Source organism: Comamonas sp. C24C (assembly GCF_053345995.1).
Genome location: NZ_JBKFBC010000003.1, coordinates 208,062 through 261,927 on the forward strand (window position 1 = coordinate 208,062; position 53,866 = coordinate 261,927).

At 63.2% G+C, this 53,866-nt stretch carries 47 protein-coding genes; 22 read left to right on the plus strand and 25 right to left on the minus strand.

Features of this window, described 5'->3' with window-relative positions; all coding sequences use genetic code 11:
* From ACLBXN_RS07845 to ACLBXN_RS07860, 4 genes are all read right to left on the minus strand, one after another.
* Positions 1–641 (minus strand): hypothetical protein (locus tag ACLBXN_RS07845; protein WP_447611745.1); only part of this gene is annotated, 641 nt, incomplete at its 3' end.
* Positions 638–1,960 (minus strand): glycosyltransferase family 2 protein, encoded by a 1,323-nt coding sequence (locus ACLBXN_RS07850; RefSeq protein WP_447611746.1) that lies wholly within the window; start codon positions 1,958–1,960, stop codon positions 638–640. The genes ACLBXN_RS07850 and ACLBXN_RS07845, both read right to left, overlap by 4 nt.
* Before the next feature lie 344 nt (positions 1,961–2,304).
* Positions 2,305–2,844 carry a hypothetical protein gene (locus ACLBXN_RS07855; RefSeq protein ID WP_447611747.1) on the minus strand — a complete coding sequence of 180 codons (540 nt, stop codon included), beginning with the start codon at positions 2,842–2,844 and terminating at the stop codon, positions 2,305–2,307.
* A gap of 361 nt (positions 2,845–3,205) precedes the next feature.
* A complete protein-coding gene (locus ACLBXN_RS07860) occupies positions 3,206–4,501 on the minus strand; it encodes a DEAD/DEAH box helicase (RefSeq protein ID WP_447611748.1) in 1,296 nt (431 codons plus the stop codon).
* Positions 4,502–4,626: 125 nt separating this feature from the next.
* On the opposite strand from ACLBXN_RS07860, the gene ACLBXN_RS07865 reads away from it, so the two are divergent.
* Positions 4,627–5,622, plus strand: coding sequence for a quinone oxidoreductase family protein (locus tag ACLBXN_RS07865; RefSeq protein WP_447611749.1), 996 nt, complete (start codon positions 4,627–4,629; stop codon positions 5,620–5,622).
* 23 nt (positions 5,623–5,645) lie between these two features.
* On the opposite strand, the gene ACLBXN_RS07870 is transcribed toward ACLBXN_RS07865, so the two are convergent.
* From ACLBXN_RS07870 to ACLBXN_RS07905, 8 genes are all read right to left on the minus strand, one after another.
* The gene (locus ACLBXN_RS07870) at positions 5,646–6,050 is read right to left on the minus strand and encodes a nuclear transport factor 2 family protein (RefSeq protein WP_447611750.1); all 405 of its coding nucleotides are present in this window, start codon (positions 6,048–6,050) and stop codon (positions 5,646–5,648) included.
* A gap of 263 nt (positions 6,051–6,313) precedes the next feature.
* Complete coding sequence (locus ACLBXN_RS07875) at positions 6,314–7,624, minus strand: citrate synthase (protein ID WP_003053203.1); 1,311 nt, start codon at positions 7,622–7,624, stop codon at positions 6,314–6,316.
* Positions 7,625–7,654: 30 nt separating this feature from the next.
* Positions 7,655–7,948, minus strand: coding sequence for an FAD assembly factor SdhE (locus ACLBXN_RS07880; protein WP_003053208.1), 294 nt, complete (start codon positions 7,946–7,948; stop codon positions 7,655–7,657).
* Complete coding sequence (locus tag ACLBXN_RS07885) at positions 7,948–8,652, minus strand: succinate dehydrogenase iron-sulfur subunit (RefSeq protein ID WP_003053210.1); 705 nt, start codon at positions 8,650–8,652, stop codon at positions 7,948–7,950. Before ACLBXN_RS07885 ends, ACLBXN_RS07880 begins: the two co-directional genes overlap by 1 nt.
* Positions 8,653–8,679: 27 nt before the next feature.
* On the minus strand, positions 8,680–10,485 hold the full coding sequence (sdhA, locus tag ACLBXN_RS07890; RefSeq protein WP_447611751.1) for a succinate dehydrogenase flavoprotein subunit: 1,806 nt from the start codon (positions 10,483–10,485) through the stop codon (positions 8,680–8,682).
* A gap of 33 nt (positions 10,486–10,518) precedes the next feature.
* Positions 10,519–10,884 (minus strand): succinate dehydrogenase, hydrophobic membrane anchor protein, encoded by a 366-nt coding sequence (gene sdhD / locus ACLBXN_RS07895; protein ID WP_003053214.1) that lies wholly within the window; start codon positions 10,882–10,884, stop codon positions 10,519–10,521.
* 41 nt (positions 10,885–10,925) lie between these two features.
* Entirely contained in the window at positions 10,926–11,351 is a 426-nt protein-coding gene (sdhC, locus tag ACLBXN_RS07900; RefSeq protein ID WP_003053216.1) for a succinate dehydrogenase, cytochrome b556 subunit, read from the minus strand.
* Positions 11,352–11,497: 146 nt separating this feature from the next.
* Positions 11,498–12,289, minus strand: a complete 792-nt coding sequence (locus ACLBXN_RS07905; protein WP_211458518.1) for a GntR family transcriptional regulator — start codon at positions 12,287–12,289, stop codon at positions 11,498–11,500.
* 229 nt (positions 12,290–12,518) lie between these two features.
* Here ACLBXN_RS07905 and ACLBXN_RS07910 point away from each other — a divergent pair, with 229 nt between their 5' ends.
* From ACLBXN_RS07910 to acnB, 5 genes are all read left to right on the plus strand, one after another.
* On the plus strand, positions 12,519–13,508 hold the full coding sequence (locus ACLBXN_RS07910; RefSeq protein ID WP_003053219.1) for a malate dehydrogenase: 990 nt from the start codon (positions 12,519–12,521) through the stop codon (positions 13,506–13,508).
* Between the two features lie 14 nt (positions 13,509–13,522).
* Complete coding sequence (tam, locus tag ACLBXN_RS07915; protein WP_447611752.1) at positions 13,523–14,347, plus strand: trans-aconitate 2-methyltransferase; 825 nt, start codon at positions 13,523–13,525, stop codon at positions 14,345–14,347.
* Positions 14,344–15,348, plus strand: a complete 1,005-nt coding sequence (locus ACLBXN_RS07920; RefSeq protein WP_447611753.1) for an HpcH/HpaI aldolase/citrate lyase family protein — start codon at positions 14,344–14,346, stop codon at positions 15,346–15,348. The genes tam and ACLBXN_RS07920 overlap by 4 nt, the downstream gene beginning before the upstream one ends.
* Positions 15,349–15,379: 31 nt before the next feature.
* Positions 15,380–15,937, plus strand: a complete 558-nt coding sequence (locus ACLBXN_RS07925) for a hypothetical protein (RefSeq protein ID WP_211458524.1) — start codon at positions 15,380–15,382, stop codon at positions 15,935–15,937.
* A gap of 97 nt (positions 15,938–16,034) precedes the next feature.
* Complete coding sequence (acnB, locus tag ACLBXN_RS07930) at positions 16,035–18,620, plus strand: bifunctional aconitate hydratase 2/2-methylisocitrate dehydratase (protein WP_447611754.1); 2,586 nt, start codon at positions 16,035–16,037, stop codon at positions 18,618–18,620.
* An 82-nt stretch (positions 18,621–18,702) separates the two neighbouring features.
* Here acnB and ACLBXN_RS07935 read toward each other — a convergent pair whose 3' ends face one another.
* The gene (locus ACLBXN_RS07935; RefSeq protein ID WP_343678130.1) at positions 18,703–19,548 is read right to left on the minus strand and encodes a helix-turn-helix transcriptional regulator; all 846 of its coding nucleotides are present in this window, start codon (positions 19,546–19,548) and stop codon (positions 18,703–18,705) included.
* Positions 19,549–19,688: 140 nt separating this feature from the next.
* On the opposite strand from ACLBXN_RS07935, the gene ACLBXN_RS07940 reads away from it, so the two are divergent.
* The 3 genes from ACLBXN_RS07940 (at position 19,689) to ACLBXN_RS07950 (ending at position 22,358) form a co-directional block, all read left to right on the plus strand.
* Positions 19,689–20,111, plus strand: a complete 423-nt coding sequence (locus ACLBXN_RS07940) for a hypothetical protein (RefSeq protein ID WP_447611755.1) — start codon at positions 19,689–19,691, stop codon at positions 20,109–20,111.
* Positions 20,112–20,359: 248 nt separating this feature from the next.
* Positions 20,360–21,040: a 7-cyano-7-deazaguanine/7-aminomethyl-7-deazaguanine transporter gene (locus ACLBXN_RS07945; RefSeq protein WP_003053226.1), complete on the plus strand. Its 681-nt coding sequence runs from the start codon at positions 20,360–20,362 to the stop codon at positions 21,038–21,040.
* 298 nt (positions 21,041–21,338) lie between these two features.
* The gene (locus ACLBXN_RS07950) at positions 21,339–22,358 is read left to right on the plus strand and encodes a cytochrome-c peroxidase (protein ID WP_447611756.1); all 1,020 of its coding nucleotides are present in this window, start codon (positions 21,339–21,341) and stop codon (positions 22,356–22,358) included.
* A 130-nt stretch (positions 22,359–22,488) separates the two neighbouring features.
* Here the strand turns inward: ACLBXN_RS07950 and bfr are convergent, their stop codons facing one another.
* Complete coding sequence (gene bfr, locus ACLBXN_RS07955) at positions 22,489–22,953, minus strand: bacterioferritin (RefSeq protein ID WP_003053228.1); 465 nt, start codon at positions 22,951–22,953, stop codon at positions 22,489–22,491.
* 295 nt (positions 22,954–23,248) lie between these two features.
* Between bfr and ACLBXN_RS07960 the strand changes: the two genes are divergently transcribed.
* The 3 genes from ACLBXN_RS07960 to ACLBXN_RS07970 all read left to right on the plus strand — a co-directional run bounded on the left by ACLBXN_RS07960 (position 23,249) and on the right by ACLBXN_RS07970 (position 26,373).
* Positions 23,249–23,956: a class I SAM-dependent methyltransferase gene (locus tag ACLBXN_RS07960; protein WP_447611757.1), complete on the plus strand. Its 708-nt coding sequence runs from the start codon at positions 23,249–23,251 to the stop codon at positions 23,954–23,956.
* 136 nt (positions 23,957–24,092) lie between these two features.
* The gene (locus ACLBXN_RS07965) at positions 24,093–24,713 is read left to right on the plus strand and encodes a sugar O-acetyltransferase (protein ID WP_447611758.1); all 621 of its coding nucleotides are present in this window, start codon (positions 24,093–24,095) and stop codon (positions 24,711–24,713) included.
* 331 nt (positions 24,714–25,044) lie between these two features.
* Positions 25,045–26,373 carry a diguanylate cyclase gene (locus ACLBXN_RS07970; protein ID WP_447611759.1) on the plus strand — a complete coding sequence of 443 codons (1,329 nt, stop codon included), beginning with the start codon at positions 25,045–25,047 and terminating at the stop codon, positions 26,371–26,373.
* 146 nt (positions 26,374–26,519) lie between these two features.
* On the opposite strand, the gene ACLBXN_RS07975 is transcribed toward ACLBXN_RS07970, so the two are convergent.
* Positions 26,520–27,467 (minus strand): bifunctional helix-turn-helix transcriptional regulator/GNAT family N-acetyltransferase, encoded by a 948-nt coding sequence (locus tag ACLBXN_RS07975; RefSeq protein WP_447611760.1) that lies wholly within the window; start codon positions 27,465–27,467, stop codon positions 26,520–26,522.
* Between the two features lie 221 nt (positions 27,468–27,688).
* Positions 27,689–28,486, minus strand: coding sequence for an AraC family transcriptional regulator (locus ACLBXN_RS07980; RefSeq protein ID WP_447611761.1), 798 nt, complete (start codon positions 28,484–28,486; stop codon positions 27,689–27,691).
* A 123-nt stretch (positions 28,487–28,609) separates the two neighbouring features.
* Here ACLBXN_RS07980 and ACLBXN_RS07985 point away from each other — a divergent pair, with 123 nt between their 5' ends.
* Positions 28,610–29,260: an MSMEG_1061 family FMN-dependent PPOX-type flavoprotein gene (locus ACLBXN_RS07985; RefSeq protein ID WP_447611762.1), complete on the plus strand. Its 651-nt coding sequence runs from the start codon at positions 28,610–28,612 to the stop codon at positions 29,258–29,260.
* Between the two features lie 5 nt (positions 29,261–29,265).
* Here the strand turns inward: ACLBXN_RS07985 and ACLBXN_RS07990 are convergent, their stop codons facing one another.
* Positions 29,266–30,174, minus strand: coding sequence for a LysR family transcriptional regulator (locus ACLBXN_RS07990; RefSeq protein ID WP_447611763.1), 909 nt, complete (start codon positions 30,172–30,174; stop codon positions 29,266–29,268).
* Positions 30,175–30,426: 252 nt separating this feature from the next.
* Between ACLBXN_RS07990 and ACLBXN_RS07995 the strand changes: the two genes are divergently transcribed.
* The 6 genes from ACLBXN_RS07995 to ACLBXN_RS08020 all read left to right on the plus strand — a co-directional run bounded on the left by ACLBXN_RS07995 (position 30,427) and on the right by ACLBXN_RS08020 (position 39,930).
* Positions 30,427–32,133 carry an acyl-CoA dehydrogenase family protein gene (locus ACLBXN_RS07995; protein WP_447611764.1) on the plus strand — a complete coding sequence of 569 codons (1,707 nt, stop codon included), beginning with the start codon at positions 30,427–30,429 and terminating at the stop codon, positions 32,131–32,133.
* 100 nt (positions 32,134–32,233) lie between these two features.
* On the plus strand, positions 32,234–33,229 hold the full coding sequence (locus tag ACLBXN_RS08000) for a Bug family tripartite tricarboxylate transporter substrate binding protein (RefSeq protein ID WP_447611765.1): 996 nt from the start codon (positions 32,234–32,236) through the stop codon (positions 33,227–33,229).
* A gap of 168 nt (positions 33,230–33,397) precedes the next feature.
* Entirely contained in the window at positions 33,398–34,579 is a 1,182-nt protein-coding gene (locus ACLBXN_RS08005) for a M20 aminoacylase family protein (RefSeq protein ID WP_343678119.1), read from the plus strand.
* Between the two features lie 30 nt (positions 34,580–34,609).
* A complete protein-coding gene (locus tag ACLBXN_RS08010; protein ID WP_447611766.1) occupies positions 34,610–35,617 on the plus strand; it encodes a tripartite tricarboxylate transporter substrate binding protein in 1,008 nt (335 codons plus the stop codon).
* A gap of 82 nt (positions 35,618–35,699) precedes the next feature.
* Positions 35,700–36,839: a CaiB/BaiF CoA transferase family protein gene (locus ACLBXN_RS08015; RefSeq protein WP_447611767.1), complete on the plus strand. Its 1,140-nt coding sequence runs from the start codon at positions 35,700–35,702 to the stop codon at positions 36,837–36,839.
* Positions 36,840–37,008: 169 nt separating this feature from the next.
* Positions 37,009–39,930 (plus strand): aconitate hydratase, encoded by a 2,922-nt coding sequence (locus ACLBXN_RS08020; protein ID WP_447611768.1) that lies wholly within the window; start codon positions 37,009–37,011, stop codon positions 39,928–39,930.
* 72 nt (positions 39,931–40,002) lie between these two features.
* Here ACLBXN_RS08020 and ACLBXN_RS08025 read toward each other — a convergent pair whose 3' ends face one another.
* The 3 genes from ACLBXN_RS08025 to ACLBXN_RS08035 form a co-directional block, all read right to left on the minus strand.
* Positions 40,003–40,392 (minus strand): VOC family protein, encoded by a 390-nt coding sequence (locus ACLBXN_RS08025; RefSeq protein ID WP_407713792.1) that lies wholly within the window; start codon positions 40,390–40,392, stop codon positions 40,003–40,005.
* Positions 40,393–40,498: 106 nt separating this feature from the next.
* Positions 40,499–41,620: a PepSY-associated TM helix domain-containing protein gene (locus ACLBXN_RS08030; protein ID WP_447611769.1), complete on the minus strand. Its 1,122-nt coding sequence runs from the start codon at positions 41,618–41,620 to the stop codon at positions 40,499–40,501.
* Between the two features lie 63 nt (positions 41,621–41,683).
* On the minus strand, positions 41,684–43,900 hold the full coding sequence (locus ACLBXN_RS08035; RefSeq protein WP_407713790.1) for a TonB-dependent receptor family protein: 2,217 nt from the start codon (positions 43,898–43,900) through the stop codon (positions 41,684–41,686).
* A 538-nt stretch (positions 43,901–44,438) separates the two neighbouring features.
* On the opposite strand from ACLBXN_RS08035, the gene ilvD reads away from it, so the two are divergent.
* A complete protein-coding gene (ilvD, locus tag ACLBXN_RS08040) occupies positions 44,439–46,253 on the plus strand; it encodes a dihydroxy-acid dehydratase (RefSeq protein ID WP_447611770.1) in 1,815 nt (604 codons plus the stop codon).
* A gap of 97 nt (positions 46,254–46,350) precedes the next feature.
* Complete coding sequence (locus ACLBXN_RS08045; RefSeq protein WP_447611771.1) at positions 46,351–47,346, plus strand: Bug family tripartite tricarboxylate transporter substrate binding protein; 996 nt, start codon at positions 46,351–46,353, stop codon at positions 47,344–47,346.
* 228 nt (positions 47,347–47,574) lie between these two features.
* On the opposite strand, the gene ACLBXN_RS08050 is transcribed toward ACLBXN_RS08045, so the two are convergent.
* The 3 genes from ACLBXN_RS08050 to ACLBXN_RS08060 form a co-directional block, all read right to left on the minus strand.
* Positions 47,575–48,435 carry a plasmid replication/partition related protein gene (locus tag ACLBXN_RS08050; protein ID WP_087081748.1) on the minus strand — a complete coding sequence of 287 codons (861 nt, stop codon included), beginning with the start codon at positions 48,433–48,435 and terminating at the stop codon, positions 47,575–47,577.
* Positions 48,436–48,590: 155 nt separating this feature from the next.
* Entirely contained in the window at positions 48,591–49,979 is a 1,389-nt protein-coding gene (gene trhP, locus ACLBXN_RS08055; protein ID WP_447611772.1) for a prephenate-dependent tRNA uridine(34) hydroxylase TrhP, read from the minus strand.
* A 27-nt stretch (positions 49,980–50,006) separates the two neighbouring features.
* The gene (locus ACLBXN_RS08060; RefSeq protein WP_447611773.1) at positions 50,007–50,912 is read right to left on the minus strand and encodes a LysR substrate-binding domain-containing protein; all 906 of its coding nucleotides are present in this window, start codon (positions 50,910–50,912) and stop codon (positions 50,007–50,009) included.
* Positions 50,913–51,058: 146 nt separating this feature from the next.
* Here ACLBXN_RS08060 and ACLBXN_RS08065 point away from each other — a divergent pair, with 146 nt between their 5' ends.
* Complete coding sequence (locus ACLBXN_RS08065) at positions 51,059–51,817, plus strand: sulfite exporter TauE/SafE family protein (protein ID WP_447611774.1); 759 nt, start codon at positions 51,059–51,061, stop codon at positions 51,815–51,817.
* Positions 51,818–51,890: 73 nt separating this feature from the next.
* Here the strand turns inward: ACLBXN_RS08065 and prfH are convergent, their stop codons facing one another.
* Both prfH and ACLBXN_RS08075 read right to left on the minus strand, forming a co-directional pair.
* A complete protein-coding gene (gene prfH, locus ACLBXN_RS08070; RefSeq protein WP_447611775.1) occupies positions 51,891–52,478 on the minus strand; it encodes a peptide chain release factor H in 588 nt (195 codons plus the stop codon).
* The gene (locus ACLBXN_RS08075; RefSeq protein WP_447611776.1) at positions 52,469–53,623 is read right to left on the minus strand and encodes an RNA ligase RtcB family protein; all 1,155 of its coding nucleotides are present in this window, start codon (positions 53,621–53,623) and stop codon (positions 52,469–52,471) included. The genes prfH and ACLBXN_RS08075 overlap by 10 nt, the downstream gene beginning before the upstream one ends.
* Between the last annotated feature and the right edge of the window lie 243 nt (positions 53,624–53,866).

A 53,866-nucleotide genomic window follows, 5' to 3' on the forward strand; every position in this document is an offset into this window, starting at 1 on the left:
TTGCCGCCATAAGGCTGGCTGTTGCGATAGTGGCGGGTGAGTGCGTACAGATACCAGCCCTGGTCCTCGCTGAGCGTGAGGGTCCATCGGGTTCTGAGGATGTCTCTGCGGTTGTCGTCGGAAAACCAGGTACTGCCGAATGCTGCGCCCACGGACAGGCGCGGCAGGAACTGGTGATCCAGCACGCCGAGCAGACTGGTCGAAGTCAGGCCTTGCTGTATGCCGCGGCGCGAATTGACGATGTCGCGCTCCGCGCTCAGGCCCACGGCTGTGGACGGCACCAGCTGGTAGTTGGCATCCCATGCTCCGACCAGATTGTCGTGCCCGGCGCTGCTGTTCACGCCCAGGCGGGCCTGAGAAGACCAGCTTTTGTTCTTCTGGCTGTGGGTGGCAAAGAGGCTTTGGCCCGTGGCAGACCAGCTGTCCATCCGATAGCGCTGCCAGCCGGCTCGCAGTCCCCAGCCATTGGCTGCTTCGTACTGCGCCCAGGGCTTGAATTCGTTGAATCCGTCCGAGTCATTGCTGGCGTCCAGGCCGCCTAGTACATAGCCTGACGCGGTATCGGAAGGCTGGGCCTGGATATTGCAGGCAAGCAGCAGCATGCCCGTCAGCAGTCCGCAGGTGCGAGCGTGCTTGTTCATTTGGTTCCCCAGTTCTTGGTTCGACTGACTAATTCTTTGAGGTAGCCCCAGACGCACGCGGGCTGCAACACCACGCTGTAGAACAGCGCATAGGCCACAAAGCCGACGATGTTGCGTCGCACGCGCAGGTGCTGGCTGCGAAACATATGGGACTGAATGTGAAACATCAGATAGTTCACCAGCATGGCCAGCGGCAGCACCAGCAGCGTCATGGGGCCCGCAATCCAGTAAATGCCGAAGCAGGCCAGGATCAGGCCCGGCAGGAATGCGAAGGTGAAAACCAGATCCATATAGGGGAACAGAAGGTTCCACCAGATGAAGAGGGTCGTCATCCTCGGCTTGAACAGCAGCCGCCAGTGACTTTTGAAGGCCTCGATCAGGCCGCGCGACCAGCGCTGGCGCTGGCGGATGAATTGGGTCCAGGTTTCAGGGACATTGGTGAACAGGCAGGCGTTCTCGGCAAACCCGACGCGGTAGCCTGCTTCCAGAATGCCCCAGGTCAGCACGATGTCCTCGCCCACCGTATGCGGCCAGCCCCCCAGTTCCCTGAGCAGCCGGGTGTCATAAGCGGAAAACGCGCCTTGGGCGACCAGTGTTCCGTGGTACATGCTCTGCAGCCGTTTGATGGCGGCAATGCCGTGGAAGTAGTCCCACTCCTGGATCTTGGTCACAAAATTGCTGCGGGAGTTGCGTGTCAGCACGGCTCCGGCCACGGCACGGGTGTTCGGCGGGTCGCTGATATAGCGGCGGATCAGGTTGGCCAGCGCGTTCTTGTAGAGATAGGAGTCGCCATCCACCGTCAGCGTGATATCTGTTCTGACCAGCTCGAGTGCCTTGCTCAGGGCGCGTGCCTTGCCCACGTTCTGCGGCATGCGAAGAACCTGCAGCCATGGATAGGCAACGGTTTCCAGCTTCCTCAACGTGCCGTCGGTGGATCCGTCATCGACAACGATGACGGAGAGCTCGCCCGGGTAGTTCTGCCCGTCGATGCTGGCCAGCGTCGACAGAATACTGGCTTCCTCGTTATAGGCGGCCACCAGGATGGTGATGGCTGGAAGGCGCTTTTCGTAGGACTGCAAGGTGAATGCAGGACGCCGGTCCATCAGCAGGCTGACGACCAGAAAGGCATTCATGAATCCGGGAATGACAGCGATGCCCCAGACAATGAGATGGGAAAGCACCGGGCCGACGATCAGCGACAGGTCCTGAATCCAGCGTTGTGCCACGGTGGCCGCCATCAGCGCCCACAGGACGCTGGCTGCCAGGGCTATCGCGAACTTTGCCTGAAGGGGCAGGTACAGGCGCCTGCGGGCTCGCATGGATGCTGCCTCGGCAGCCGCTTCACACGATATCTCCGCTGCATGTTGCTCAAGCTGGGGTGGGGTGCGCCTGTCTGCGCTTGAAGGGGTTGCGATCCTGGCTGGTGCAAGTTGCGGGGCAACCAGATCGACATCTGTCCTGTTCACTTTCTCTAGCATCCGACTTTCAAACTTCTCTATTCCTCCTTATTTTTCATTTAATTTCTTCTATCTAGCGCCGATTGTCCTGGTTTTGATAAAACTTCACACTTGCTGTGGCTTCCAGCATATTGCCTTGGTGGTGTTTCGACAGGTCGCGGCAGGCAGGCCGGGGCTGCTGACGCATGACTTGTTTTGCGCGGAGATCACAGTTTCCAGCCAAGCTCCAGCGCAATGAATGCCGAGCACTGGCCGCAGATCTTGGGGGCAGCGCGCACGGTGACGCTATAGCGCTCCCCCTGCCAGCGCACCAGGGCCCCTGCGGCCGCCATGACGGGGCGAGAGTAGTTGGTGCGCAAGCCGGCATACACACCGGAGTGGAAATTTCCAAAGGCCAGTGGCGTGTATTCGCCTATGGCGTAGGTGCTCCAGCGGTTGATGCTGTTGCGATAGAAGCCCGCCTGCACGGAAAAATCGCTGGAGAACTCGCGTCTGATACCGAGGCCCAGGTTTTCCTCGTTCCATGTCTTGCCATGCTTCCGTTCGCTGAAGTGGTGGCTGACGGTGTGCAGATTGATATGCCAGGCGCCCGTTGGCTGGCTGGCCGGGGCAGGTTGATTGACCTCGGCGGGCTGAGTGGCTTCGGCAGGCGCATTGGCCTCGACAGTCGGGTTGGATTCGTCGGCCAGGGCTGCGGAACAGGTAATGACGATGGTCAGTCCTGCCAGTGCTTTTAACGATTTCATTGCCGTTCCCCCGCGTCGCTTCTCAGGCGCATGCAGACAGGTCATTGACATCCTTGGCTGGCGTTCACCGTGTTGCCAAGGGACCTGGCTTACCGATTTCTATTTAAAAAATTCATGTAAGCCATGTTTCTTAATGTCTTTGACTATCAATTTGGTTGGTGTAGGAATAGCTCTTATCTATTGGTGACCAAATTCCAATTTGGTTTATAAAAAATTGGATTTTTCTTTGTCGAAAAAACGGAAGGAGGGGCGCGGCTGCGTCCGGCCTGGTTGAAGGCGCTCTCTGTCAGACGCAAAAAAGGCCGCATGGGCGGCCTTTTGATGAGCTGAGGCGAGGCAATCCTGGCCTCGTTGGCGGAGCTTAATCGCCTGGCTGCTGCTTTGCGGCTGCAGCTGCGGCGCGCAGCTTGTCCTTCTTGCTGGGTCTGCGGCCCTTGATGCCGCCATTGCCGTCCTGCGCAACCGGTGGCGGCGGCAGGGCCTCGGTGGGCTCAAAGCCCTGGATTTGCTCCAGATCGATCTCCAGCTGATTGCGCTTGCAGATCAGTTGCCAGTGAGCAGTGTCGGCGGGACTTACAAAGGTGATGGCGCAACCCGCATGTCCTGCGCGACCCGTGCGGCCAATTCTATGAATATAGTCGGCGGGCGAGCGAGGCAGGTCGTAGTTGATGACGGTGGGCAGCTGTGCGATGTCGATGCCGCGCGCGGCCAGATCGGTGGTGATGAGCAGCTGCCAGCGCTTGGCCTTGAACTGGTCGAGCACATCCTTGCGCGCGCCCTGGCTCATATCTCCGTGGAAGGTGGTGGCGTAGATGCCCGCCTTGTAGAGCTTGTCGGCCAGCATTTCGGCGGTGTGGCGCTTGGCGACAAAGACCAGGGCTCGCTCCCATTCGGGTTGGTTCTCGCCTTGCTTGACGAGCTGGCGCAGCAGCTGGGTGCGACGGGTGCTGTCCACGGCAATGGCGCGCTGGCTGATGTTCTCCGGGCTGGCCGAATGCTCGGCGGCCTGGTCGGCATCGACCTGCACACGAACGGGGTCGTGCAGCAGATGGGCCGCCAGCGCTTCCACGTTCTGCGGGAAGGTGGCCGAGAACAGCAGGGTCTGGCGCTTCGCGGGCAGCAGGGCCAGCACGCGGTTGAGTTCTTCGGCAAAGCCCTGGTCCAGCAGGCGGTCGGCTTCGTCCAGCACCAGATGCTGCACGGTATTCAGGCGCACGGCGTTGTTCTCCACCAGATCCAGCAGGCGGCCCGGCGTGGCGACCAGAAAGTCGGCGCTGCCGCGCAACTGCATCATCTGCGGGTTGATGGAGACACCGCCATAGACCACGCGGCTGCGTGGTTGCTCACGCAACTGGCGCGTGATGTCGCTCAGGCTTTCATGAACCTGCAGGGCCAGCTCGCGCGTGGGCACCAGAATCAGGGTGGCCAACGGTCGCACAAAGCCGGTCTGGCCGCGCTTTTGCGCCAGCCAGGCCTGCAGCAGCGGCAACAGGTAGGCCATGGTCTTGCCCGAGCCTGTGGGCGCGCAGGCCCAGAGATCGCGCCCGGCCAGCACGGCGGGGATGGCCTCGGTCTGAATCGGCGTCGCGTCGCGCAGACCCAGATCGAGTGTGGCATCCAGAAGCTCGGCGCGCAGGCCTAGGGGGGCAAAAGACATAGAAGAATCAATAGCGGTGTGCAGGAGGCGCATTGTGCGGGAATTGCCGCGTCGCAGCGAGGCGCAGGGACAAGCGCGGCGGCAGGCTACATTCGGAGGATTACAACCCGCAAGGAGCACCAGCCATGAGTCAGATCACGCATCAAGCCATTGTCATGACGGAATACGGAGGCCCCGAGGTCCTGCAGATCGCCTCGGTCGCTTCGCCGCCGCTGACGGCTGGACAGGTGCGCGTGCGGCACACGCGCATTGGCGTGAACTTCCACGATATCTATGTGCGCTCCGGGCTGTACAAGACGCTGGCGCTGCCGGGCACGCCCGGCATCGAAGCCGTGGGAGTGGTGGCCGAAGTGGGGGAGGGCGTGACTCGCTTCAGGCCCGGCGACCGGGTCTGCTATGTCTCTGGCGCCTATTCCATCTACGCCGCCGAGCGCGTGATTGCGGGCGACGAGCTGATTGCCGTGCCCGATGACCTCAGCGACGCGCTGGTCGCATCCAGCCTGCTGCGCGGGCTGACGGCCGATGTGCTGCTGCACCGGGTGGCCCGGGTAAGCCAGGGATCGCGGGTTCTGGTCCAGGCCGCCGGTGGTGGCATGGGGCAGATTCTGAGCCAGTGGGCCACGCAGCTGGGGGCCATGGTGATCGGCACGGCAGGCAGCGATGCCACGGCCAGGAAAGCCGATCAGGCAGGTTGTGTGGAGGTGATCCGCTATCGCGGCGCGGGCGCCCAGGATGTGGCCGCGCGTGTACAGCAGCTGACCGGCGGCGAAGGCGTGGATGTGGCCTATGACGGTGTGGGCAAAGACAGCTTTGATGGTTCGCTGGCCAGTCTGGGCATCGGCGGCCAGCTGGTGATGTACGGACAGTCTTCCGGCCCGGTGCCGCCGCTGGAGATTGCGCGTCTGGCCGCCAAGTCGAACAGCGTGTGCCGGCCCATGGTGTTTCACTTCGTCAAAAAGCCCAGAGAGCGCGATGCCATGGCCGCGCGCCTGTTCGAGGCGCTGCGCAAAAAGCATTTCCGCATGGGCGAGCCGCAGGAGTTTGCGCTGGCCGATGCCGCGCAGGCCCACCGGCAACTGGAGGCGCATGGCGCCCAGCAGCCCATCTTGCTCGTGCCCTGACGGGGATGGTCTGTGGTGAGGTCTTATTGCGCGCCGGCTTGCGGGCGTGGCAGATAGACCTCGCGCCACAGGCTGACTTTTTCGTGTTCGTCAAAGCGCATGAGCAGCATGGCGACAAAGTGCTGGGTGCTGTCATCGGTCTTGATGATGCAGACATCCATGGAAAAGACCACCGAGTCCTCATCGGCCGTGGCGTGCCGGATGTCGTAGCGAATGCCTTGCATGTCCTGCTTCATGCCTTCGAGAAACTCGCGATAGCTCTCGAGGTTGGCCGCATAGTGGCGGCCATTGGGCTCGACCACGAATTGCTCGGCAAAGCACTCGGCGACCTGCTCGCGGCTCAGTGTCGTGTGGTGGTTCAGGTGGCGCTGGTTCCAGTCCAGCACGGCGTGGGCCAGCTCCAGATTGCGTTGTCGTTTTGCATGCATGAAGAGCAGTATAGAAGAGCCGATTCCGGGTTTGCTCGGTATCTCTGACTCGGATCGACTCATGAATTTTTATAGCAGATAGCGCATGCTATTAACAGATTTCATGGTGATTTCAATCTGAAATCTATATGGAGAATGCGCAAGAAGCTATGTTTTTTGTCAGATGCCGAGATTGCAAGCTCACGTAAAAAAGCCCGCAGGCTTTGCAGTCTGCGGGCTTTGGGTCAGCGTCAGACCCGGCAAGCCGGGCCTGAATGTGCCGATCAACGCTGAGCGATAGGCTTGACGTCGCGCGACACGGAGCCGGTGAACAGCTGGCGGGGACGACCGATCTTGTACTCGGGGTCGGCCATCTGTTCATTGAGCTGGGCGATCCAGCCCACGGTGCGGGCCAGAGCGAAGATGCCGGTGAACAGGTTGACGGGGATACCGATGGCGCGCTGCACGATGCCGGAGTAGAAGTCCACGTTGGGGTAGAGCTTGCGCTGGACGAAGTAGTCGTCTTCCAGGGCAATCTTTTCCAGCTTCTTGGCCAGGGCGAACAGGGGATCGTTTTCCAGACCCAGTTCGGCCAGGATTTCGTTGCAGGTTTCCTGCATCAGCTTGGCGCGGGGGTCGTAGTTCTTGTAGACGCGGTGGCCAAAACCCATCAGCTTCACGCCGCTGGTCTTGTCCTTGACCTGTTCCATGAACTCGCCGACCTTTTCGATGCCGCCGTTGGCCTGGATGCCTTCCAGCATGTTCAGGCAGGCTTCGTTGGCGCCGCCGTGGGCAGGGCCCCACAGACAGGCCACGCCAGCGGAGATGGCCGCGAAGGGGTTGGTGCCGGACGAACCGCACAGACGCACGGTGGAGGTCGAAGCGTTCTGCTCGTGGTCTGCGTGCAGGATGAAGATGCGGTCCAGAGCGCGCTCAACCACGGGGTTGACCTTGTACTCTTCGCAAGGGTTGCCGAACATCATGCGCATGAAGTTGCCGGCATACGACAGGTCGTTCTTGGGGTACATGTAGGGCTGGCCCATACCGTACTTGTATGCCATGGCGACCAGAGTAGGCATCTTGGCGATCAGACGGATCGCGGCGATGTTGCGGTGCTCTGGGTTGGTGATGTCGGTGCTGTCGTGGTAGAAGGCCGACATGCCGCCCACCAGGCCGGTCAGCACGGCCATGGGGTGAGCATCACGACGGAAGCCGCGCAGGAAGAACTGCATCTGCTCGTTGACCATGGTGTGCTTGGTCACCAGCTCTTCGAAGTCGGCCTTTTCCTTTTCGTTGGGCAGCTCCCCGTACAGCAGCAGGTAGCAGGTTTCCAGGAAGTTGCAGTTCTTGGCCAGTTGTTCGATGGGGTAGCCGCGGTACAGCAGCTCGCCCTTGTCGCCATCGATGTAGGTGATGGCGGATTGGCAGGCAGCGGTAGAGAGGAAGCCCGGGTCATACGTGAACATGCCAGTCTGGGCGTAGAGCTTGCGGATGTCGATCACATCCGGGCCGATATTGCCCTGGTACACCGGCATTTCCACACTGGGAGCGCCATTGCTGAAAGACAGCGTTGCTTTGTTGTCAGCGAGTTTCATTTCCAAACTTCCTTCTCTAGTTTGCCTAGCCTACTGGGGACAGTTACCGGGCTGGCGCTTGCGCACCATCTCCAGCACTTCCCTGACTTCTTGGGTATCGAGTTGTCCTTCAGGTTCCTTGCGACGCAAGAAAAGATCCATCAGGTCGTTGTCTGCCAGATCCATCAAGGCAGACAGGCCAGTCGCGTGTCTCCGCGTGAGCTGGCTTCCGTAGGTGGCGAAGAACTGCTCGATGAACAGATCGTTCTCAACCAGACCACGGCGGCTGCGCCACCTCAGCAGGTCGCGCTCACGTTCGTCGAGCAGAGTATTCGTCATCAGCATCAGACGGTTCGACGAACCATCAGCTCCTTGATCTTGCCAATGGCTGCAGTGGGGTTCAGGTGCTTGGGGCACACGTCCACGCAGTTCATGATGGTATGGCAGCGGAAGAGGCGGTAAGGATCTTCCAGATTGTCAAGGCGCTCGCCCGTGGCTGTGTCGCGGCTGTCCGCGATGAAGCGGTAAGCCTGCAGCAGACCGGCCGGGCCCACGAACTTGTCGGGGTTCCACCAGAACGAGGGGCAGCTGGTGGAGCAGCTGGCACACAGAATGCACTCGTACAGGCCGTTGAGCTCTTCGCGCTCTTCGGGCGACTGCAGGCGCTCCTTGCTGGGCGAGGCGTAGACATCGCTTTGCAGGTAGGGCTTGATCGAGTGGTACTGCTTGAAGAACTGGGTCATGTCCACGATCAGATCGCGGATGACGGGCAGGCCGGGCAGGGGCTTGAGAACGATGTCGCCCTTGAGGGTGTTCATGTTCGTCAGGCAGGCCAGACCGTTCTTGCCGTTGATGTTCATGGCGTCGGAGCCGCAAACACCTTCGCGGCAGGAGCGACGGAAGGCAATGGAGGGGTCCATGGCCTTGAGCTTGACCAGAGCGTCCAGCAGCATGCGCTCGTGGCCGTCCAGCTCCACTTGCACGGTTTGCATGTAGGGCTTGGCGTCTTTGTCCGGATCGTAGCGGTAGATTTTGAATGTGCGCTTCATTTTGATCTTCTCTCGTGGGCTGCTGAATTAGAACGTGCGGACCTTGGGAGGAACGCTGGCAACGGTCAGGGGCTTGAGGTTCACAGGCTTGTAGGACAGGCTGTTGGTGGCGCTGTCCCACAGGGTGTGCTTGAGCCATTCCTTGTCGTTGCGGCCCAGCGGGAATTCGGCGTGGTCGGCAGGGTGCTCGTAGTCGTACACGGTGTGTGCGCCACGGCATTCCTTGCGGGCTGCGGCCGAGGTCATGGTGGCTTGCGCCACTTCGATCAGGTTGTCCACTTCCAGGGCTTCCATGCGAGCGGTGTTCCACACCATGGACTTGTCCTTCAGGGTCACGGAGCTGACCTTGTCGCGGATCGCGTTGATCTTGGCGACGCCTTCGTCCATGCTCTTTTGCGTACGGAACACGCCAGCATGCGTCTGCATGGACTGACGGATGTCGCCGGCGACGTCCTGGGCGTAAGTGCCTTCCTTGGAGTCCTGCAGCTGGTTCAGACGAGCCAGGGTGCGGTCGGCGCCGTCGGCTGGCACTTCGTGGTGAGCGCCGAAGCCGTTGACGAATTCCACGATGTGCTTGCCGGCAGACTTGCCGAAGACCAGCAGGTCCAGCAGCGAGTTGGTGCCCAGGCGGTTGGCGCCGTGCACGGACACGCACGAGCATTCGCCCACGGCGTAGAGGCCGTTGACCACATTGTTCTGCTGGCCGTCCCAGACCACGACCTGGCCGTTGATGTTGGTGGGGATGCCGCCCATCTGGTAGTGGATGGTGGGAACCACGGGGATGGGTTCCTTGGTGATGTCCACGTTGGCGAAGTTGTGGCCGATTTCTTCCACGGAAGGCAGACGCTTGCGGATGGTTTCGGCACCCAGGTGGTCCAGCTTCATCAGGATGTAGTCCTTGTTGGGACCACAGCCGCGACCTTCCTTGATTTCCTGGTCCATCGAACGCGACACGAAGTCACGTGGTGCCAGATCCTTCAGCGTGGGAGCGTAACGCTCCATGAAGCGCTCGCCTTCGCTGTTCAAGAGAATAGCGCCTTCGCCGCGGCAGCCTTCGGTCAGCAGCACGCCGGCACCGGCCACGCCGGTGGGGTGGAACTGCCAGAACTCCATGTCCTGCAGAGGAATGCCGGCGCGGGCAGCCATGCCCAGACCGTCACCGGTGTTGATGAATGCGTTGGTCGAAGCCTGGAAGATACGGCCGGCACCGCCGGTAGCCAGCAGCACCGCCTTGGCGTGCAGCTCGTACAGGTCGCCGGTTTCCAGTTCCAGTGCGGTCACGCCGACCACATCGCCCTGGGTGTTGCGGATCAGGTCCAGCGCCATCCACTCCACGAAGAAGTTGGTCTTGGACTTGACGTTCTGCTGGTACAGCGTGTGCAGCATGGCGTGACCGGTACGGTCAGCAGCGGCGCAGGCGCGCTGCACGGGCTTTTCGCCGTAGTTGGCGGTGTGGCCGCCGAAGGGACGCTGGTAGATGGTGCCGTCGGCATTGCGGTCGAAAGGCATGCCGAAGTGCTCGAGCTCGATCACGACGTTTGGCGCTTCACGGCACATGAACTCGATGGCGTCCTGGTCGCCCAGCCAGTCGGAGCCCTTGATGGTGTCGTAGAAGTGATAGTGCCAGTTGTCCTCGGACATATTGCCCAGCGAAGCGGACACGCCGCCTTGGGCAGCCACAGTGTGCGAGCGAGTGGGGAAAACCTTGGACAGCGAGGCGACGGACAGACCGGCGCGCGACAGTTCCAGCGCAGCGCGCAGGCCGGAGCCGCCGGCACCGACGATCACGACGTCAAACTTGCGCTTGGTGATATTTGCTTTGGAGTAGCTCATTCTTAACCTTCAATCGTGGAGACTGTGTCTCAATCAGAGACGCCACAGAACCTGGATGCCCCAGCCGATGCAGCCGACCAGCCAGACAATGGTGACCACTTGCAGTGCAAGGCGCAGGCCCACGGGCTTGACGTAGTCCATCCAGATGTCACGCACGCCGATCCAGGCATGCCAGCCCAGAGCCACGAAGAGGGCCAGGGTCAGGAACTTCATCCACTGGGGCGAAAAAATGCCGGCCCACTGCTCGTAGCCCACGGGGCCGCTGACCGTCAGAAAGCGCACCAGCAGCACAACGGTGTACAACGCCATCAGAACGGCGGTAGAGCGTTGAGCGAGAAAGTCGCGGGTGCCATAGTGCGCGCCGACAACGGTGCGCTTGGAGCCGTAATTCACGGACATGGTTGTTTCCTTATCGTGAGGTGTTATTGACTGGGCGCTGATCAGTACAGACCAAACAGCTTGGCGCCAAGCACCACGGTCAGGGCAACGCTGATGCACAGCACGACTGCGGCGGTGGACTTGCCGGTCTGCTTGTTCACGGCATGGTGGTTCACATCCATCACCAGATGGCGGACACCTGCGCAGAAGTGGTGCAGATAGGCCCAGATCAGAGCCAGGCAGACGAGCTTGGCAAACCAGCCAAAGGGACCTGCGAATACCGACGTGAAGGAATCAAACGAAATTTCCGACGAGATCGAGTGGTCGAACATCCAGATGATGAACGGCAGCAGGATCGCCATCAGCAGACCGCTGACGCGGTGCAGGATGGACACGATGCCTGCCAGGGGCAGTCGATAGGTCGGTAGGTCCGAGAAGAAGTTGATATTGCGGAACTCTGGCCGCTGTTTTGCTTTTTGCTCTGTCATGGCAGGGTACTTTCGTGGATGTAACTGCGTTGTAATCGCTAGTGCGAAGCGACACAAAATTCTATTGCAATGCAGCAGAATCCGTTAGCCGAATTTGCATAGCAGAGGATTGGGCTCTGTTGCAATCAACGCTTTTACGAGGGGATTCAGTTCAATGCATTGCGGTAATGATGGGTGTCGGTGCGGTACAGGCCGCGCCGTAACTCCATGGGAACATCGTTGTATGTGTAAGCAGTTCGCTCCACGCTGAGCAGCGGCGTGGTGCTGGGAATGTTCAGCAACTGGGCTTGCTCGGCATCCGGCAGAACGGCGCGAATTTTTTCGTCGGCCCGCACCATGCGAACGCCATAGACCAGCTCGAACATGGCGTAGGTGGGGCCCTGGTAGCCGGACATCTGCTCGGCCGTCAGCCCCTTGAAGGCGTTGCCAGGCAGCCAGATGTCCTCCAAAATAGTCGGGATTGCGGCAAAGGACAGGGTGCGGCGCACATGCATCACGGCGTCGCCGGTGCGCAGGGCCAGGGCGCGGGCCACTTCGGCGGGCGCGCGCAGGCGGCGGCACTCCAGGATGTGGCGCTCTGCGCGGCCTTCGCCCTGCAGGTCGCCGGCATCGGGGCGCAGATTCAGAAAGCGGTACTGCACCTGCTGGGCGGCGTGAGTGGCCACAAACGTGCCCTTGCCCTGGCGGCGCATGACCAGATTTTCGGCTGCCAGTTCATCGATTGCCTTGCGCACCGTGCCCTGGCTGACCTTGAAGCGGGCTGCCAGCTCCATTTCACTGGGAATCAGTTCTCCGGGGCGCCATTCGCCAGCTTCCAGGCTTTGCAGGATCAGGCCCTTGATCTGCTGGTACAGAGGGCTGAAGGCTGGGGTGGAGACGCCGGCGCCACCGCTATGGCTGGCGTTGTTGTCCGGGGCTGTGTTGTGAGGGGTCGGCATAGTTGGTTTTGAAGGTATCGCCTCCGCGATGCGATGCACAAAAACAGTCGATTTGACTCTGGTCGCTAAGTGAAGATCATATCTTATATAAGACATAAGACAAATTGACCGGGCTTTGATTTCAGCAGTACACTTGCCGCATGTTTGCGGAGCTTGCGCTACTGGTGGTTACGCTGGTGCAACCTGGCGCCCATAACATCTCACTTTTTTCCAATCTTGGAGTTTCACCATGAGCAAGAAGCCCGTCCGTGTCGCCGTTACCGGCGCAGCTGGCCAAATCGGTTACGCCCTGTTGTTCCGCATCGCCTCCGGCGAAATGCTGGGTAAAGATCAGCCCGTTATTCTGCAACTGCTGGAAATCCCCGACGAAAAGGCTCAAAACGCTCTGAAGGGCGTGATCATGGAGCTGGAAGACTGCGCCTTCCCCCTGCTGGCCGGCATCGAAGCCCACGCCGACCCCATGACCGCCTTCAAGGACACCGACTACGCTCTGCTGGTGGGCGCCCGTCCTCGTGGCCCCGGCATGGAACGTGCTGACCTGCTGGCTGCCAACGCCCAGATCTTCACCGCCCAGGGCAAGGCTCTGAACGCCGTGGCTTCGCGCAATGTCAAGGTTCTGGTGGTGGGCAACCCCGCCAACACCAATGCCTACATCGCCATGAAGTCGGCTCCCGATCTGCCCGCCAAGAACTTCACCGCTATGCTGCGCCTGGACCACAACCGCGCTGCTTCCCAACTGGCTGCCAAGGGCGGCTTCAAGGTTGGCGACATCAGGAAGCTGACCGTGTGGGGCAACCACTCGCCCACCATGTACGCCGACTACCGCTTCGCCACCGTGGACGGCAAGTCCGTGAAGGAAGCCATCAACGACCAGGAATGGAATGCGAACGTGTTCCTGCCCACCGTGGGCAAGCGTGGCGCTGCCATCATCGCTGCTCGCGGTCTGTCGTCGGCTGCTTCGGCTGCCAACGCTGCCATCGACCACATGCGTGACTGGGCCCTGGGCTCCAACGGCGAATGGGTCACCATGGGCGTGCCTTCCAACGGCGAGTACGGCATCCCTGCCGGTATCGTGTTCGGTTTCCCCGTGACCACCACGGCTGACGGCGAATACAAGATCGTCGAAGGTCTGGAAATCGATGCCTTCTCGCAAGAGTGCATCAACAAGACTCTGGCTGAGCTGCAAGGCGAGCAAGACGGCGTCAAGCACCTGCTGTAATCAGCGCAAAAACTATGCAAGACTGGAACCCTGCGCTGTATCTGTGCTTTGCCAATGAGCGCACCCGCCCTGCGGCAGAACTGCTGGCAAGAGTACCTTCCAGCTTGCATTCACCCGCTCGCAGCCTCCACATCGTGGATCTGGGCTGCGGGCCGGGCAACTCCACCGAACTTCTGGTGGAGCGTTTTCCCGGCGCCGATGTGCTCGGTGTCGACAATTCCGAAGCCATGCTGGAGACTGCGCGAAAGCAGTTGCCGCAGGCCAGGTTCGAGGCCGGTGACATTGCCTCCTGGGCACCTGCTGAAGGTGAGCCAGCGCCTGATCTGATTTATGCAAATGCCTCCATCCAGTGGGTGGGCGAGCATGAGAGCCTGATTCCCCGTCTGTTTTCGCTGCTGGCGCCCGGTGGCGTGCTGGCAGTGCAGATGCCTGACAATCGTCAGGAACCCTCGCACCGAAACATGCGCGAAGTCGCGCAGCTGCCCCGGTTCGCGGCGCACATCGGGAATGCAAGCAAGGTGCGTACCGAGATTTTGCCCATAGGGGTCTATTACGACCTGCTGGCAGCGCCCCAGCCGGCAGCTCCCACCAATGAGGCTGCGAGCGTCGATGTGTGGCACACCGTCTACCAGCATCCCATGGACTCGGCAGCAGCGATTGTGCAGTGGCTCAGCAGCACGGGCCTCAAGCCTTTCGTGGAAGGTTTGCCCCAGGAGCTGCAGGCTGAGTATCTGACTGAGTATCAAAACCGCATCGATGCGGCTTATCCGGAGCGAGCCGACGGCAAGCGTCTGCTGGCTTTCCCCCGACTTTTCATGGTGGCTCAGCGCAAGTCATGACGAAAGAACTGGTTCATCCCGCCACCGTGCTGCTCGATGCTCAGGGTGGCGCGCAGCGTCTGCCGATCTGCGACCACTACAGCGGCGTGGAAGCACGCATGCGCAAAAGCCTGCAGCTGCAGGCCGAGATGATGCAGGAGTTCGGCACCTGCGTGTTCGACGTGACACTGGACTGCGAGGACGGCGCTCCCGTCGGCCAGGAGGCCGCGCATGCCGCCCTGGTCGTCGAGCTGGCGAACGGCGCTGCGGCAGGCGCGCGTGTGGCCGCCCGGGTGCATGCGGTGGACCATGCACATTTTCAGGCTGACATGGACATCATCGCCGGTGGAGCCGCAGGCCGGCTCTGCCACATCATGATTCCCAAGGTGGAGTCGGTGGATGACGTCATCAAGGCTGAAGCAGCGCTGCAGCGTGCGACAGACAAGCCTGTGCCGCTGCATGCCCTGATAGAGTCGCCCGCTGCCGTGCAGCAGGCCTTCGACATCGCCGCACATCGGGCCGTGCAGAGCATCTCCTTCGGCCTGATGGACTTTGTCTCGGCCCATGGCGGCGCCATTCCTGCCTCGGCCATGACGGCCCAGGGCCAGTTCGAGCATCCGCTGGTAGTGCGCGCCAAGCTCGAGATCGCGGCGGCCTGCCATGCCCACGGCAAGGTGCCGTCGCACTGCGTGGTCACCGAATTCAAGAATCCTGAAGCTTTGCAGGCTTGTGCGCAAAAAGCCTCGCGGGAGCTTGGCTACACACGCATGTGGAGTATCCATCCCGACCAGATTCGACCTATCCTGCGTGCTTTTTCTCCTGCCGAGGATGAAGTCAGGCAGGCGGCACAAATACTTACCTCTGCAGCGGTGCAGAATTGGGCGCCCATCAGTTTTGGTGGTGTACTACACGACCGCGCGAGCTACCGCTATTTCTGGCAGTTGCTGGAGCGCGCTCACCAGACGGGGCAGGTCTTGCCGGTTGAGGTTCAACCCTGGTTTGCCCTGGCTCCAACCCATTGAACTCATAACAAGTCTGCAGGAGCTAAATCCTATGAAGACCCTGATCGCCACTTTGATGATTGCCGCTCCCCTGGTCGCAATCAGCCACTCCGCTGTGGCACAAACCGCTCCCAAGGCCAAGGCCGCCGCTGCCAAGAAGGCTCCCGCTGCCAAGAAGGCACCTGCCAAGGGCAAGGCCGCCGCTGCGGCTGCCGCTGGCGCGGGCGCTGCTGCCGTGGCCGCCGGCCCGGCTTCCGCAGCCCTGGGCACGGAAGAGCTGGCCGTGGCCGAGCGCGTGCACAAGGGCCGCATTGCCTGCGAGCTCGGTGCCTATGTGAATGTGAACGCCGACACCGCCAACCCCGGTTACTTCATCGTGGACGGCCGCGGCTTCAAGTACCACATGGCTCCCGTCAAGACTTCCACGGGCACGGTGCGCCTGGAAGACAAGGCGGCCGGTGCCGTGTGGCTGCAGATCGCCAACAAGTCCATGCTGATGAACCAGAAGGCCGGTCAGCGTCTTGCGGATGAATGCATGAGCCCCGAGCAGCAGCAAGTGGCCGAAGCGATCCGCAAGAACCCACCTCCCAGCCTGCTGGACAGCAAATAAGTCTGGCGAGGCTGAGGGCTGGCGTATCGCACATGCGCCAGCCCTGTAATTCGCGCTCCACGCGCAGCCTTTTTTAAAAAACCATTGGAGAGAACCCATGTTGAAAGCCTACCGTGACCATGTGGCAGAACGCGCCGCACTGGGCATCCCCCCGTTGCCCCTGGATGCCAAGCAGGTCGCCGAGCTGATCGAGCTGATCAAGAACCCACCCGCTGGTGAAGACGCGTTCCTGATGGATCTGCTGACCCATCGCGTGCCGCCCGGTGTGGATGATGCAGCCAAGGTCAAGGCTTCCTTCCTGGCTGCCGTGGCTCACGGTGACCTGAAGGTGGGTCTCATCTCCAAGGCCAAGGCCACCGAGCTGCTGGGCACCATGGTGGGTGGCTACAACGTGCACCCCCTGATCGAGCTGCTGGACGATGCCGAAGTGGCTGGCGTGGCTGCCGATGCGTTGAAGAAGACACTGCTGATGTTCGACTTCTTCAACGACGTGGCCGACAAGGCCAAGGCCGGCAATGCCAAGGCCAAGGAAGTGATGCAAAGCTGGGCCGATGCCGAGTGGTTTACTTCGCGTCCCAAGGTCGAGGAAAAGATCACCGTCACCGTCTTCAAGGTGCCTGGCGAGACCAACACCGACGACCTGTCGCCCGCTCCCGATGCCTGGAGCCGTCCCGACATTCCTCTGCACTACCTGGCCATGCTCAAGAACACGCGTCCCGACGCGGCGTTCAAGCCCGAAGAAGACGGCAAGCGCGGCCCCATGCAGTTCATCGAAGACCTGAAGAAGAAGGGCCACCTGGTTGCCTACGTGGGTGACGTGGTCGGTACCGGTTCTTCGCGCAAGTCCGCCACCAACTCCATCATCTGGGGTACGGGCGTGGACATTCCCTTTGTTCCCAACAAGCGCTTTGGCGGCGTGACGCTGGGCGGCAAGATCGCTCCCATCTTCTTCAACACGCAGGAAGACTCCGGCGCTCTGCCCATCGAAGTCGATGTCTCCAAGCTGGAAATGGGCGACGTGATCGACGTGCTGCCCTACGCCGGCAAGATCGTCAAGAACGGCGAAACCGTGGCTGACTTCCAGCTCAAGTCCGACGTGCTGCTGGACGAAGTGCAAGCCGGCGGCCGTATCAACCTGATCATCGGCCGTTCGCTGACCGCCAAGGCTCGCGAAGCCCTGGGTCTGCCCGCATCCACCGAGTTCCGCCTGCCCCAGGCTCCTGCTGCTTCTAACGCTGGCTTCACGCTGGCTCAGAAGATGGTCGGCCGCGCCTGCGGTCTGCCCGAAGGCCAGGGCGTGCGCCCCGGTACTTACTGCGAGCCTCGCATGACCACCGTCGGTTCGCAGGACACCACCGGCCCCATGACTCGCGACGAGCTCAAGGATCTGGCCTGCCTGGGCTTCTCCGCCGATATGGTGATGCAGTCCTTCTGCCACACAGCGGCTTATCCCAAGCCCGTGGACGTGAAGACCCACCGTGAACTGCCCAACTTCATCAGCAACCGCGGCGGCGTGGCCCTGCGTCCTGGTGACGGCGTGATCCACAGCTGGCTCAACCGTCTGCTGCTGCCCGACACCGTGGGTACCGGTGGCGACTCGCACACCCGTTTCCCCATCGGCATCTCCTTCCCCGCAGGCTCCGGTCTGGTGGCCTTCGGTGCCGCTACCGGCGTGATGCCTCTGGACATGCCCGAATCCGTGCTGGTGCGCTTCAAGGGCGAGATGCAGCCTGGCGTGACCCTGCGCGATCTGGTGCACGCAATTCCTCTGTACGGTATCAAGCAAGGTCTGCTGACCGTTGCCAAGGCCGGCAAGATCAACGAATTCTCGGGTCGCATCCTGGAAATCGAAGGTCTGCCAGATCTGAAGGTTGAACAAGCGTTCGAGCTGTCTGACGCTTCTGCCGAGCGCTCTGCCGCCGGTTGCACGATCAAGCTGAACCCTGAGCCCATCAAGGAATACCTGACATCGAACATCGTTCTGATGAAGAACATGATCGCTGACGGTTACTCCGATGCCAAGACTCTGCAGCGCCGTATCGAAAAGGTCGAAGCCTGGCTGGCCAAGCCCGATCTGCTGGAAGCCGACAAGAACGCTGAGTACGCTCACGTCATCGAAATCGACATGTCCGAGATCAAGGAACCCATCGTTTGCTGCCCGAACGATCCTGATGATGCCAAGACCCTGTCTGACGTGGCCGGCGCCAAGATCGACGAAGCCTTCATCGGTTCCTGCATGACCAACATCGGTCACTTCCGCGCTGCAGCCAAGCTGCTGGGCGGCCAGCGTGACATCCCCGTCAAGCTGTGGGTGGCTCCTCCCACCAAGATGGACCAGGACGAGCTGATCAAGGAAGGTCACTACTCTGCCTTCGGTACTGCTGGTGCACGTACCGAAATGCCCGGCTGCTCGCTGTGCATGGGTAACCAGGCTCAAGTGCGTGAAGGTGCGACTGTCATCTCGACTTCCACTCGTAACTTCCCCAACCGTCTGGGCAAGAACACCAACGTGTATCTGGGCTCGGCCGAGCTGGCAGCCATCGCTTCGCGTCTGGGCTACCTGCCTTCCAAGGAAGAGTACCTGAAGGAAATGGGCGTGATCGATGCCGACAAGGCCTCCGTCTACCGCTACATGAACTTCAACGAAATCGCCGAGTACGCTGAAGTGGCGGCCAAGATCTAAGCGCTCTGGCGCCAGATGACAGGGCCTTCAGGGGCCCGCCCCCAAAGCCCGCAGGATGCAAGTCCTGCGGGCTTTTTGCTTTTCAGGCCGTGCGCCGGGCCTGCAGCCGCTGCAGCGCCTGCTGTGTCTCGGCATTTGCGGGAAAGAACGATTCGACGGCCAGCTCCTGCAGCGTCACGTCCACGGGCGTGCCGAAGATGGTGATGGTGCTGATGAAGCTCAGAGTGCCCAGATCGGTGTGCAGCTCGAAAGGCACGGCGATATGGCTGGCGACCGGGCTGGCAGCAGCGCCATGGGCCGCGAACGGGTAGGCCGCAATCTCGTCATGAAGCGCCTGCAGCTCGCCGTCCGCAGAGGCCGATATCTGCTGCTGCAGGCGATGCAGCAGATGGGCTCGCCATTGACCGGCATTGGCCAGACGCGGGCCCAGTCCCTCGGGGTGCAGGCTCAGGCGCAACACATTCACCGGAGGCTCCAGCAGCCAGGGCGCCACGCCATCCAGCAGCAGCGGCACGACGGCATTGGCGGCCACCAGGTTCCAGTGTCTGTCCACGGCCAGCGCCGGGCTGGGCTCGTGGCCCTTGAGCACCAGCTCCACGGCCTGGCGCGCGGCGGCCAGATCGGGGTGGTCCAGCGGGCGGGCCTGGTACATGGGCGCAAAGCCCGCCGCCACCAGCAATGCATTGCGCTCGCGCAGCGGCACCGACAGGCGCTCGGCCAGGCGCAGCACCATCTCGCGGCTGGGCTGGGCGCGCCCTGTTTCCACATAGCTCAGGTGGCGCGTCGAGATCTCGGCCTCCAGCGCCAGCCCTTGCTGGCTCAGCCGACGGTGCTGGCGCCAGTGGCGCAGGTGTTCGCCGAACGGCGCGCGTGCGCCGGGCGGCAGGTGAGCGGCATGAAAAGAAGAGGGGGCGGTGCTGGAAGTCATGGTCGCATCGTAGTGGCAGGCCGCACATGCGGCCATGACCTGCGAGGTTATCGACGCTGTGCGCGCGGCTGGCAATCATGGACCCCAGCAGCCGGCACAGGGCCGGCCGCAAGAACTTGCTTTCAGAACAGGAGTCTTCCATGTCCCTCTTTGCTTCTCCCCGTTTTCTGCGTCTTGTGATGTGGGCCGATACGGCCTCCTGTGCCGCCACGGGCGCACTGCAACTGGCCCTGCAGCGACCGCTGGCCGATCTGACGGGGCTGCCGCCTTTGCTGCTGACGGCAACAGGCCTTTTCTTGCTGGCCTATGCATCGGCCGCTGCCTGGATGGCGCGTCGCCAGCCCCTGCCGCGCACGCTGATCGGTCTGGTGGCTCTCGGCAATCTGGGCTGGGCACTGGGCTGCGCGGTCCTGGTGTTTGGCTCCGGCCTGGCGCTCAGTGCCTGGGGGCTGGCCTGGGTGGCGGCGCAGGCGATCGTGGTGCTGGTCCTGGCCGATCTGCAGTGGGCAGGGCTGCGTGCCACGCGCCATCAGGCCCGGCAGGAGGCGCAGCTTGTGCTTTGAGTGGTGCAGAAAAAGATAGCGCCTAGCGCCTGTGATTTATTGAATGTAGGCTGATTCGTTGCTGAAAACATGGATTGGCAGGCGCTACAAGCTATGCTTTTCGTTATATCCGCCATGTGTCCGGGCGGATAAGCGGGCCGAGGGAGGCAGAGATAATTCCGTACCGCGTAAAATTCACGGTTGCGCCGCGCTGGCGTACTCTTCGCAACCATGGGTTCCCTCGCCCCCATCGACCAAAAAGGACTGTCATGACATCCGCTCATGCCGTGCAGACGCAAGCGTCGCGCGTGCCGTTTTACCTCTCCGTTCTCGTAGCGTTCCATATCGCGCTGGTCATCGCCAGCAACTACCTGGTGCAACTGCCCATCACGCTGCTGGGCTTTCACAGCACCTGGGGCGCCTTCAGCTTCCCCTTCATCTTTCTGGCCACCGACCTGACGGTGCGCCTGATCGGCAAGACCGCGGCGCGGCGCGTCATCATGCGTGCCATGCTGCCCGCGCTGGTGGTGTCCTATGTGGTGGGCGTGCTGTTCCACGAAGGCCGCTTCAATGGCTGGGAGGCGCTGCAAAGCTTCAACGGCTTTGTGTTCCGCATCGCACTGGCCAGCTTTGCCGCCTATGTGCTGGGTCAGTTGCTGGATATTCAGGTCTTCGACCGCATCCGCCAGAAAAGCCATTCCTGGTGGCTGGCTCCTGCGGCCGCGTCGGTGTTCGGCCAGGTGCTGGACACCGCGGCCTTTTTCTCCATCGCCTTCTGGAATAGCTCCGATGCCTTCATGGCGGCCAACTGGGTGGAAATCGCCATGGTCGACTATGTCATCAAGCTGGGCGTGAGCCTGCTGCTGTTTGTTCCCGCCTATGGCGTGGTGCTGGCGGCCATCGTGCGCAGCATGAAGGTGCAGGTCGCGCCCGCAGCGGCGATGCGCTGAGCGGGTTGCGGGCAGTCGGCCTTGGTCGACTGTCCATTGCCCTGTTTGACGCAGGGCCGCATCTTGCGCCCATGAGAGTCTCGAACCCCCCGGGTTGTCCCGCCCGGGGCTGTCCCGCCTGGGGTTGACCTATCCGATGCGGCTTGCACTTGGATCTTGTGTTTGGTCAACGAGTCAATAGGGGTACTCCTTAAGAATAACCATGCAGCCGGCATTGGTGCATGTCTTTGATGTGCCGGTGCTGAGGGCTCAGCGGTATCGCGTCCCTCAGCAGGCTGCGCAAGAAAAGGAGTTCCCGATGAAAAACAAGCCCACCTCCAGCCAGCACTTCAGGAGATTCGTGCTGGGTGCCGTATCCGCTGCCGCCATGATGGCCGGCACTCTCGCATCGGCTCAGGAACCCGTGCAGCCCATCAAGGTGCACCGGGTCACGGAGCCCGCCAAGGTCGAACTCGGCAAGAAGCTCTTCTTCGATCCACGGCTGTCGCGCTCCGGCTTCATCTCCTGCAACTCATGCCACAACCTGAGCATGGGCGGTTCGGACAATATCAAGACCTCGATCGGCGACAAATGGCAAAAAGGCCCCATCAATTCGCCGACGGTGCTCAACTCCAGCCTGAACCTTGCCCAGTTCTGGGACGGGCGTGCCAAGAACCTGCGCGAGCAGGCGGGCGGCCCTATCGCCAACCCCGGCGAAATGGCCTTCACGCATGATCTGGCCGTGGACATGCTGCGCTCCATTCCGCAATATGTGGCCGAATTCAAGAGCGTGTTCGGCAGCAACAAGCTGACCATAGAGGAGGTGACCGCAGCGATTGCGGCCTTCGAGGAAACGCTGGTCACGCCCCATGCGCGCTTCGACCGATGGCTTGAGGGCGATACGAAAGCCATCAGCGCCCAGGAGCTGCGCGGCTATCAGCTGTTCAAGAACTCGGGTTGCGTGGCCTGCCACAACGGCGTGAACTTTGGGGGGGCCTCGTTTCAGAAGATGGGTCTGGTCGAACCCTACAAGACCGACAATCCGGCAGAGGGGCGCGCTGCCGTCACGGGCAACGATGCGGAGCGCTTCAGCTTCAAGGTTCCGACGCTGCGCAATGTGGAGCTGACCTATCCCTACTTCCACGACGGTGCGGCTGACACCCTGGCACAGGCAGTGGACACCATGGGCCGCATCCAGCTGGGCAAGAAGTTCAGCAAGAGCGAGAACGCCGACATCGTCGCGTTCCTGAAGTCGCTGACCGGCGAGCAGCCCAAGCTGGTGCTGCCCATACTGCCGCCTTCCAGCGATGCCACCAAGCGGCCCCAGCCCTTCGAGTGAGCCCGGCTTGCCGGCTTTGGCTGCCGCCCGCCATGGGCGGTGGTGATCGTCGCCGAGCTCGTCTCCTGCCCATGAAAAAGGCCGTCTTCAAGGACGGCCTTTGTCTTTCTGCGCGCAGCGCCGCAGAGGCTCAGGTCTGGCTCTGCAGATAGTTCTGCAGCCCGATCTTGTCGATCAGACCCAGCTGCTTTTCCAGCCAGTAGGCGTGGTCTTCCTCGGTATCGTGCAACTGGGTCAGCAGGATGTCGCGGCTCACATAGTCGCGGTGCTGCTCGCACAGCGCCACGCCTTGCTGCAGGCCGGCGCGCACCTCGTATTCGGTGTCCAGATCCTTGCGCAGCATCTCGGGCACGGTTTCGCCAGGCGTGAATTCCTTGGGGCGCATGTCGGGGCGGCCGCCCAGCATCAGAATGCGGCGCAGCAGCGCGTCGGCGTGCTGGGTTTCCTCCTGCATCTCATGGTCCAGACGCGTGAACAGCTTGGCAAAGCCCTGGTCTTCATAGATGCGCGAGTGTGCGAAGTACTGGTCGCGCGCTGCGAGCTCGCCGCGCAGCAGGTCCTTGAGGTAGTCGACGACGTCGGGATGGCCTTGCATATTTGTTGTTCTCGGTGAATTTGCGAAGCTTGGAGTATCCCGCGACCGGCCTCGGGAATCAAAGTCAGCTATCAATTCCCGAGCGCAAGCGCTCTGGATGCGGGCTGTAAGCAGATGCATTCGCATTGCTGACACCGTGCAGGCCCCATTTGCCCGCAAGCCCTTGTGCGTGATCTCCGCCCCGGGTCACCGGCGAGAAGGCCAGACCTGCATTTTCAATATGCCGCCAAAGCAGACGATGGCCTGCACAAAGGAATGCTTCTGGCGCCTGTGCACACTCCTCACAATGGCCGGCATGACTTCCACAAGCTCCAGCGCCAAGTTTGATCTCTCCAGATCCATTGAATATGCAACGCAAAGTCGTATTGCCCTTGCCGGCTACGACGCCTGCCACGAGCTTGCCGCCTGCCTGCTTTCGGCCCACCTGGGCCACGATGCAAAGTCGGTTCTTGTCGCGGGAGCCGGGGGAACAGGTCAGGAAATCCTGTGCGCCGCAAAACTGGAGCCGGCCTGGACCTTTGTGGCCGCCGATCCGGCTGTCGCAATGCTCGAACAGGCGATGACAGGCATCGAGGCCGCAGGCCTGTCCGGACGCACCACAGTCTTCCACGGTACGGTCGAGGAGCTTCCCGATGGCGATGGCTTCGATGCCGCAACCCTGGTCGGAGTACTGCATCACATTCCCGAGCAGGATCGCAAGGACGCGCTCTTGCGAGAGCTCGGCCGCCGCTTGAAACCGGGCGGGCCGCTGATCCTGGCCTGCAACCGGTGCCCCTACGAATCCCAGCCGCTGTTCCTTGAAGCCTGGGCTGCACGCTGGCGCATGGCCGGTGCCGATGAGGCGGAGGTCGTCGCAAGGCTGGGCAAAATCCGCCAGGGAGCCGTACCGCCGCTTTCCGAGGCCGCAGTGGAAGCGATGCTGGCCAACGCGGGCTTCGTCAATCCGCTGCGCTTTTTCTCAAGCCTGTTCTGGAGTGCATGGATCACCTTCAAGGCGCAATAGGAACCTGCCTGGAGAGCAGGCAGGTTCGGCCCGAGGTCGCCTGCCAGTTGCCAGGCTCCTGGTAACGCGAGCCGACCCAAGCCGTCCACGGCATCAGCAATGGGGTAAGGTTGTCGACTTTGCAAAGCCTGCCCCCATGTCCAGTCTCGAAACACAGCTTGATCACATTCGCACCGGAAAGATGTACAACGATCTGACGCCGGAGCTGGTGGGCGCACGGCAGCATGCGGTGCTGCTGAGCAACGAGTACAACGACTCCTTCTCGGAACCTGCGCCTGTGCGTGAGGCGATACTTCGCCGCCTTCTGGGTTCCGCAGGCCTGAACGTGCATTTCGAACCGCGCTTTCGTTGCGAGTTTGGCCGGAACATCCACATTGGCAATAACTTCTATGCCAACTTCGATTGCATCATGCTGGATGGCGGAGGAATCTTCATCGGCAACGATGTTCTGCTGGCACCACGTGTTGGCATCTATACCTCCAACCATGCCATCGATCCGGCCGAACGTGCGGCGGGCGGCTGTTTTGCAAAACCCGTGACGATCGGCAACCGCGTGTGGATAGGCGCTGGGGTGCATATCAATCCCGGCGTGACGATCGGTGACGATTCCATCATCGGCTCGGGCAGTGTGCTGACCTCCGATATTCCTGCAGGGGTTGTGGCCGCAGGCATTCCCTGCAAGGTTCTTCGGGCCATTTCCCCAAAGGACAAGACGGGCTTTGTCAACGAGGCCCCGCATCCCGGCCAGGCCTTCTAGGTAATGCGTGCCTGCGATCGCTGGCGCAGGCGGCGGGAGATGGTCGAGTCGGCCCAGTACTTGCGGCTGGCGGTCGTTATTTCAAATAATGAGAAAATTCCTCCCGAGGTTCGCCCATGAAGGACTGCCCTGCGGCGTCTGTGCCCATGGCTCTGGTCACCGCTGGCGGGCGCAGCGGCTGCTCCAGTCTGGCTGCCTTGCCAAAGCTTGCATCGAGAGACCGGCAGGTGCCTCGCGGCGTGCAAATCTCATTCTTACCTGGGTTTGCAGGGGGCTGTTGCGGGCCCGAAACGACAAACCTGCTCGGTCAACCCTGTCTGTGTAGCGAATCTTGATCTCGATTCTCCGCGTCGTAGCGCTGGCCCTGGACCAGCTGGAAGTGGCGGTTTGCGTCTTTGATGCGAACGACAGAACCCAGCTGTGGAACGATACCTTTCTGCAGTTCTTCCCCGAGCATGCCGGGCATGTATATGCCGGTGAAGCCTATAGCGAGAATCTGCGGCGTTTCTATCTGCAAAGGCTTTCGGCGCAGGAGCTGCCATGCATGGAGCGCTACATCGAAGAGGGCATCCAGCGACATCACAACCAGCAGCGTGCGTTCGAGTTCGACCACCATGACTATCGCGTCCGGGCCGCCTCTCTTGCCCTGGGGCCTCTGGGCCGGATCAGACTGTGGCGCAAGACCGCTCCCTTGCTCACGGGGATGCAGGACCGGATCAATCCCAAGCAGGCGCGACGGCCTCGGCAGATTTCGGAGGATACGGCACTGGCCCTGGAAAGTCTGGCGGATGGCATCCTGATGGTCGATGAGCAGGACAGGGCGGTCTGGGCCAATCACTCCTTTCTGGTGCTCTATGGCTTGACGGACATCGAGTGTCTTGGCGCGCGCATGTTTGAAGATATCTATGCGCAGTCATGGGCGCACGAGCAGCCGACCACGGACTATGCAACAGGGCTTTCGGTTCTCACGGAGCGGCAACGGTTTTCAGGGGCTCCTTATGTGCTGGCCCTGCCTCAGGACCGCTGGGTGCGCGTGGTGGAGCTGCGCGGGACCCAGGCCAACGGTTGCAGCTTTTTTTCGCATGTCGACATCACCGCGTCACGGCGGCAGCAGGAAGAGCTGAGGCAGCTGACCTTGCACCTGGAGTCCCTGGCCGTGAAGGATGCTTTGACAGGCTTGGTGAACCGCAGACGGTTCGATGAGGTGCTGGAGTCGGAGTGGCGCAGAGCACATCGGTCGGAGACCGCACTTTCGCTGCTTCTGTTGGATGTCGACCATTTCAAGCAGCTCAACGACAGCTTTGGGCACCCGTTCGGCGATGAGGTGCTCAAGTGTTTCGCCGGCCTGCTGGCGCACTGCGTCCAGCGCGCAGGTAGCCTGGTTTCCCGTTATGGGGGCGAGGAATTCGCCATTTTGTTGCCTGGCACCGGTCTGTCCGGCGCGGCCAGGCTCGCCGAATTCATCCGGCAACAGGTCGAGGCCCTGTCGCTAGGCAATGAGCAAACCGGATTGGTGCAGATCACCATCAGCGTGGGAGTCGCATGCGCAAGTGGTGCTGCACTGGATTCCTCCTGCTCCAGCCTCATCGACATGGCGGACAGGGCCTTGTATGAAGCCAAACGAAAAGGCCGCAACAGCGTCTGCTTGGCCGGTGTTTGATCTCCAATCAGCGCCCTGCGCTGGCGGAGCGCTTTGGATAGGCTCGGTAGGCTCACAGCTGTCCATTTCAGCCATCGGCATGATCGCGGCTGCAGTTCAGGTGCCAAAGCGGCTGACCAAAGCGCGCTCGGATCAGGACAACAGTCCTAGTTGCCGGAGCCGACTCTGGAGAATCGCTGCTCCAGCATCTGTTTTCCCCACTGATCGCCCACCCACTCTTCAACACACTTGAAGCCATATGACTCATACAGATGGCGAGCCGCAGAGAGCCCGCTGAACGTCCAAAGCTGGGTTTCGCGAAACTTCTGCTGGTCGACAAATTCGAGCGCAGCATTCAGCAGTCGTCTCCCCGCACCGCTGCCCCTCACGCTGTCATCGACGATAAACCACCTCAGGTGTGCAATGCCGGGTTCGAGGTCTTCGCCGTCAATGGCGACCGAGCCAATGATTTCTCCTTCATGGATGGCCGTCCAGATCCGGTTCCGTGAGTGGTTCAAGCGATTTGAGAACTCGGCCAGGCCCGCGGCAACAACGGATTCAAAACGCTGGCCCAACCCGGCTTCACGAGAGTAGTACTGCGCATGCATCTGGGTGATGCGAGCAATGATTCCCGGCTGATAGCCGCTTGCGAGCTCCACGACCGGCTTTTCCTTGTCGCCTTGAATCCGGGACGACAGTGCAGCGCTGTAAAGCTGCAATCCCTTCGAGACGGTGTGCTTCTGTCCCGGGTTCAATCGTTCCAGGGCATGCGTGACCTGTGCGCGAGCATGTGCATGAATGGATTCGACGCGTAACCTGCCCGCAGGGGTCAGCGACAGCTGCTTGAGCCGGCTGTCGTGGAGGTCCGGTGACTCGCTGATATCGCCGGCTTCCACCAGTTTGCGCAGCATCCGGCTGACGCTGGATTTTTCCAGTCGAAGCATTGCCCCAAGATCCTTGGCGTTGACATTGCCTTCTTCAATTTCAAGAAGCGCATGCACGGCGGACGGGGAGAGGTCTGCGCCTGCAATGCTTTCACCCATGAAGCCCCAATCACGCGCCATGGAGCGTGAGTAAGCGCGTATCTGCTCGACTAGAGACGGTTCGTTTGCCATAGATATCTCCAAATGGTTGCATGATACAACCATTTGGTCAGCAGGAAGTTTTGTCGAAGTCGCGCAGGCAATACGCAGGGCGCTGAATCCTGCAAGGCGGATGGTTGGGACGCCCATGGCATGAGCCCGGTTTCGCGAAGCTCTTTCGTCTGAAGTGTCTGAAGCCCTGGTGGCCGCGCTGCCCATGGCGCAGCCGTGACGCACGCGCCGCTTTCCGGGGTTCAGGATCCCAGCCGTGCGCGGTAAATGCCGGGTGTTTCTCCGAACTCGCGCTTGAACAACTGGATAAAGGCACTGGGGCTGGCCCAGCCCAGATCGAGTGCGATATGGCTGACCGGCACGCCTTCGGCCAGCAGCTCCAGGGAGCGCAGCAGGCGAAGGCGCTGGCGCCAGGCGCTGAAACTGTAGCCGGTTTCCGCCACAAAGCGGCGGCTCAGCGTGCGGGTGCTCAGCGCTCCCCAGTCGGCCCAGGCCGTCAGATCCCGGGCATCGGCCGGGTTCTGGATCATTGCCTGGGCAATGCGCTGCACGCGCCAATCGCTGGGCAGGGGCAGGCCCAGGGCTTGCCTGGGCAGGTGGCGGATTTCGTCGAGCACCACACTAGATACGTTGTCGAGCTCGGGCGAGCGCAACGGCTGTGCCGGGTGAGTCCAGCTGGCCGCCAGGCGCAACACTGCTTCGCGCAGCAGGCCGGAGACACGCAAGGTGCAAGGCCTGGCGGGCAGATCGGCGCAGGCATGCTGGGCGATATAGGCGCTCCAGCCGTGGTAGGGCCCGAACGATCGGCCTGAGTGCCTGTGGTGGGGCGGCAGCCAGACGGCGTGGATGGCGGGAACGATCCAGACGCCGTCTTCCACGGTCACCGAGATCAGGCCGCGCAGGGAGCCAAACAGCTGGCCGCGCGCATGCTGATGCGCTTCGGAGGACAGCTCCTGCTCCTGCCAGCGAGTGGCCGCGATGATGACCGGGCCGGCGTCGTCATCCAGATGAGGTTGCAGTAATTCCAGCAGGTCGGACATTGCGAGATGGATGGCAGGCAGCCAATCAGTTTGGCGGATTTCCGCTATTCAATGGCTGAACAATTCTATAGCCGCCAGAGGGCTCTGCCTTAGGCTCGCTGCTCTTTAGAAGGAGTAGTCCAGATGTCAGAGACCCGGACACCGAAGCAGGTGGAGCTCGACGCCCTGTATGCGCCGCCGAGCGAGCGCATACAGAAGGCGGTGCTCGACCATTTGGTCGATTTTCATCGGCAGTATCTGCAGCAGGCGAGTTTTTTCTGCCTGGCCACGGCCGGTCCGGCCGGCATGGATGCTTCGCCACGCGGCGGGCCGCCCGGCTTTGTCCATGTGCTCGACGACAAGACCCTCGTCTTCGCCGACTGGCCGGGCAACAACCGCATCGAATCGCTGCGAAATCTCCAGCACGATGAGCGGGTCGCCATGCTGTTCCTGTTCCCCGGCCTAGAGGTGTTTCTGCGCATCAACGGCCGCGCTCGCGTCAGTGCGGCCACCGAGTTGCTGCAGGAGCTGCGTGAAGGCGAGAAAACGCCGAAAACCGCCACGGTGGTGCGCGTTGACGAAGTGCTGTTTCACTGCGGCAAGGCCATCAATCGGGCGCGGTTGTGGGAGCCGGCGGCCCGGCCGCAGCGCAGCGAGCTGCCCAGCATCGGCCAGATGCTGGTCGGCTTCGCCGCACTTCAGGCGGGCCCTGAGGCCACGGACGGCGAGCATTCCAGCATTGCGGAACTCGATGCGCATTACCAGCAGGCGGTGCGCAGTGATCTGTATGGCTGAAACAGTCAGATGGAGTCGGCAGGGGTGTTCAGCGACTCGGCGGCCGCGCGCAGGCAGGCAAGCAGGCGGGCCACCAGCGGATTGGCGGGCGCGCGACGCCACATGGCCAGCATCTCCGATGATGGATGGGTGCCCCTGAGCGCCCGGAATACCAGGCGCGGCATGCCCACGCGAGCCAGCGCCTCGGGCACCAGGGCCACGCCCTGGCCCAGCGAAACCAGAGAGATCACCGACAGCCAGTGTCTTACCTCGTGGCGCACCTCGGGGGCAAAGCCATGGGTCAGGCACATCTCGTAGATGCGCTGGTGATAAGTCGGCGAAACCAGGCTGGAGAACAGGATCAGGCGGTCGTTCCTGAGCTCGGCCAGATCGATGGCGGCACTGGCGTGAAGCGGGTGCTGTTCGGGCAGGCAGACCACGAAAGGCTCTTCCACCAGCAACTGGCTGTCAATGCCTTTCGGGGGCTGCATGGAGTGGACCAGGGCCATGTCCAGCCGCATCTGCTGCAGACCGAGGATCTGTTCCGCGCTATTGGCTTCCAGCATGTCCACGCGCACCTGGGGGTGGCTGTGCTGGAACTGCTCCAGCGCCTGCGGCAGGCCCCGGTAGAGGCTGGACCCCACGAAGCCCAGGCGCAGATGGCCGCGCGTGCCCTGGGCCACGTCGCGCGTTTCCTGTGCGGCCTGCTGACTCAGAGCCAGCAGCTGGCGCGCCTTGCCCAGCAGATGTTCGCCGGCAGCCGTGAGCCGTACGCCCTTGCTGCTGCGCTCGAAAAGCTGGGCCTGCAGCTCCTGCTCCAGCTGCTTGATGGCCACCGACAGAGGGGGCTGGGAGATGGACAGCCGCTGAGCCGCACGGCTGAAGTGAAGTTCTTCGGCCAGGGTGACGAAGTAATGCAGCAGCCGCAGTTCCATGCTGTTATCTATATATAAAAAGTATTGGAAAAGATTTTAATAATATTTGACGCGAATATATCAGGGTGCTGAAATTCGCAGCAGTCCCCGGCTCTTTGTGTGACGCACAGCGCATGAATCCATCGCCGCCTTCCCGGAGGCCGAGAGCAAGGGTCCAGACGGCCGGGCCGTCCCGCAGCGCGGTTGTCATCCCATCCAGGAGGCGGGCGCGCCGCGCCCCAAGGGTGTATTCGAATTCAGCAGGAGACCTTCATGTCCGCCAACGACAAGAGCCAGATGCATGCCGTGGCCCAGGCTGCCAGCGCTGCAGCCCATCCCGTTCCTGACCGCCACGGTGCCAATTTCTACAGCACCGACTCCGAGCTGCAGTCGCTGCTCAGACTCTATCTGCCGGAGGATTTGCTGTCCCACCTGCAGCCGCATCTGCAGCGCATGGGCGAGCTGGCCGGCGGGCGCATCGACGAACTGGCCGGCATTGCCGACAGGAACCCACCCACGCTCGAGCATCGCAGCCGCTCCGGCCAGGACAGCCAGCGCATCATCAAGCACCCCGCCTATGAAGAGCTCGAGCGCATCGCCTACGGCGAGTTCGGCCTGCAGGCCATCTCGCACCGCGACGACATGCTGGGCTGGCAGGGCAAGATGCCGCCGGCCGTCAAGTACGCGCTGACCTATCTGTTCGTGCAGTCCGAGTTCGGTCTGTGCTGCCCGTTGTCCATGACCGATTCGCTGACACGTACGCTCAAGAAGTTCGGCACGTCCGAGTTGGTGGACAAATACCTGCCGCAGCTGCTGTCGCTGGACTGGGACAACCAGGCCCAGGGCGCCATGTTCATGACCGAGCAGGCTGCCGGCTCCGACATCGCCAACACGCAGACCATGGCCTACCCGCAGATCGACGGCTCCTGGCGTCTGACCGGCGACAAGTGGTTCTGCTCCAACCCCGATGCCGAGTTCGCCATGGCGCTGGCGCGTGTTGACGGGGCACCGGCGGGTATGAAGGGCATCTCGCTGTTCCTGCTGCCGCGCACGCTTGACGATGGCAGCGACAACCACTACCGCATCATCCGTCTCAAGGACAAGATGGGCACCAAGTCCATGGCCAGCGGGGAGATCCGCATGGAAGGCGCCACCGCCTATCTGGTGGGCGAGCAGGGCCGGGGCTTTGTCCAGATTGCCGACATGGTGAACAACTCGCGCCTTTCCAATGGCGTGCGCTCGGCCGGCATGATGCGCCGCGCCGTGGCCGAAGCCGAGTTCATCGCCCACGAGCGCATCGCCTTCGGCAAGCGCCTCGAAGACATGCCGCTGATGCAGCGCCAGCTCGACAAGCTGCGCGTGCCTGCCGAGCAGGCGCGCACCATGGTGTTCCAGACCGCACAGACGCTGATGCGTTCGGATGCGGGCGAAGAGGGGGCATACCCGCTGCTGCGCATTCTCACGCCGCTGATCAAGTTTCGTGCCTGCCGCGATGCGCGCAAGGTTACCGGCGACGCGATGGAGGTGCGTGGCGGCTGCGGCTATATCGAGGAGTGGAGCGACCCACGGCTGGTGCGCGACGCGCATCTGGGCTCGATCTGGGAAGGCACGAGCAATATCGTGGCGCTGGACGTGATCCGCGCCATCAAGCGCGAAGGCTCGCTGCCGGTGCTGCAGCAGTATCTGCACGCATTGCTGGATCAGGCCCTGCTGGTGCCCGGCTACCGCCAGGCCCTGGAGCAGGCATTGGAGCGCGCCAGCGCCCTGGCCGAGAGAGCGGCCCTGGATGGAGGCGACGTGCTGGCCCGCCAGGCTGCCACCGCGCTCTACAACTGCACCACGGCTATCGCCATGGCCTGGGAAGCCAGGCAGACGGGCTCCGCCGAGCGCCTGCGCCTGTCGCAGCTGGTGTTGCTGCACCGCGTGCTGCCGCGCGATCCGCTGGCGGCGACCGAAGTGCCGCTGGAATGGCAAAAGTGAATTGACACATAAAGCAGCGTCGGCGCAATACAGACAAGCGCCGGCAGCTATGCATTTTGAAAGCCAACACCGATTGGCGAACAACCCAAGGAGACAAGTCATGAATATCAATCGCCGTTTGCTGGCCGGATCGGTCGCGCTCGCCAGCGCCGCTATGTGCCTGGGCCTCTCTTTGAATGTCCAGGCCGCCGAGAAATTTCCCGAGCGACCCATCACGTTCATCGTGCCGTTTCCGCCTGGCGGCCCCACCGATGCCATGGCGCGCATTCTGGCCACCGAGCTGACCAAGGAACTGGGTCAGAGCGTGATCGTGGAGAACAAGGCTGGAGCCGGAGGCAATATCGGTGCCGACTTCGTGGCCCGCGCCAAGCCCGATGGCTATACGCTGATGTTCGGTACATCGGGCCCGCTGGCCATCAACAAGCCGCTGTACAAGTCCATCAACTACGACCCACGCACCAGCTTTTCGCCCATCATCTATGTGGGCTATCTGCCCAATGTGCTGGTGGTGCGGCCCAACCTGGGGGTGAACAACGTCAAGGAACTGATCGAGCTGGACAAGAGCAAGCCTGGCCGGCTCAATTTCGCCTCCTCCGGCAACGGCGCCTCGTCCCATCTGGCGGGCGTGCTGTTCAACGGCATGGCCGGTACCGAGCTGCAACATGTGCCCTACAAGGGCACGGGGCCGGCACTCAACGACCTGCTGGCGGGTCAGGTGGAGATGACCTTCACCGACATCCTCACGGCCATGCCCTATATCAAGGCCGGCAAGGTCAAGGCCCTGGGCGTGGCCACGGCCAAGCGCTCCAGCGCCATGCCGCTGATTCCCACCATTGCCGAGCAGGGGCTGCCCGACTATGACGTGAGCGTGTTCTTCGGTGTGGTCGGCCCCAAGGGCATGGCCGCGGATCGGGTCGCGCTGCTCAATCAGGCCTATGCCAAGGCGCTGGATTCCGACAACGTGAAGAAGGCCTTTGCGGCCCAGGGCCTGGAGCGTGGTGCGGATACCAAACCTGCCTATCTGGCCGGCTTTGTGAAGAGCGAACTCGGCAAATGGAGCGAGGTGGTGCAAAAGGCCGGCGTCACGCTGGACTGACGGTGCAGTTGCTTGGATGCAAGCAAACGCGTGCCTTTGAAGGCTGGTCGTGTTAGAACTTTTCGAAACCTCTTGCATGGGTTGCGAGGGGAAACTGTTCAGCACCTCCAGCCACTGCCTGCGGGCCCATGCAAGACAGGGGCCCGGGCTCTTCAACTATCCATCGCCATGACATTTTCAAGCCCATCCCCTCTGCTTGCGCAACTGCAGGCGGTCGCTGCCGAGTTCGTCGAGGTCCGCCGCAGCATCCATGCCCATCCCGAGCTTGCTTTCGAAGAGACGCGCACCAGCGACATGGTGGCCGAGTCCCTGGCCCGCTGGGGTTATGCGGTGCATCGCGGCCTGGGCGTGACCGGCGTGGTCGGCGTGCTCAAGAAAGGCTCGGGCAGCAAGTCGCTGGGCATACGCGCCGACATGGACGCCTTGCCCATTCTCGAAAGAACAGGTCTGGACTACGCCAGCCGCCTGCCCGGGAAAATGCATGCCTGCGGCCATGACGGACATACAGCCATCCTGTTGTGCGCTGCAAAGTACATCGCCGAGAAGCTCGATTTCGACGGCACGCTGAACCTGATCTTCCAGCCGGCCGAGGAAAACGAGGGAGGAGCCATGCGCATGGTGGACGAGGGCCTGTTCGAGCTGTTTCCCTGCGACGAGATCTACGCGCTGCACAACGCGCCGGGCCTGCCCGTGGGTCGGATGGCGATCAGCCCGGGGCCGGCCATGGCCTCGTTCGATCGCGTGACCGTCACGCTGCGCGGGCGCAGCGCCCATGGCGCCATGCCGCACCATGGCATAGACAGCATGCAGTGTGCAGCCAGCATCGTGCTGGGCCTGCAGTCCATCATCACGCGCGAGCTCGATGCCCAGCAGGCAGCTGTGATCACGGTGGGCTCCATCCAGGCTGGTGAGGTCTTCAACATCGTGCCCGAGAGCGCAGTGCTCAAGATCGGCGTGCGTGCCCTGCATCCGGATGTGCGCAGCTGGGTGGAGAAGCGCATCAAGGCCTTTGTGCAGGCCCAGGCCGAGAGTTACCAGCTCGGTTGCGAGATCGACTATGTGCACAAATACCCGGTGCTCGTGAACTGCGCAGCCCAGACCGAGTACGCGCGCCAGGTGGCAATCAGCCTGCTGGGCGAGGACAAGGTGGGCGAGCGCACGCCCACCATGGGCAGCGAGGACTTTGCCTACATGCTGCAAAAGCGTCCCGGCGCCTATATCCGGCTGGGCAACGGCGTGGGCGAGGATGGCGGTTGCATGGTGCACAACCCGCTGTATGACTTCAATGACAAGGCCTTGCACATCGGTGCGGCCTTCTGGACGCAACTGGTGCAAAGCTATCTGGCCTGAGCGGCCGTATATCGAAGAGGGAGGCAGGAGATGGGGACATGGAACCGCCGCGGCTTTATGCGGCACACACTGTGGCAGACGGTTGCCTTGGCGGCAGCTTCGAACGGGGTCCGGGCTGCAGAAAGCTTTCCGGCCAAGCCTCTGATTCTCATGGTGCCTTTTCCCGCTGGCGGAGCCAGCGATGTGGCGGCACGCATCTTTGCCGAATCCATAGGCCGCAGCCTCGGGCAGCAGGTGGTGGTGGAGAACCTGGGCGGCGGCACGGGACTGATTGCTGCGGCCAAGGTGCTCAACACACCGGCCGACGGCTATATGTTCTTCCATGGCTCGGCCAACGAGATCTTCCTGGCGCCCATGCTCAATACGGCAGCGCGCTACAAGCCGGGCGACTTCACGCTGGCGGCTCCCACGACGGAGTCGCCCATCGTGCTCATGGTCAAGAGCGGCTTGCCTGTCGACAGCTATGACGCCTTCATCGAATATGCGCGCGCCGGCAAGAAGGGCCCGCTGACCTATGGCACGGTGGGCGTGGATTCCATGTACAACCTGATGGGCGATGCGCTGGCCGCCAGACTGAAGCTGCCGTTTCTGCACGTGCCTTACAAGGGCGCCGCGCCGGCCCTGCAGGACCTGGCAGGAGGACAGGTGGACTTCGCCATCCTGCCTTATCAGGCCAGCTTCGAAGCCATGGCCAAGCAGGGAAGGCTGAAGATACTGACCAGTTTCTCCAAGACCCTGCCCAAGGACCTGGCCCATGTGCCGCTGATATCGCAAAGCCGCCTCAGCCCGGACTTCGAATACACGGTCAGCGCAGGCTACTTCGTGAAGAAAGGCACGCCCGCCGATCGCGTGGCGGCGTTGCGTGGCGCCATAGGGCGGGCACTGGTGAACCAGGACATCCGCAGCCGACTGGAGCTGGAGGGCAAGCATATCCGGCAGCCTGTGACCTCGCAGGCCGAGGCAGACCAGAGCTTTGCTGCCATCCATCAGCGCCTGAGTGCACTGGTGCGCAGCGTAGGCCGCACGCCCCTGGCCTGATGCGGTCAACCGCAAAGAATTTCTGAGCCACATTTTGAGCTATACGCGGGCCCAGGGCCCGCATTCTGTAGGGAATTGAAACATGCACAATCCAGCCACGATCGGCGCCGGAGCCTTGCAGGGCATCAAGGTTCTCGATCTGTCACGCATCCTCGGCGGGCCGCTCTGCGGGCAGATCCTGGGTGACCATGGCGCCGATGTGCTCAAGGTGGAGCCACCGCAGGGAGACGACACGCGCACCTGGGGGCCCCCGTTTCGCGACGGCGTGGCCTCCTACTACTTCGGCCTGAACCGCAACAAGCGCATCCAGTTTCTCGATCTGTCCTCGCCCGAAGGCCAGCAGCGTGTGCGCGAGTTGATGGCCCAGGCCGATGTGGTGGTGGAGAACTTCAAGGTCGGCACCATGGAGAAATGGGGCATAGGCTTTGAGCAGATGCGCGAGCAGCTGCCGCATCTGATCTGGTGCCGCGTCACGGGCTTCGGTGCCGACGGCCCTCTGGGCAGCCTGCCCGGCTATGACGCCGCCATCCAGGCCATGGCCGGCATCATGAGCATCAATGGCGAGGCCGACGGAGACCCGCTGCGCGTGGGCCTGCCGGTGGTGGACATGGTGACCGGGCTGAATGCCACCATAGGCGTTCTGCTGGCCCTGCACGAGCGGGGGCGCAGCGGGCTGGGCCAGCTGGTGGATGCCTCGCTTTACGACTCCGGCCTGTCGCTGCTCCACCCCCATGCCGCCAACTGGTTCATGGGGCGCAAGGTGCCGCAGCGTTCGGGCAATGCCCATCCCAATATCTATCCCTATGACGTGCTCAGCACCGGCGGTGCTCCCATCTTTCTGGCCGTGGGCAATGACCGGCAGTTCCGGCTGCTGTGCAGCCATGTCGGCCGGCCCGAGCTGGCGCAGGACGAGCGCTTTGCCACTGCAGGCCAGCGCTCCGTCCATCGCGCCGAGCTCAAGCCCTTGCTGCAGCAGGCGTTTGCGGCGCTGGACGGCCTGAAGCTGGCCGACGAGCTGATGACCATAGGCGTGCCCGCCGCGCCGGTGCTGGACGTCGCCCAGGCGCTTGAACATCCACATACGGCGCACCGTGAGATGGTGGTGACCATGGACCAGTACCAGGGGCTGGGCGCTCCGGTCAAGCTCGGCCGCACGCCGGCCAGCTACCGCTTCGCCCCTTTGAGCGAGGGGCAGGATTTTCTGCCGGACGCCGGCGCCTGAGCTTGTTTCACAGCGACACCAGCCCGCCCTGCGCGGGCTTTCCTTTTTTGGCGCCCATGTGAGCCAGGTTCGCATGGCCGGCGCCCTGTCCCACCCTTTTCACGGGCATTGTGTGCACAATGGAATGTAAAAGCGTTACCCCTGTGTTCTGTCCATGGAGAGTCTCACGATGTCGCATGCTTTTGCCAAAACCCTGAAGTCCTTTGAGCTGGCCGAAGGCAAGAAAGCCAAGTTCTATTCGCTGCCTGCACTTGCCAAGCAGTTTCCCGAAATCAAGCGACTGCCGGTCTCGATCCGCATCGTGCTGGAGTCGGTGCTGCGCAACTGCGATGGCAACAAGATCACCGAGGAGCATGTGGCGCAGCTGGCGCGCTGGCAGCCCAGGGCCGAGCGTGTCGACGAGATTCCGTTTGTCGTCGCACGCGTGGTGCTGCAGGATTTCACCGGCGTGCCCCTGCTGGCCGACCTGGCCGCCATGCGCAGCACGGCTGCCAAGCTGGGCAAGAAGCCCAAGTCCATCGAGCCGCTGGTGCCCGTGGACCTGGTGGTGGACCACTCCATCATGGTGGACTACTTCGGCACCAAGAAGGCGCTGGACCTGAACATGAAGCTGGAGTTCCAGCGCAACCAGGAGCGCTACCAGTTCATGAAATGGGGCATGCAGGCCTTCGACACCTTCGGCGTCGTGCCGCCGGGCTTCGGCATCGTGCACCAGGTCAATCTGGAATACCTGGCGCGCGGCGTGCACAAGGCCAGGAGCGGCAAGGGCGAGGCGGTGTACTACCCTGACACCCTGGTCGGCACCGACAGCCATACCACCATGATCAACGGCATCGGCGTGGTGGCCTGGGGTGTGGGCGGCATCGAGGCCGAGGCGGCCATGCTGGGCCAGCCTGTGTACTTCCTCACACCCGATGTGGTTGGGTTCGAGCTGACCGGCCAGTTGCGCGAGGGCGTGACGGCCACCGATCTGGTGCTCACGGTCACGGAGCTGCTGCGCAAGGAAAAAGTGGTCGGCAAATTCGTCGAGTTCTTTGGCGAGGGCACGCGCAGCCTTTCGCTGCCGGACCGCGCCACCATCGGCAATATGGCTCCTGAATATGGGGCGACCATGGGTTTCTTCCCGGTCGACGAAAAGACCATCGAGTACTTCAAGGGAACCGGGCGCACCAAGAGCGAGATCCAGGCCTTCGAAGCCTATTTCAAGGCCCAGCAGCTGTTTGGCGTGCCCCAGGCCGGCGAGATCGATTACTCGCATGTGGTCAAGCTGGATCTGGGCAAGGTGGCGCCGAGTCTGGCCGGTCCCAAGCGTCCGCAGGACCGCATCGAGATCGGCCATGTGGCCGGGCAGTTCGACGAGCTGTTCAGCGCTCCCGTGGCCCAGAATGGTTTCAATCTCCCTGCCGATCAGCTGGTGCGCCGTCATCTGGTGAGTCCCGACGGCCCCGAGGCCTTGAAGCCCGAGAGCAAGCCCCTGCCCGCCGATGCGGAGCGCAACAAGGTCGAGATGGTGAGCAACACGCCCGAGACCGGCAAGGTCGAGGCCAGCGCGATTGCGGTCGAAGCCAGCCAGGCCCTGGCCGAGCCAAACAGAAGCTTCGATATTGGCAGCGGCGATGTGCTGATTGCCGCCATCACCAGCTGCACCAATACCTCCAACCCCAGCGTCATGCTGGCGGCGGGCCTGCTGGCCAAGAAGGCAGTGCAGGCCGGCCTCAAGGTCAAGCCGCATATCAAGACCTCGCTGGCGCCGGGCTCCCGCCTCGTGACCCGTTATCTGACCGAGGCGGGCTTGCTGCCCTATCTGGAAAAGCTGGGCTTTGCACTGGCCGGCTACGGCTGCACCACCTGCATCGGCAATGCCGGTGATCTCACTCCCGAGATCAATGCCGTCATCACGCAGAACAATCTGGTCTGCGCGGCCGTGCTCTCGGGCAACCGCAATTTCGAGGCCCGCATTCACCCCAATATCAAGGCCAACTTCCTGGCCAGCCCTCCGCTGGTGGTGGCTTACGCGATTGCCGGTACGGTGCGCAAGGACCTGATGACCGAGCCCGTGGGCAAGGGCAAGGGCGGCAAGGACGTGTATCTGGGCGACATCTGGCCCAGCAGCGAGGAGATTCAGGAGCTGCTCAAGTTCGCCATGAACGGCAAGGCCTTCCGCAGCAATTACGAGCAGGTGGCCAGCGAGCCGGGCAAGCTCTGGGAAAAGATTCGGGGGGTGACGGGCTCCACCTACACCTGGCCCGAGAGCACCTATATCGCCGAGCCGCCGTTCTTTGCCGACTTTGCTCTGGATTTGAAAGCGCCATCCGCAGACGGAGAAAGCGCTGCAGGTCAAAAAGGCTCAAACTCCAGCGCGGTGCACGGTGCCCGCGTCATGGCCTTGTTCGGTGACTCCATCACTACCGACCATATCTCGCCTGCAGGCTCCATCAAGGAGTCTTCGCCGGCAGGCAAGTGGTTGCTCGAGCATGGCGTGCAAAAGGCCGACTTCAACAGCTATGGCTCGCGCCGGGGCAACCATGAGGTGATGATGCGCGGCACTTTTGCCAACGTGCGTATCAAGAACCTGATGATTCCTGCCGCAGCCGACGGCTCGCGCGAGGAGGGCGGCGTCACCCTGTTCCGCGACGACCATGGCCGGGCCGAGAAGATGGCCATTTACGACGCGGCCATGAAGTACCAGGCCGCGGGCCGCGCCACGGTGGTGCTGGCCGGCGAGGAATACGGCACGGGCTCCAGCCGCGACTGGGCGGCCAAGGGCACGCAGCTGCTGGGCATCAAGGCCGTGGTGGCGCGCAGCTTCGAGCGCATTCACCGCTCCAATCTGGTGGGCATGGGCGTGTTGCCGCTGCAGTTCAAGGGCAATGACAGCTGGCAAAGCCTGGGCCTGACGGGCGAGGAGTTCATCGATGTGATCCCGGCCACCGACCTGGCGCCGCAAAGCGATGCCCAGCTGGTGATCACCAGGCCCGACGGCAGCAAGAAAACCGTGACCGTGAAGCTGCGCATCGACACCCCCATCGAGGTGGACTACTACCGCCATGGCGGCATCCTGCCCTATGTGCTGAGGCAGCTGCTGGCCTGATTGCGCCCGCTTGCCAAGTCAAAAGGCCTGCTCTCCTCGGAGGCAGGCCTTTTTCGTGGACCGGTGCAAGCCCTATTTCATCGAGTGCAGGCCAAACATATTGCCTTCGGTGTCGATGGCCAGTGCAATAAAGCCATAGGGGCCTATGGAGACCTTGTCGCGGTGCAGGCTGCCGCCGTTCTGCGCGACGCGTGCGGCCTGCTCGGCGCAGTCTTCACAGACAAAATAGACCAGCGTGCCGCCGCCGCCAGAGGGGCATTCCGGCATGCGGACCAGCGCCCCGGTGGCGCCAGCGTTATCCGGCTGCCCTGGAAAGGCCCACATTTCCATATCGGGGTGCTCGCCGCCTTCCGGCATGGCCAGCGCTTGCAGTTGACAGCCCAGCACGGCTTCGTAGAAGCTCCTGGCGCGTGACATGTCCTGCACGTAGATCTCGAACCAGCCAACGGGATTCATAGCCATCTCCAGCTCCTTGTCTGCTCATCGGTGGAAGTCCAGATGCTGAGGCCGTAGAGGCTGTGATGCAAGCGGACCCGACCCTGAACGGGGATATCCGAGTCCGGCTCGCTCAGGACTTTCTCCGGGCAGCCAGCTTTCTGGCCTTGCGGCGGTGCCACCAGAGCCAGATTCCGCTGATGCCCAGGCCGCCCAGCACCAGGCCGTTGAGACCGGCCAGGACTTCCATCGGCACGCCACCCAGCTCGCCCGTGTGCAGTGGATAGGCCACGGCCACCGCCGCAGCGCCGGGGTCGAGTTCATTCCAGCGCCTGACGTCCAGCACCGCCCCGTTGCGCGGGTCCAGCCATACCGAGCTGATGCCGTTGGGGTGCGGTTCGCCGGGGGCGCGAAAGCGGATGCGTACGGGCTGTTTGGCATTGGGCGGCAACTGCACAAAGCTGGCCTGAGCATCGGGCATGGCCGCACGGGCCGAGGCCAGCATGGCGTCCACATCGGCGGGTAGCGGTTGGGCGGAGCCTTGCGCAGCCAGTGTGGGCAGTTTGGGGGGCTTGACTGCCGTGCTGCTGGCGAGCACATTGAGCCAGTCGCCCAGCGGCCGCCATGCCATATAGGCACCGGTGACGACCGAGACCGCGATCAGCAGGCCCATGATCATGCCGCCGATGCGGTGCATGTCGAACAGGGCGCGCACCAGACTCTTGTTGAGTTCTATGCGCCAGTTGCCCGGCCAGCGCTTGGGCCACCAGAGAATGACGCCCGTCAGCAGCAGCACGTAGGCCAGCGTGGTCCAGGCCAGTATGGCCTTGCCATTGGCGTCGAGCAGCAAGGTGCTGTGCAGCTTGAACAGTGTGTTGACAAAGCCCTCGGTCTCGCCGCGCCGGCCCTGCTCCTGGCCGGTCACGGGATCCAGGTAAATGGTGCCGCGCCAGTCTGCCGCCTGAACACGCAGCCACAGGCTGTCCTGAGCCTGCTGCGGCAGCCGGAAGCGCAAAGTGGCCTTGCTGCCGAATTCCTCATGGGCTCTTGCCAGTATCGGCGTCAGCGCGGCGGCCTGCCGGGCCTGCTGCGCATTCGTAGTGCGGGCCTGGAACAGTTCGGGGTGCGCCATGCGGTCCAGCGGCTGGCCGATGATGAGCAGGGTGCCGGTGAGCCCGGCCAGAATCAGAATCCAGCCCAGGCCCAGGGCGAACCAGCGATGCAAGCGCAGCCACAGAGAACGGAGCGAAGTCATTGCGCGTGATGGTGTGATGTCCCGCGAGACCGGCCTTGAGGGTGGACTCGCGGGGTGCGCCGCTTAGAACGGCAGGGTGGCCTGAACGTACAGGGTGCGTGGCATGCCCACGTATTTGCCGCCGCCGTTGTTGTCGGTGGAGCGGGTGAAGTAGCGGCGGTCAAACACGTTCTTCATGCCCACGGTCAGGCGCAGATTGTTCAGCTCCTTGCCTGCCTGGTAGCTGGTGCGCAGGCCGAGGATGGCAAAGCCCGGGATATCGCCCAGATTGCCGTTGGCATCTTCCTGCGTGATGTAGGAGTTGGGCTTGGCGCTGGTGCCGGGCGTGCCGGGCGAGCGCTGCTTGGACTGGGCGTTCAGGTCGGCATTGAAGGTCCAGCGCTCCATTGCATAACGTGCCGACAGGCCGGCCGTGTGGCGCGAATAAAGCGGCAGGTCGCGGCCTGCGAAGGGGCCGGCCTGGCTGGTGGCCTGGGTGAAGGTATAGCTCATGCCCAGCGACAGGCCCTTGAGTGCCGGATAGTTCTTGCCGAAGTCATAGCGCAGCGCCGATTCCAGACCACGGTGGCGTGTGGCGCCCAGATCGGTCCAGATGCCGTTGCCGGTGCCGTCACCCGGGCGGTCCAGGAACAGCTCCTTGTTGAAGTCGATGTTGAACAGCGTCAGCTCGCCGTTCCAGGTGTCGCTCTTGTAGTGCGTGCCCAGCTCATAGGTCTTGGCCGATTCGGGATAGAGCTGGTTGTTGGACGACTGGGCCAGCTGTGCGTACTGCTGGGGCCCGAAGGACTTGCCGGCATTCGCGAACACCGACCAGTGGCTGTCGACGCGGTAGAGCACCGACAGCGTGGGCAGCAGTTCGTTGGCGGCCGCCGTCGGGTAGATGGCTGCTGCGGTCGCGCCCTTGTAGTCCACCACGTTGTTGAAGGAGCGGATGCGCTCGTAGCGCACGCCGGGCGTGATGGTCCAGTTGCCCACATCGATGCGGTTGTCGATATAGAAGGCATTGGCCGTGGTGCCGCCCTGGCTGGTCTGGGTGGTGTTCAGCGGCAGAGCCATGGCATCGACCTGGCCGGGCACATAGAAGCCCGAAGTGGCCAGCGCCGTTTCAGAGCTCTTTTCCTTCAGGTAGCGATAGCCCACGCTGACCTCCTGCACCACGGAGCCGGTCTCGAAAATGCGCGAGTAGCGCGGCTCCACGCCGTAGTAGCTGTAGTCGCGCGGTGCGGCCGTGAGGCTGCGCTTGCCGGCATTGGCGCCAGTGGCGTCGCGTTCGATATAGCTGCCGCGGAAGGAGTCCACGTAGTAGCTGAGCACTTCGAAGTTGTTGCGGCCGTCCTTGTAGCTGTACTTGAGCGAGCCGTCGGTGCGGCGGCCTGTGAACTGGTCGTAGTTGCGCGTGCTCTGGAACGGGTCGGCGGCGTACTGCGCCGTGGTCAGGCCGCCGGGCATCTGGCCCTTGCCCTCGAAATGGTGCAGCGAAGCGGAAATGCTGCTGTTGTTGCTGAGCTTGTAGCTGCCCTTGACCAGCAGGTCGTCGATGTCGGTCTTGTCGTTGCTGCTGCGCCAGCCTTTGCCGTGCGTGCCCGAATACAGCACGGCCAGACCCAGGCCCGACTCGTTGGTGCCGCCCACAAAGAAGCTGGGCGTGGTCTTCACATTGCCGCCGTGGCTGTAGATCTCGGTGCCGATGGAAGCTTCGGCCGCAAAGGTCTTGGGAATGGCGCGCGTCGTGAAGTTGATGATGCCGCCCACGTTCTGCGGGCCGTAGCGCACCGAACCTGCGCCGCGCACCACGTCGATGGAGTCCAGATTGCCCAGCGCCACGGGCGCCAGCGACAACTGGGGCTGACCGTAGGGGGCGTAGGAAACGGGCACGCCGTCCTGCAGCACATAGGAGCGTGGCGACAGGCGCGCGGTCAGGCCGCGCACGCTCAGGTTCAGAGAGATATCGCTGCCGCCCGTGCCGTTGCTGTCCTGAACCTGCACACCGGGCACCAGACGCAGCGCTTCGCGCAAGGTGGCTGCGCCGCTTTCCTGAATACGCTCGCGCTCGACGATGGTGCGGGCGCCAGGATGCTCCAGCACCTTCTCGGCGCTGGACATGTCGCCGTCCAGCCAGTTGCCGGTGACGGTGACCGAGTCGAGGGCGGCTTCGGTAGCGGCGGTGTTGGCCGTCTGTGCATGAACGGGGCTGGCGAGCACGCCAAGGGCTGTGGCAACGGCAGCGGCGGCGCTGCTCAGGCGAAAAGCGGGGGAGTCGGAAAGATGGAGGTTAGCCATAGGTGTTGTAGGGGAGGGCACACAGCACCAGGCTGGCATGAACAGCGCGCTGCGCCAGCCTTGCGCTGGCGGCATCTCTTGTCTTCAGTCGGGGCCGGAGGGGGCTATGTGGCGTTTATTGGCAGGCGCAGATATTAATGAGAATGCCTGTCATTTGGCTGTTTGTGGTTATGTTGATACACAAATAGCAGTCTCTCCGTTCGGCAGTCTGGCCGCCCGGGGGCGCTGCGTGTGGGCGCTGCCAGGAGAGGGGCTTGACCCTGTTCGGGCAGCAGCTCCTGCAGACTGGGCAGTTGCGGCAGCGCAGCTGCTGGCCTGACATGCCTGGCCGCAGTAAAGCCTGCGGTCGCGGGCGTTCGGCAGATGTCTCCGCGCAATGCTGCGCCTGCGGGCTTTTTCCTGTGGCAAGGCGGGCGGCGGCAAGGTGAAACGCCAATGTTCAGGACCGGGGCTGACCGTTATCGTTCATAAACATGCGGCGAAGTTCCGGCACATTCCTGCAGCCGCTGGACTTCATCCCGCTTCCGCTTCGCGCCCCATGAACGATTCCCGCTCCACCGATCCCCAGGCCGCTGCCAGCGGCCACGCTGAACCCTCCGACTCCTCTGTGCCATCCTCCGCCCCGGGCCTGCGCTCGGCCATCGTGCACCGCGGCACCTTGCGCGCCAGCGCGCGCAGCTTTCTGCATGCGCTGGGCCAGGACGATGAGGAGATTGCACGCCCGCATGTGGGCGTATTCCATACGGGCGGGGAGATGAGTCCCTGCAATATGAATCTCCGCGACCAGGCCCAGCATGCCAAGACCGGCATCTACGCGGGCGGCGGCATGCCGCACGAGTGCCCCGTGGTCTCGGTCAGCGACGGCCTGACCATGGCGCATTCGGGCATGCGCTTTTCGCTGATCTCGCGCGAGCTGATCGCCGATAGCGTGGAGGCCTCGGTGCGCGGCCACCAGTGGGACGGCATCTTTGCCGTGGGTGCCTGCGACAAGAACCTGCCGGGCCTGATGATGGCCATGGTGCGCTGCAATGTGCCCAGCGTCTTCGTGCATGGCGGCTCGGCCCTGCCCGGGCAGATGCCGGGCAGCGTCTCGGGGCGTGACCTCAACGTGGTCGACACCTACGAGACCATAGGCAAGGTGCTGGCCGGCACCTCCACCCTGCAGGAGCTGGACACCGTCACACGCTCCTGCCTGCCCTCGGCCGGGGCCTGCGCCGGGCAGTTCACAGCCAACACCATGGGCATGGTCAGCGAGGCTCTGGGCCTGGCGCCCATTGGCTCCAGCATGGTGCCGGCCGTGTTCAGCGAACGCGCGCCGCTGATGCGCCGCGCTGGCCGCCAGCTCATGGAAATGGTCTGGGCCAGCGCCAGGGGCGAGGCCGTGCTGCCGCGCGACATTGTCACGCGCAAGGCCCTGGAAAACGCCTGCGCCGTGGTCTGCGCCACGGGGGGCTCCACGAATGCGGCCCTGCACCTGCCGGCGATCGCACACGAGGCCGGCATACGCTTTCACCTCGACGACGTGGCCGAGATCTTCGCGCGCACGCCGCTGATCGCAGACCTCAAGCCCGGGGGCCGCTTCCTGGCACGTGATGTCTACTACATCGGCGGTGCGGCCGTCATCCTGCGCACCCTGCTGGAGCAGGGGCTGCTGCATGGCGATGCGCTCACCTTCACGGGCCGCACGCTGGCCGAGGAACTGGCCGATGCCGCCGAGCCCGACGGCGAAGTGGTGCGCAAGGCCGGCAACCCGATCTCGGCGGACGGCGGGCTCACGGTGCTCAAGGGCAATCTGTGCCCGGACGGTGCCCTGCTCAAGACCGCAGGGCTCAAGACACTGGTGCACCGCGGCCCGGCCCGCGTCTTCGACTCCGAGGAACAGGCACAGGACGCCGTGCAGGCCATGGCCTACGAGAGCGGGGATGTGCTGGTGATACGCAACGAAGGCCCCAAGGGCAGCCCCGGCATGCGCGAGATGCTGGGCATCACTGCCTTGCTCTACGGCCAGGGCATGGGCGACAAGGTGGCGCTGCTCACCGACGGGCGCTTCTCGGGCGCCACGCGCGGCCTGTGCATAGGCTACGCGGGGCCGGAGGCCGCTGACGGCGGGCCGATTGCCGCACTGCAGGACGGCGACATCATCGCCATCGATGCGCGGGCCGGCGCGCGCAGCATCACGGTGGAGCTGGAGTCCGCCGTCATCGCCGCGCGGCTGGAAGCCGCCAGGGCCAGCCGGGCGCAGCAGCGCCCCCTGGGCGGGCTGCTGGAGAAATACGCGCTGACCGTACGCCCGGCCCACCAGGGCGCGGTCACGCATTCGGGGGCGGTGACCTGGCTGCGCGACAGCAAGTGATGCGCGCAGAGGCAAAGGCTGCGACCCGGGAGGGTGAAATCGCTCCAGGGCCTGAAGGACAGAATCAACGACGACTCAAAACACCAAGGAGACCAATATGAACTTCAACCGCCGTGAATGGCTGCAGGCCACAGGTTCGGGCAGCGCGGGAGCGCTGCTTTCGGGTCTGGGCCTGCCGGCACTGGCCCAGGCGCCGCTCGAGAATCTGAACATCATCACCGGCTTCGCGGCCGGTGGTACCTCGGACGCCATCTGCCGCCGCGTGGGCACCAAGCTCGCCGCCTATGCCAAGGCCGTGGTGGTGGAGAACCGCACGGGCGCGGGCGGGCAGATCGCCATCAACTACGTCAAGGGCCGCCCGGCCGATGGCTCGGTGATGCTGCAGACGCCCACCTCCATGCTCACCATTTACCCGCACATCTACAAGAAGCTGGGCTACGACCCCGTGGCCGATCTCACGCCCGTGACCGTGGGCTGTATCTTCGACTTCGGCTTTGCCGTCGGCCCCATGGTGCCGGCCAGCGTGACCACCGTCCCCGAGTTCTTTGCCTGGGCCAAGACGCATCCCGACGGCGCCAGCTTTGGTTCGCCCGCCGCGGGCTCCACGCCGCACTTCGTCGGAGCCCTGCTGGGCCAGCAGGCGGGCGTGGAGTTCAAGCACGTGGGCTATCGCGGCTCGCAGCCCGCGCTCATGGACATGATGGGCGGCAACATCGCCGCGGTGAGCTGCCCCGTGGGCGATGCCATGCAGCACGCGGCCAGCGGCAAGATGCGCCTGCTGGGCGTGAGCGGCGCAAAGCGCAACCGCTTCATGCCCAAGGTGCCCACCTATACCGAGCAGGGTTACAAGAACATGGCCCACAGCGAGTGGTTCGGCTTCTTCCTGCCGGCCAAGGCCAAGCCCGATCAGGTGGAGCGGCTCAACGCCCAGATGCGTCAGGCCCTGGCCAGTCCCGATGTGGTCGACAGCCTGGCCGTGTTCGGCCTGGAGGCCATGTCGTCCTCGCCCGCCGAGCTGGCGGCGCTGATCAGGGAAGACCTGGCCAAGTGGGCGCCCATCGTCAAGCAGGTGGGCTTCACGGCCGAGGCCTGATCAACCGTGTCCGGTGGTCTCGGGATCGTGCCGCCGACCTGGCGGCCGGCGCGGTCCTGTCAAACCGCCAGCGGCGATGTGCTGGCAGGGAGCAGCGTGGCTGCCGCCGAAAATCGCATGCCGCACGAACGCCGGCCCAGGGTCGTGCAGCTCATGCGAAAAAGCCTGCGCGCCCATGGTTTCGATGCATTCTGAGCGGCAGGCAGGGACCATCGCAGCTGGCGCGACTTAACCCTGTTCGGCCAGCAGGTCCTGCAAGGTCTTGACCTGCAGGCGCAGGCGCTCGTTCTCGGCCTCCAGCTCGGTGACGCGGGCCTGCAGCTCTTCGGGGCTGGCGGCTGGCGCGGCTTCTGCCGATTCTTCGGCTTCGGGCTTGGCGGCCTTGGGCTTTTTCTTGGCGTCGCGCACGCGCTTGGCGGCCTGCTTGAGCGCATCGGCGCCTTCGGCGGCCACGGCCTGCTGCTCTTCCTCGGGCAGGGTGGCGACCACGGCTGCGGCATTGAGCGAGAGTTCACCGGCCTTGACCGCTGCCACGACTTCGGGCGCGGCCTTTTCCTGGATGGTCTCGATCATCTTGACCTGGCCGGCCGACAGGCGGGCGGCGCGGGCCAGGGCTTCACGTGTGTCCAGTGCCTCGTCGGGCACCTTGGCCACGCTGGCCAGGGCCTGGGCCACCACGGGGTCGGTCTCGCCTTCCCAGGGGGCTTCCTCGCTGGCCGGCTGGGCGGCCTTGGCGGCGTTCACGGCAGCGGCTGCTGCAGCGCGTCGCTCGGCAATGATCTCGCGCTTGCGCAGCGCCAGCACACCGCGCTGGAAGTCGGAGACCGAGCGGCGGCCCAGATGCTGGTCGATCATCCACAGATGCACGTCGTCCATGTTCTTGAACTGCGTGGCCTGCACGGTGTTGTAGGGCAGGCCGTGCTTCTGGCAGATGCCGTAGCGGTTGTGGCCGTCGATGAGCAGATCGCCCCAGACCACCAGGGAGTCGCGGCAGCCTTCGGCGAGGATGCTGCGCTCCAGCGATTCGTGCTCGTCCGGGGTCAGAGGGTCGATATAGGCCTTCAGGCCTTCGTCAATCTTCAGTTCCATGTGTGTTCTTTAAATTGAGGAGCTGCTTGCGCTTGTTGGTATTCGTTTTCAGCATGAAATCAATGTGAATTCAAGACGGGGCGAGCGAAAGCAGCTATAGACAAAAGAGCAACGCCCCAGCGAATGGGGCGTTGGAAAAGCAAAGCCGGTCGAGCTTACAGCAGTCGCGAAATCAGCGCACCTTCCACAGGGCCTTCCAGCGGAATGCGCACGCGCACGGGGTTGCCTTGTGCGACTTCCACGGGCTGGCCTTCGAGGTTGAACATCTTCTCCAGCTTGACCTGGCGGTTGCCCTGGGGATGAATCACTTCGATGGTGTCGCCCACGGCGAAACGGTTCATGGTTTCAATCTCGGCCATGCCGTCGGCATAACCGCGCACCGCGCCCACGAAGTGGCTGCGCTGCAGCACGCTGTGGCCGGTTTCGTAGTTCTGGTAGTCGTTGGCAGGGCGGCGCTCCAGCAGGCCGCCGGTATAGCCGCGATTCGCCAGGCCTTCGAGTTCGGTGATCAGATGCGGGTTGAACGGGCGACCGGCCACGGCGTCGTCGATGGCGCGGCGGTAGGTCTGGGCGGTGCGGGCCACGTAGTACAGGCTCTTGGTGCGGCCTTCGATCTTGAGCGAGTCCACGCCGATCTTGGTCAGGCGCTCGACATGCTCCACGGCGCGCAGGTCCTTGGAGTTCATGATGTAGGTGCCATGCTCATCTTCCATGATGGGCATCAACTCGCCGGGGCGGCCTTTTTCCTCGAGCAGATAGATGGCATCGGCCTTGGGGTGGCGCTGCTGGTCGCCGCAGGTGCTGGTGAACTGGTTGTCCAGATCGTTCTTGGCTTCCTCGAAGTTGAAGCCGTTTTCCATGGTCTGGCCCAGCGCCTCGCCGGTGTTGGGGTCCACGGCCGCGTCATGCGTCTTGTAGTCCCAGCGGCAGGCGTTGGTGCAGGTGCCCTGGTTGGGGTCGCGGCGGTTGAAGTAGCCCGACAGCAGGCAGCGGCCCGAGTAGGCGATGCACAGTGCGCCGTGCACAAACACTTCCAGCTCCATGTCGGGGCATTCCTGGCGGATCTTCTCGATCTCGTCCAGGCTCAGCTCGCGCGACAGGATGATGCGCGAGACGCCCATCTTCTGCCAGAACTTCACGGTGGCGTGATTGGTGGTGTTGGCCTGTACGGACAGGTGGATTTCCTGCTCGGGCCATTTTTCCTTGACCATCATGATGAGCCCGGGGTCGGCCATGATCATGGCGTCGGGCTTCATGGCGATGATGGGTTCGATGTCGCGCAGATAGGTGCGGACCTTGTCGTTGTGCGCAATCAGATTGCTGGTCAGGAAGAACTTCTTGCCGCGTGCATGGGCCTCGGCAATGCCCTGGCCGATCTGCTCCAGGCGGAATTCGTTGTTGCGCGCGCGCAAGCTGTAGCGCGGCTGGCCGGCGTAGACGGCGTCGGCACCAAAGTCGTAGGCGGCGCGCATCTTGTCGAGCGAGCCGGCAGGCAGCAGCAGTTCGGGGGCTTTGAGGGTCATGATGGCGCTATTGTCCCGCATAGCGCTTTTCACCGTGGCTTGCTAAGGCTACGCGGTCTGTAGCAGTTGCATGTGCAACTGCCGCGCGGGCAATGAGAGGGAGGCCGTCGCGGCGGGCGTGCACAGCAGCAGCTGGCGCTGCGCCCAGGCGTCGGACAGCGGCACAGCCACCACGCCGGTGGCGGCGGCGTGGCGCTGCACGGCGGCCAGCGGCAGCACGGCAATGCCGACGCCCTGGCCCACGAGCTGGCACAGCCCCTCGAAATGCTGCAGCTGGACCTGGATGCGCAGCAGCTGGTCATTGATCCGCAAGGCCTGTTTCTGCAGCAGCTGCTGCAGGGCGGATTCGCGCGGCAGGCCGACCCAGTTCTCGTGCAGCAGCTCGGCCAGTTTCAGTTGCGGGCGTGCGGCCAGCGCATGGCCCAGCGGCAAGGCAGCGGCCAGCGGGTCCGGCCTCCAGGGCTGGCAGTGCAGGCCTGCCAGCGCAGACGCGTCTTCGGCATCCCAGGCAGCCACGCCAATATCGCACAGGCCCTGGCGCAGTCCGGCCAGCACTTCGCTGCTGGGACATTCCTGCAGCTCCAGCGCAATCTGCGGGTGCTGGCGCAGAAAGCCGCTGACGGCCAGCGGCAGATGCTCGCGCACGGCCGAGGTATTGCCGCGCAGCCGGATCTGGCCGGCCAGGCCGGCGCCGAATTCACCCATGGCCCCACGCAGTAGCTGCATCTGGCTGAGCACCTGGCGTGCATGCTGGCCCAGGGTGTGGCCCGCAGCCGTGGGCTGCACACCGCGTGCCTTGCGGATGAGCAGCGCCGTGCCCAGAAGCTGCTCCATGCCGCGCACGCGCTCGCTGGCCGAGGCCAGCGTGAGATGGCTGCGCTGTGCCGCTGCCGTCAGCGTGCCGCTGTCGAGGATGTGCACAAACAGCTGGAGGTCGGTCAGGTCAAAGCGCATGGGGTTCAAGCCTAAGGTTTATACGAAGTCTGGATTTGAATAATCCCGTTGGTAAAGAGTCTTGTGTCGAAGGATTATCAGCGCTAAGCAAGAGAAAGATAGATCTTGCTGGTGTTTAAAGATTCGGATAATACGAAGGATTGATGATGTGGAACGAAGGCTGGATGGCTGCGGCAGCCATTGCCGTGTTTGGCCTGGCGGGTTGTGTCAAAGGCGTGGTGGGTCTGGGCCTGCCCACGGTTTCCATGGCCCTGCTGGCGGTGTTCATGCCGCCCGCGCAGGCGGCGGCCTTGCTGCTGTTGCCGTCGCTGGTGACGAATCTGGTGCAGATGCGGCCCGTGGCGGGCTTGCGGCCCTTGCTGCAGCGTCTGGGCTGGATGCAGCTGGGCATTGTGCTGGGCACGCTGGGCGGTGTGGCCCTCTGGGGCGGAGTCGGCAGCCTGCCCGCAGCCAGGCCGGCGCTGGGTCTGGCGCTGGCGATGTATGCGCTGTGGGGGCTGTCAGGCCTGCGCTGGCAGACGCCGGCGCCGCACCAGGCCTGGCTGGGCGCGGCATGCGGCCTGCTGACGGGCGCCATCACGGCCGTGACCGGGGTCTTTGTCGTGCCTGCCGTGGCCTTTTTGCAGTCGCTGGGCCTGTCCCGTCCCGCGCTCATGCAGGCCATGGGCCTGTGCTTTACCACTTCCACGCTGGCCCTGGGAGCCGGTTTGCTCTGGCAGGGTCAGGGCCTGGGTGCGCAGGCGCAGGATCTGGGGCCGGGACTGCTGGCTTCGGCCCTGATGCTGATTCCGGCGCTGGCCGGCATGCACTGGGGCGAGTTGCTGCGCGAAAAACTCTCGCCCGAGCTTTTCAGAAAGCTGCTGATGTTCAGTCTGCTGGCCCTGGGGGTCTACCTGTGCTTCTGAGTGACAGGGGCCGCAGCGACATGGCCGGCGCCCCAGCGTTCGCGAGGCGGGCGGCAATGTCGTCACGGGACGGCTACAGGCGGAAAACCTTGACGGCCTGGCCGCGCTCGACTTCCCAGTGCTGCTGGCTGCGCAGGCGCTGTGCCTGCCCCTCGCTGCGCGCATTGTGCTGCGCCAGCTTGATGGCCAGCAGCTCGCGCGCCAACCGCTTGTTGGCATGCTGACTGCGCTCGCTCATGACTTTGACGGCAATCCCGCTGGGCACATGCAGGGCATGGACGGCCGAGTCCGTGGTGTTGACATGCTGGCCGCCCTTGCCGCAAGCCTTGCAGGACTGGAACTGGATCTCGCCGTCCATGGCCAGCTGGCGCGGCGGCTCGCAGCGCTGTACGGCGACGAACCAGTTCTTGCGCGGATGCCGGGGCCGAAAGGGGCTGGCGAAGATCCACTGGATGGTGCCCAGCCATTCGCGCAGGGCGGGCGTCTCGCGCTCGCAGCGCAGCAGCACCGACCGGTAGCCGGCCGGGGTGCGGAACTCCTCCAGCACCTCGACCGCGAGATCCTCGGCGGCGCAGGCCTGCAGCAGCTTGCGCAGCGTCAGCTGCAGCGCGTATTCGCACTCTGCGGGACCATGGGCCGAGCTCAGTTGCATTAGCAGCATTGCAGGGCTCCCTTCTTGTAGGTCAGCAGGGGCTTGAGGCGCGCGACCAGCTCCACCAGGCCGGCTTGCTGCAGGCTGGCGACCACGGAGTCCACATCCTTGTAGGCCTGGGGAGCCTCCTCGTAGACCAGCTCGCGGTCGGCGCAGACCACGGCGCTGCCAAAGCGCGTGCGCAGCAGCTCTTCCAGCGTGAAGCGGGGCCGCAGCCGGCCCACGCAGTCCGTGCGCGCCCATTTGCGGCCGGCGCCGTGGGCCAGCGAATCCAGGGCCTCGTGCCGGCCGGAGATGGGCCGCACCAGATAGCTGTAGTCGCCGCGCGAGCCCGGAATGACGACCAGACCCCGGTCTGCCGGCGTGGCGCCCTTGCGGTGCAGAAAGCCGTCCTGGCCCTGCCAGTGGTGGGGCAGCACATGGTTGTGCGTGATGTCGAGCACGGCCTCGCCCTGGGTGCGGATCGCGCGCAGCAGGCGCTGGGCGATGCTGCTGCGGTTGAGCCGCGCATAGTCAATGGCGGCATCGTGCTGCAGCAGGTATTGCCTTGCGGCTTCGGTGCCGGCGGCCAGGCCGTCGTGGCTGAAGCGCTGCACATGCTCGCGCAGTATGGCGCCGCCAAGGCCGCGCGAGCCGCTGTGCACCATGAGGTGCACGCGCTTTTTGTCGAGCGCGCCTTCCTCGTAGAGGGTCTCGACCTGCTGCAGCTCGGCAAAGTGGTTGCCGCCGCCGATGGTGCCCAGACTCTCCTGCAGATAGGCCAGACCGGCGACACCGCTGGTCTGCGCAATCTGCTGCAGCTGCTCCATGTCCACGGTCTCCAGCAGCTCCTGAGGCAGAGGACCGTCGATATTGCCCACGGCTTTTTCGAGCCTGGTGCCCGAGGTCTTGTGCACGGCCAGCTCGGTTGCGTACAGGGACATGCCGCAGCCTATGTCGCCGCCGACAAGGGCCGGGTAGAAGCGTCCTGTCGAGAAGAATGCCGCGCCTACCGGATAGCCCCGGCCCGGATGCAGGTCGGGAAGACCCACGGCGGCGCGGATGCCGTCCAGATTGGCGGCGGTGGTGTGAAGTTGCTGGATGGCAGCGTCCTCGATCCAGACGCTGCGGTTGGCGAACACCTTGATATAGGTGTCCGAAAAAGAATTGCCCATGAATGGCCCTTGGTCGAATGCATGAAATCAGCGATAGGCAGTCGCGACATGCTCGGCCGAGAGGCATCCGGGAATTCACGCGCAGCGCAAGGCCTGACTCCATACCGTTGATGGGCCGGGCGAGGTCTGCAGCGTGGCGGGAAGCGCTAGAAGGCTTTAGGCGGGCACGACTGCAAAGGGATTTGTCGTCTGGGACATGGCTCTCTCCTTTGCGTGAGTGGGAAAGCGGGCAATCCGTCGTGG

Bases quoted from the DNA above. Each gene is read 5' to 3' on its own strand.
- ACLBXN_RS07850 (WP_447611746.1), bottom strand. From the start codon at position 1,960: ATGCGAGCCCGCAGGCGCCTGTACCTGCCCCTTCAGGCAAAGTTCGCG.
- ACLBXN_RS07855 (WP_447611747.1), bottom strand. From the start codon at position 2,844: ATGAAATCGTTAAAAGCACTGGCAGGACTGACCATCGTCATTACCTGT.
- ACLBXN_RS07860 (WP_447611748.1), bottom strand. From the start codon at position 4,501: ATGTCTTTTGCCCCCCTAGGCCTGCGCGCCGAGCTTCTGGATGCCACA.
- ACLBXN_RS07865 (WP_447611749.1), top strand. From the start codon at position 4,627: ATGAGTCAGATCACGCATCAAGCCATTGTCATGACGGAATACGGAGGC.
- ACLBXN_RS07870 (WP_447611750.1), bottom strand. From the start codon at position 6,050: ATGCATGCAAAACGACAACGCAATCTGGAGCTGGCCCACGCCGTGCTG.
- ACLBXN_RS07875 (WP_003053203.1), bottom strand. From the start codon at position 7,624: ATGAAACTCGCTGACAACAAAGCAACGCTGTCTTTCAGCAATGGCGCT.
- ACLBXN_RS07880 (WP_003053208.1), bottom strand. From the start codon at position 7,948: ATGCTGATGACGAATACTCTGCTCGACGAACGTGAGCGCGACCTGCTG.
- ACLBXN_RS07885 (WP_003053210.1), bottom strand. From the start codon at position 8,652: ATGAAGCGCACATTCAAAATCTACCGCTACGATCCGGACAAAGACGCC.
- sdhA (WP_447611751.1), bottom strand. From the start codon at position 10,485: ATGAGCTACTCCAAAGCAAATATCACCAAGCGCAAGTTTGACGTCGTG.
- sdhD (WP_003053214.1), bottom strand. From the start codon at position 10,884: ATGTCCGTGAATTACGGCTCCAAGCGCACCGTTGTCGGCGCGCACTAT.
- sdhC (WP_003053216.1), bottom strand. From the start codon at position 11,351: ATGACAGAGCAAAAAGCAAAACAGCGGCCAGAGTTCCGCAATATCAAC.
- ACLBXN_RS07905 (WP_211458518.1), bottom strand. From the start codon at position 12,289: ATGCCGACCCCTCACAACACAGCCCCGGACAACAACGCCAGCCATAGC.
- ACLBXN_RS07910 (WP_003053219.1), top strand. From the start codon at position 12,519: ATGAGCAAGAAGCCCGTCCGTGTCGCCGTTACCGGCGCAGCTGGCCAA.
- tam (WP_447611752.1), top strand. From the start codon at position 13,523: ATGCAAGACTGGAACCCTGCGCTGTATCTGTGCTTTGCCAATGAGCGC.
- ACLBXN_RS07920 (WP_447611753.1), top strand. From the start codon at position 14,344: ATGACGAAAGAACTGGTTCATCCCGCCACCGTGCTGCTCGATGCTCAG.
- ACLBXN_RS07925 (WP_211458524.1), top strand. From the start codon at position 15,380: ATGAAGACCCTGATCGCCACTTTGATGATTGCCGCTCCCCTGGTCGCA.
- acnB (WP_447611754.1), top strand. From the start codon at position 16,035: ATGTTGAAAGCCTACCGTGACCATGTGGCAGAACGCGCCGCACTGGGC.
- ACLBXN_RS07935 (WP_343678130.1), bottom strand. From the start codon at position 19,548: ATGACTTCCAGCACCGCCCCCTCTTCTTTTCATGCCGCTCACCTGCCG.
- ACLBXN_RS07940 (WP_447611755.1), top strand. From the start codon at position 19,689: ATGTCCCTCTTTGCTTCTCCCCGTTTTCTGCGTCTTGTGATGTGGGCC.
- ACLBXN_RS07945 (WP_003053226.1), top strand. From the start codon at position 20,360: ATGACATCCGCTCATGCCGTGCAGACGCAAGCGTCGCGCGTGCCGTTT.
- ACLBXN_RS07950 (WP_447611756.1), top strand. From the start codon at position 21,339: ATGAAAAACAAGCCCACCTCCAGCCAGCACTTCAGGAGATTCGTGCTG.
- bfr (WP_003053228.1), bottom strand. From the start codon at position 22,953: ATGCAAGGCCATCCCGACGTCGTCGACTACCTCAAGGACCTGCTGCGC.
- ACLBXN_RS07960 (WP_447611757.1), top strand. From the start codon at position 23,249: ATGACTTCCACAAGCTCCAGCGCCAAGTTTGATCTCTCCAGATCCATT.
- ACLBXN_RS07965 (WP_447611758.1), top strand. From the start codon at position 24,093: ATGTCCAGTCTCGAAACACAGCTTGATCACATTCGCACCGGAAAGATG.
- ACLBXN_RS07975 (WP_447611760.1), bottom strand. From the start codon at position 27,467: ATGGCAAACGAACCGTCTCTAGTCGAGCAGATACGCGCTTACTCACGC.
- ACLBXN_RS07980 (WP_447611761.1), bottom strand. From the start codon at position 28,486: ATGTCCGACCTGCTGGAATTACTGCAACCTCATCTGGATGACGACGCC.
- ACLBXN_RS07985 (WP_447611762.1), top strand. From the start codon at position 28,610: ATGTCAGAGACCCGGACACCGAAGCAGGTGGAGCTCGACGCCCTGTAT.
- ACLBXN_RS07990 (WP_447611763.1), bottom strand. From the start codon at position 30,174: ATGGAACTGCGGCTGCTGCATTACTTCGTCACCCTGGCCGAAGAACTT.
- ACLBXN_RS07995 (WP_447611764.1), top strand. From the start codon at position 30,427: ATGTCCGCCAACGACAAGAGCCAGATGCATGCCGTGGCCCAGGCTGCC.
- ACLBXN_RS08000 (WP_447611765.1), top strand. From the start codon at position 32,234: ATGAATATCAATCGCCGTTTGCTGGCCGGATCGGTCGCGCTCGCCAGC.
- ACLBXN_RS08005 (WP_343678119.1), top strand. From the start codon at position 33,398: ATGACATTTTCAAGCCCATCCCCTCTGCTTGCGCAACTGCAGGCGGTC.
- ACLBXN_RS08010 (WP_447611766.1), top strand. From the start codon at position 34,610: ATGGGGACATGGAACCGCCGCGGCTTTATGCGGCACACACTGTGGCAG.
- ACLBXN_RS08015 (WP_447611767.1), top strand. From the start codon at position 35,700: ATGCACAATCCAGCCACGATCGGCGCCGGAGCCTTGCAGGGCATCAAG.
- ACLBXN_RS08020 (WP_447611768.1), top strand. From the start codon at position 37,009: ATGTCGCATGCTTTTGCCAAAACCCTGAAGTCCTTTGAGCTGGCCGAA.
- ACLBXN_RS08025 (WP_407713792.1), bottom strand. From the start codon at position 40,392: ATGGCTATGAATCCCGTTGGCTGGTTCGAGATCTACGTGCAGGACATG.
- ACLBXN_RS08030 (WP_447611769.1), bottom strand. From the start codon at position 41,620: ATGACTTCGCTCCGTTCTCTGTGGCTGCGCTTGCATCGCTGGTTCGCC.
- ACLBXN_RS08035 (WP_407713790.1), bottom strand. From the start codon at position 43,900: ATGGCTAACCTCCATCTTTCCGACTCCCCCGCTTTTCGCCTGAGCAGC.
- ilvD (WP_447611770.1), top strand. From the start codon at position 44,439: ATGAACGATTCCCGCTCCACCGATCCCCAGGCCGCTGCCAGCGGCCAC.
- ACLBXN_RS08045 (WP_447611771.1), top strand. From the start codon at position 46,351: ATGAACTTCAACCGCCGTGAATGGCTGCAGGCCACAGGTTCGGGCAGC.
- ACLBXN_RS08050 (WP_087081748.1), bottom strand. From the start codon at position 48,435: ATGGAACTGAAGATTGACGAAGGCCTGAAGGCCTATATCGACCCTCTG.
- trhP (WP_447611772.1), bottom strand. From the start codon at position 49,979: ATGCGGGACAATAGCGCCATCATGACCCTCAAAGCCCCCGAACTGCTG.
- ACLBXN_RS08060 (WP_447611773.1), bottom strand. From the start codon at position 50,912: ATGCGCTTTGACCTGACCGACCTCCAGCTGTTTGTGCACATCCTCGAC.
- ACLBXN_RS08065 (WP_447611774.1), top strand. From the start codon at position 51,059: ATGTGGAACGAAGGCTGGATGGCTGCGGCAGCCATTGCCGTGTTTGGC.
- prfH (WP_447611775.1), bottom strand. From the start codon at position 52,478: ATGCTGCTAATGCAACTGAGCTCGGCCCATGGTCCCGCAGAGTGCGAA.
- ACLBXN_RS08075 (WP_447611776.1), bottom strand. From the start codon at position 53,623: ATGGGCAATTCTTTTTCGGACACCTATATCAAGGTGTTCGCCAACCGC.